Genomic DNA, 56,384 nt, shown 5'->3' on the forward strand with positions numbered 1-56,384 from the left:
GGACGACAAGGCCCACTTCACCTTCCGCGGTGAAGCCAAGCCCTCCGCCGTCCCGGACGCCCCGCCGGTCGATCTCGCCGCCTCGGGTGGCCCGTGGTCCGAGGACGAATCCGAGTACTGACCGCAGCACGGAGACCAGGACAGGCGCCGGGGCAATGTGCCTCGGCGCCTGTCCCGTTGCGGGACGCTCCCGCGTACGTGCGGCCGTGCCGGGGCCGACCGGAGTTTCCGATGAGGACGGACCCCGCCCGGCGCCTTCACGCGATTGGCTCAGGGAAGCGAAGCTCCACCCGTCTGGCGTGTAACAAGGTCTGAGTGGGCGAAGTGGTGATTGCCCTCCGGAATGTCCACCGACCGGGACCCGGCGCGGTGACGGACGGTCCTGTCTACACTCCGCCGTTGTCCCACCTCGGACGCGTTCCACCGGGTGGTTGGCCGGGCGTTCGCCTGGTCGCCATTCTTGGCATGAATACCTTTAATTTCTTCGCGACGGTAAGTGGTAGTGCTTCTTTCCGGTAAAGGTGTTCGGCGGCGGGTATTAGGCGCCGTGTCAACAAGTCTTATGGTGTTGGCGGTCTTCCGTCATCCGAGTCTCAAACCCGTCCGTTCGGGTGAAGTGAATCTGCTTTGCGTAGTTCTCGCTGGTCGATTTGACAATATTTATTTGATCTTTTATGGCCAGGTATCGCGCGGCTTTCACTAGTTTCGGGTAGGGCAATGCTCCTTTTGGCGGTAGTGCATAGGCATTTGGCGGGGGACCGTAGGTGAGCCGTGCCGACGTGGGGGTCGAGGGCAAACATCCGCCGCGAAACATAAGGAGGTAATTGTTTGTGCGCCCTGCAGCGTTAGCTCATCTCCAGCGGGCCGGCTTTTCCGAGTCGCTCGGTGAGCGGCTCGCCGAGCTGGCCCGGCGGCACCGGGTTCCCGGTGCGCAGCTCGCCGTGTGCCGCGGCGCCGATCTGACGGTGGTCCAGGCGGGGGTGGAGGACCCGGATACCGGACGGCCGCTCACCGGCCTCGCGAAGATTCCGGTGGGTTCGATCACCAAGGCGTTCACGGCGACCCTGGCGATGGTGCTGGTGGCGGACGGGGATCTTGAGCTGGACACCCCGGTGGGCGCGATCGCGCCGGGGCTCGGCGGCCGGGCTCGGGCACTGTTCGCCCCGGTCACGGTGCGCCAGTTGCTCAGCCACACCGGTGGGCTGCCGTCTGACCCCGACGAGTCGGCGACGTCCGCGCGGCAGGCGTTCGACCGGCTGCACGGTATCCCGCCGATCTTCCCGCCCGGTGCGGGTTTCTCCTACTCCAATATCGGATACCTGCTGGTCGGCGGCCTCATCGAGGAGATCACCGGGATGCCGTGGGGCGAAGCCATGCGTTCGATCCTGCTGCGGCCGCTGAAGATAGACCCGGCGTTCCTCGGGGATCCGATCGTTCCCGGGCACGCGGTGAACTCGGTGACCGGGCAGGTGCGCGCGGTCGGGCAGACGTTGCCCTCGTGGCTCGCGCCTGCTGGCGCGCTGGCCTTGAGCGCCCGGGATCTGGTCGAGTTCGGGCGGATGCACCTGCTCCCGGGGAACGGCGTGGCGGCGTCCAATCCGCTGGGCGAAGGGGCCGCGGAGCTGCGAAAGGCCGTTCCCGGGGCCGATGCGGCCGGGCTCGCCGACGGGTGGAGCCCGGGGTTCGCGGTGTTCCGGGAAGGGGATCGAACCCGGCTGGGGCACGACGGGATGGCCGACGGCACGGCCTGTTATCTGCGCCTGGATCCGGAGGCGGGCTGGGTGGTCGCCCTGACGACCAACGCCCGCACCGGAACGGCGCTCTGGGAAGACCTGGTGGGGGAACTGCGCCTGGCGGGCCTTCCGGTCCCGCACTATCGGATCCGGCACGACCCGGCTCGGTTACGACCGGTTCCGTCCGATTGCTTCGGAGTTTATCGAAATGGAAATGTCGAATACTCATTGGTAACCCGCGCGGCGGGTGCGCCGGTCCTCGTGGTGGACGGCGAAGCCTATCCCGAGTTCACCCTGGACGAATCCTGGACTTTTTCGGTCGTGGACCCGGATTCCGGCAAACCGCATCCGTGCGGCCGGTTCCTGCGCGACCCGCATACCAGTGCGGTCACCGGTATGCAGATCGGGGGCCGGGTCGCGCAACGGTACCGCGTTCGTTCCTGAACGTACGTTCGGCGAACGAACAAGATCCATAACGATGTGAATCGTCGAAACAGCAGGCGTGACATCTCGGCGCCCGGTAAGCGCCGGATACCGAGTTGTGCCCGAAAGGTGCGAAATCATGAAGCGGCACGAGACGGTCCAGCCCGCACACGAGTACCGGAGCGTCCCGCCCGATCCGGCGAACCGGACGTTGACCGGCAGGTTCGCCGAATGCGTTCGCCGGATGCCGTCGGCCGTCGCGGTGGCCGGGCACGGGGCCGAGCTGACCTACTCGGAACTCGATCTCCGGGCGAATCGGCTGGCGAACCGTCTCCGCCGCCTCGGGGTGCGCCCCGAGCACCGGGTCGGCCTCCTGCTGGACCGCTCCGCCGAGGTGGTGGCGGCGGTGCTCGCGGTGGTGAAGGCGGGGGCGGCCTACGTCCCGCTCGACGCGCGCTCGCCGGACGCCCGGCTGCGGACGGTTCTCGCCGAGGCCGAGGTGTCGGTGCTGCTCACCGATCCCGCCCACGAGGCGACCGCGCGGCGCGTGCACGACGTGGTGACCGTACTGGACGCCGGTTCGGCGCTCGACGAATCCGAGGCGGATCCCGATGTCCCGGTGGATCCGGGCGCGCTGGCCTATGTGATGTTCACGTCCGGTTCGACCGGAGTGCCGAAGGGCGTGGCGGTGTGCCACCGCGACGTGGTCGAGCTGGCCTTCGACGGGCGGTTCCGCGGTGGGGCGCACGGCCGGGTGTTGTTGCATTCGCCGCTGGCGTTCGACGCGTCGACCTATGAGCTGTGGGTGCCGCTGCTGGGCGGTGGCCGGGTCGTGGTGGCGCCGCCCGGTGATCTGGACGTGGACCGGCTGCGCGGGGTGATCGTCGAGCACGACGTTTCCGCGTTGTGGTTGACGGCGGGGTTGTTCCGGGTGGTGGCGCAGGAGGATCCGGGGTGTTTCGCGGGGGTGCGCGAGGTGTGGACCGGCGGGGACGTGGTGCCCGCCGCGTCGGCGCGCCGGGTGCTCGCGGAATGTCCCTATCTGTCCGTTGTGGACGGTTACGGGCCGACCGAGACGACCACGTTCGCCACCTCCTATCGGATGTCCGAGGTCGGTGCGGTGCCGGACGCGGTGCCGATCGGCAGCCCGCTGGACACCATGCGGGCCTACGTGCTCGACGACGGGCTGAGACCGGTGCCGCCGGGCGCCGCGGGTGAACTCCACCTCGCGGGCGCCGGGCTGGCGCGGGGGTATTTCAACCGACCGGGGCTGACCGCGGAGCGGTTCGTGGCGGATCCGTTCGGGGTGACCGGTGAGCGCATGTACCGCACCGGGGATCTGGTGCGGTGGCGGAACGACGGGGTGCTCGAGTTCCTCGGGCGGGTCGACGACCAGGTGAAGATCCGCGGCTTCCGCATCGAACCCGCCGAGGTCGAGGCCGTGCTCGCCGGGCACGCGGACGTCGCCTCGGCCGTGGTGCTCGCCCGGGAGGACCGGACGAGCGCCAAACACCTGGTCGGCTACGTGGTGCCCGTCCCCGGGGCGACCCTGGACCTCGACGAACTCCGCACCCTGGCGGCGGCCACCCTGCCGGACTACCTGGTGCCCTCGGCGCTGGTGCCGCTGGAACACCTGCCGTTGAGCCCGAACGGCAAGGTGGACCGGGCCGCCCTGCCCGCACCCGCGACGAACGGCGCCCGCACCGCGCCGCGCACCGAAACCGAACGCGAGGTCGCGCGGATCTGGGCCGAAGTGCTCGGCGCCGAAGGTGTCGGCGTGGACGAGGACTTCTTCGCGCTCGGCGGCGATTCCATCCTGGGCGTGCAGGTCCTGTCCCGGCTCCGGCGGCGGTTCGGGGCCGAGCTGTCCGCGCGTGCGGTGTTCGACGCGCGCACGGTGGCCGCGCTCGCCGCCCTGCTCCCCGCGACCCCGTCCGCCACCGGGGAGGCGCCGATCGCTCGCGTGCCGCGGGGCCGGGCGCTGCCGCTTTCCTCCGCGCAGCAGCGGTTGTGGTTCCTGGACGAACTGACCGGTGGCGGCACGGCCTACAACACCGGGGTCGGGCTCCGGCTCACCGGCCCGCTGCACGAGGCGGCGCTGGGCGTCGCGCTGGCCGGGTTGTGCGCCCGGCACGAAGCGCTGCGCACGACTTTCGCCACGCGGGACGGACAGCGCGTGCAACTCGTCGCCGAAGCGGGGGAAATCCCGCTGCGCCGGGTCGATCTGTCCACAACGGACGGAACCGGCCTGGACCGGGAACTGGCCGGGGAGCTGGACCGGCCGTTCGACCTGAGCCGGGGGCCGCTGACCCGCGCCCTGCTGGTCCGGCTGGCTTCCGAGGACCACGTGCTCGTGCTCTGCCAGCACCACATCGTGACCGACGGCTGGTCGGTCGGTTTGCTCACCGCGGAACTGCTCGACCGGTATGCGGCCGCGGTGGCCGGACGGGCTCCCGAACTGCCGGAGCTGCCGATCCAGTACCCGGATTTCGCGGTGTGGCAACGGGAAAGGCTGACCGGCGCGGCGCTGGAACCGGACCTGGCGTACTGGCGGGAAACCCTCGCCGGTGTCGAACCGCTCGAACTGCCGACCGACCGGCCCCGGCCCGCGCTGCGGACGACCTCCGGCGCGGTGCACCGGCGCGATCTGCCCGCGGACCTGGTGCGGCGGCTGACCGAAGTCGGGCAGCGGCACCAGGCGACCCTGTTCATGACCCTCACCGCCGCGGTCCAGGCGCTGCTGGCGCGGTACACCGGGCAAACCGATATCGCCGTGGGCACCGCCACCTCCGGCCGGGACCGGGCCGATCTGGAAAGCCTCGCCGGATTCTTCGTCAACACCCTGGTGCTGCGCGCCCAGGCCGAACCGGCCCGGCCCTTCCCCGAATTCATCGGCGAGGTGCGGGAGACCGTGCTGGAGGCGTTCGCGCACGGCGAGGCGCCGTTCGATCTGGTCGTGGACGAGGTCCGGCCGGAACGTGATCCCGGCCGCAGCCCGCTGGTGGAAGCGCTGGTGGTGCTGCAGCAGCCGCTGGTGCGGCCCCGCGAGAGCGCCGGGCTGCGGATCGCCGAACACGCACTGCCCCGGCCCTCGGCCCGGTTCGACCTGGTGATCGAGTTCTGGCCGCGGAACGGCGCGTTGAACCTGACGATCGAGTACAACACGGATCTTTTCGACGCGAGCACGGTCGAGCGGCTGGGCGAGCAGCTGCGCGTGCTGCTCGGCGGGATCGCCGCGGACCCGGACCGGCCGCTGCGCGAACTCCCGGTGCTCACCGATGACCATCGGCGCCGCCTGCTGACCGCGGGGAACGGGGGTGGCGCCGCGGCGCCGGGGACGGTCGTCGAGCGGTTCGCCGACGTGGTGCGAAGATTCCCCGACACCCGTGCGGTCGTGCAGGGCGACCGCGCGTTGACCTATGCCGAACTGGACGTGCGCGCGAATCGGCTCGCGCAATCGCTGGTGCGTCGTGGAGTGCGGCCGGAGGACCGGGTCGCCATCCTGCTGGACCGGTCCGCGGACCTCGTGGTGGCCGTGCTGGCGGTGGTGAAGGCGGGCGGCGCGTACCTGCCGCTGGATCTGCGCGCGCCCGAGGACCGGATGCGGGTGGTCCTGGCCGAGGCCGACGCCGCGTTGGTGCTGACCGATCGGACCTGGCAGGCCACCGCCGACCGGATTCACCGCGGTTCCCCGTTGGTCCTCGGCGACCTCGGCGACGGGCCCGGCGAACCGCCGCGGGTGGAGATCACCCCGGATCACCTGGCCTACACCGAATACACCTCCGGCTCGACCGGCGTGCCGAAGGGCGTGGCGGTGTGCCACCGGGATGTCGTGGCCCTGGCGTTCGACGGGCGATTCGGGAACGGCGCGCACGAGCGGGTGTTGTCGCATTCGCCGCTGGCGTTCGACGCGTCGACCTATGAGCTGTGGGTGCCGCTGCTGAACGGTGGCCGCGTGGTCGTCGCCCCGCAGGGTGAACTGGAGGTGGCGACCCTGCGCCGGGTCATCGCCGAGCACGAGGTATCCGCGTTGTGGTTGACGGCGGGGTTGTTCCGGGTGGTGGCGCAGGAGGATCCGGGGTGTTTCGCGGGGGTGCGCGAGGTGTGGACCGGTGGCGACGTGGTGCCCGCCGCGGCGGTGCGCCGGGTACTGGCCGAGTGCCCGGGATTGTCCGTTGTGGACGGTTACGGGCCGACCGAGACGACCACGTTCGCGACTTCGTACCGGATGTCGGCCGAGGTGCCGGAGGTGGTGCCGATCGGCGGTCCGCTGGACACCATGCGGACCTACGTGCTCGACAGCGGTCTGCGGTTGGCGCCGCCCGGCGCGGTGGGGGAGTTGTACCTGGCCGGTACCGGACTGGCACGCGGATATTTCGGGCGTCCGGGGTTGACCGCGGAGCGGTTCGTGGCGGATCCGTTCGGCGAACCCGGTGAGCGGATGTACCGGACCGGGGATCTGGTGCGGTGGCGGAACGACGGGGTGCTGGAGTTCCTCGGGCGGGCGGACGATCAGGTGAAGATCCGGGGCTTCCGCATCGAACCCGGGGAAATCGAGCGCCTGCTCACCGCCCGGGCGGACATCGCCGAAGCGGTGGTCCTCGCGCATACCGGCTCCGGTCGCAAACGCCTGGTCGCCTACCTGCTGCCGGTCGCCGGGCGGGAACCGGACCACGGCGAACTCCGCCGGGCGCTCGCCGAGGCGCTGCCGGACTACATGGTGCCCGCGGCGTTCGTCACGCTCACCGAACTTCCGCTGGGACGCACCGGAAAACTGGATCGCCGCGCGCTTCCGGCGCCCAGCTTCGACACCGGGGACGGCGAGCCGCGCACCGGAACCGAACGGATCCTGGCCGAGATCTGGGCCGAGGTGCTCGGCCTCGAACGGGTCGGGATCGGCGACAACTTCTTCGAACTCGGCGGCGACTCGATCCTCAGTATCCAGGTGGGCGCTCGCGCCCGGCAGGCCGGTCTGCGGGTGAGCACCCGCGACCTCTTCCGGCACCAGACGATCGAATCCCTGTCGGCCACGGTCACCGCGGAAACCGAGGAGATCGAGGACCGCGGCCCGGTGACCGGTGACGTGCCGCTGACCCCGATCCAGCACTGGTTCTTCGAAACCCAGACCGTCCGCCCGGAACGGTTCGACCAGTCGCTGAGGATCAAGCTCGCGCACGACACAAACGAGGTGGCACTGCGGGCCGCGCTCACCGCGGTGCTCGAACACCACGACGCCCTGCGGATGCGCTTCACCCGCGCGGACGGGACGTGGCGGCAGGACAACGCGCCGGTCGAACCGGCCGACGTGCTGCGAAAATTCGAGCTGTCCGGAGTGGACAGAACCGCCTCGATCGAGCGGATCGCCGACCAGGTTCGGATGGATGCGGATCTGGGCAGCGGCCCGCTGCTGGGTGCGGCGCTGCTCGAGTTCGACGACCGCGCGCCGCTGTTGCTGCTGTCCGCGCACCACCTCGTGGTGGACGGGGTTTCCTGGCGGATCCTGCTCGACGATCTGGACCGGGCCTACCGCGCCGCCGTGGCGGGTGAGCAGCCGGAGCTGGGCCGCCGCTCCACCTCGTACCGGGACTGGGCGCACCGGCTGGCCGAGTACACGCGCACCGGCGGTTTCGCCGGCGAGCTCGCCCACTGGCGGGAATCGGCCGCCGATCCGGCGCTGCCGGTTGACGGTCCGGGCCCGAACACGGCCGGTTCGACGCGTTCGGTGACCGTGCGCCTCGACCGGCGCGACACCGAGGCGTTGCTGCGGGACGTACCGGGCGCGTACCGGACCCGGATCGACGACGTGCTCTTGGCCGCGCTGGGCCGGGTCCTGCGGGACTGGACCGGCCGGGACCGGGTGGCGATCGATCTGGAAGGGCACGGCCGCGAGGACCTGTTCGATCGCGTGGACCTGTCCCGGACCGTCGGCTGGTTCACCGCGCTGTACCCGGTCGTGCTCCCGGCTCCGGCGGGTGACGACTGGGGCACGGCCCTGAAAGCGGTGAAGGAGCAACTGCGCGCGGTGCCGAACCGCGGCCTCGGCTACGGCGCGTTGCGCTACCTCGCGGGCGTCCCCGAACTCCGCGACCGGCCCGGCCCCGAGATCAGCTTCAACTACCTCGGCCGCTTCGAACTCCCCGAATCGGCGCTGTACACCGCGCTGGACGGGGAACTCCGGCTGGACGCCGATCCCGCCGCGCCCCGCGCGCACGCGCTGGACGTGGTCGGCCGCGCGGACGGCGACGGCCTGGAGTTCACCTGGTTCTACTCCGACCGGCTGCACCGGGAACAGACCATCGGCGCGCTGGCGGAGGGTTTCGCGGCCGCCCTGCGCGGGATCATCCGGCACTGCGCGGAGCCGGGCGCGGGTGGGCGCACGCCGTCGGACTTCCCGCTGGCCGGGCTGGATCAGTCCATTGTGGATTCCCTGGTGGGGGACGGCCGGGAGGTGGAGGACGTCTACCCGCTGACGCCGATGCAGGCGGGCATGGTCTTCCACGGCCTCACCCAGGAAGACCAGCGGGTCTACTTCGAACAGACCACCTTCGTGCTGGATGGCGTGCCGGACCCCGCCGTGCTCGGCCGCGCCTGGCAGCAGGTGGTCGACCGGACGCCGGTGCTGCGCAGCCGGATCGCCTGGGAAGGGGTCGGCGAACCGCTTCAGGTGGTGCACCGAGCGGCCCGGTTGCCGATCCGGCACCTGGATTGGACGAAGCAAACCGCGGACGAAAACGAGCACGCGCTGCGCCGCCTGCTCGACGACGACTTCGCCGAGGGGTTGGAGCTCACCGCGGCCCCGGTGCAGCGGGTGACGCTGGTCCGGCTGTCGGCGACCGAGGTGCGGGTGCTGTGGACGTTCCACCACGTGCTGCTGGACGGCTGGAGCGTCTTCGGCGTGCTGTCCGATGTCTTCGCCTGCCACGCGGCCCTGCTGCGGGGCAGCGGGCAGCCCTCGATCGGCGCCCGCCGACCGTTTCGGGACTACGTCGACTGGCTCCGGCGCCAGGACGAGGTGCGGGCCGAGGCGCATTGGCGGGGTGTGCTCGCCGGGTTCGACCCGCCCACGCCGCTTCCCTTCGATCGACCGCCCGCCCGGGCCCACACCACCCGGTCGGCCGACAAGGTGACCCTGGCACTCGACGAGGCCGAATCCGCGCGCCTGTCCCGGTTCGCCCGGCGGAACCGGCTGACGCACAACGCGATCGTCCAGGGCGCCTGGGCGTCGCTGCTCGCGCGGTACAGCGGTGAACGCGAAGTGTGCTTCGGCGCCACGGTGTCTGGGCGCCCGGTGGAACTGTCCGGAGTGGACGACATCATCGGGATCTTCATCAACACCCTCCCGGTGCGAGCCGAACTGGACGGCGAAACCGGGGCGGTGGACTGGTTGCGGAGCCTGCAACTCGCACAGGCCGAATCGCGGTGGTTCGACCACGTGCCGCTGAACCGGATCCAGGGCTGGAGCGGGCTGCCCGGCGGGGTGAACCTGTTCGACAGCATCGTGGTGTTCGAGAACTACCCGATCGACGCCGGCGCGGCGGCGGCGCACGGCCTCGCGCTGCGCGATCTCGAAGCCGCGGAGCGGACGAACTACCCGCTCAGCCTGGTGGCCTATCCGGGGAAGCGCCTCTCCCTGGCGCTGGGTTATGACCGCGAACTGTTCGACCGGGCGACCGTCGAGCGGATGATCGGGCAGCTGCGGACCCTGCTGCTCGGCATGCTCGCCGAACCCGACCGCCCGGTGTCGCGGATCCCGTTGCTGGGCGAGGACGAGCGGCGGCGGGTCCTGACCGAATGGAACGCCACCGACCGCCCGTCCCCGGCCGGGGCGCTGCCGGAACTGTTCGCCGCCCAGGTGCGGCGGGCCCCGGACGCCATGGCGGTCGTGGCGATGGACCGGTCGCTGAGCTACCGGGAACTGGACGCGGCCGCGAACCGGCTCGCGCGGCGGCTGCTGCGCCTCGGGGTGCGCGCCGAGGACCGGGTCGCCGTGCTGATGGAACGGTCCGCCGACCTGATCGTCGCCGAACTCGCGATCGTCAAGGCGGGCGGCGCGTACCTGCCGCTGGACACCCGGGCCCCCGAAGCGCGGCTGAGCCTGCTGCTCACCGAGGCGAGCGCGGACGTCGTGGTCGCGGACGAGACCTGGTGGCCCATTGCCGAGCGGATCCATCCCGGGCGGCTGCTCGCGGTCGAGCAGGACGAACCGGACACCCCGCCGGAAGTGCCGGTGGATTCCGGGCAACTCGCGTACGTCATCTACACCTCCGGTTCGACCGGGCAGCCGAAGGGCGTCTCCGCCCGCCACCGGGACGTGACCGCGCTCGCCTTCGACCGCGCGTTCACCGGCGGCGCGCACGAACGCGTGCTGCTGCATTCGCCGCAGGCGTTCGACGCGTCGACCTACGAGCTGTGGGCGCCGCTGCTGAACGGCGGGCGGGTGGTCGTGGCGCCGCCCGGGGAACCGGACGTCGAGGTGTTCCGGCGGGTGATCGCGGAGCACGGGGTGACCGGGGCGTTCTTCACCACCGGCCTGTTCCGGCTGATCGCGCAGGAGGCGCCGGAGTGCTTCGCCGGGATGCGCGAGGTGTGGACCGGCGGGGACGCGGTGCCCGCGGCCGCGCTGCGGCGCGTGCTGACCGCCTGCCCGGGGCTGGTGGTCGCGGACGTCTACGGACCGACCGAGACCACGACGTTCGCCACCTTCCGCCGGATGTCCGCTGTGGACGAGGTGCCGGAGGTGGTGCCGATCGGGCGGACGCTGGACAACATGCGCGCCTACGTCGTGGACGCCGGGGGCGAGCCGGTGCCGCCCGGGGTGCCCGGTGAACTGTGGCTGGCCGGCGCCGGGGTCGCGCGCGGTTACCTCGACCGGCCCGGCCTGACCGCCGAGCGGTTCGTCGCCGATCCGTTCGCCGCCGACGGAACCCGGCTGTACCGGACCGGGGACGTGGTCCGGTGGACCGAGGACGGCGAGTTGCGGTTCGTCGGCCGGGTCGACGAGCAGGTCAAGATCCGGGGCTTCCGGATCGAGCTGAGCGAGGTCGAGGCCGCGCTCGGCGCGCATCCCGCGCTGGCCCAGGCGGCCGTGCTCGCCCGCGAGGACCAGCCGGGGAGCAAACGCCTGGTGGCCTACGTGGTCGCCGAACCGGGCGCGGCCGCGCCGAACGGCGGCGAACTCCGGGAGTTCCTCGGCCACCGGCTGCCGGACTACATGGTGCCGTCCGCGTTCGTCGCCCTGGACCGGCTGCCGCTCAACGTCAACGGGAAACTCGACCGGAATGCCTTGCCGGAACCCGATTTCGCGGCCGCCCCGGCCGCGGGGTACCGGGCACCGCGCACCGAGGCGGAACGGGCGCTGGCCGAGATCTGGGCCCGGGTGCTCGGCGTGGACCGGGTCGGCATCGACGACGACTTCTTCGAACTGGGCGGCGATTCGATCCTGTCCCTCCAGGTGGTCTCCCGGGCGCGGCAGGCCGGATTCCGGTTGCTGCCGGGCGATCTGTTCACCTGCCAGACCGTCGCCGCGCTCGCCGCGGCCGCGACCGTGCCGGAGGAAGCGGCCGAACGCGGACCGGTGACCGGGGCCGTGCCGCTGACCCCGATCCAGCACTGGTTCTTCGCGACGCGCCAAGATCCGCGCAGCGACCAGTGCGTTCGCGTGGAACTCACCGGGCCGCCGGATCTGGCCGCGCTGCGCCGCGCGCTCGAAGCCGTGCTCGAGCACCACGATGCCCTGCGGATGCGGTTCCACCGCGACGACGGCGGCTGGCGGCAGCACAACGCGGCACCCGGGGAAGTCCCGGTGTCCCTGCGCGTGGCCAACGGACCGGCCCCGGACGCGGATCTCGGGCGCGGGCCGCTGCTGCGCGCGGTCGTGTCCCTGCCCGGCCCGGACGCGCGGCCGACTCTGCTTTTGTCCGCATGTCACCTCGTGGTGGACGGCGTGTCCTGGCGGATCCTGCTGGAGGATCTGGACCGGGCCTACCGGCAGGCGCGTTCCGGCGCGGAGCCGGAGCTGGGCCGCCGGTCGACCTCCTTCCAGGACTGGGCGCGCCGGCTCGACGAGTACGCGCGGGCCGGTGGCTTCGACGCCGAACTGGACCACTGGGCGGATCGGTTCCACGGTTCCGGGCCGCTGCCGGTGGACGGGGACGGCGCGAACACGGTCGGCTCGATGCGGGCGCACACCGTCCGGCTGACCGGCGCGGAAACCGCGGCGCTGCTGCACGAGGTGCCCTCGGTGTACCGGACGCGGGTCAACGACGTGCTGCTCGCCGCGCTCGGCCGGGTGCTGCGCGGGTGGACCGGTCACGACCGCGTGGTGATCGACCTGGAAGGCCACGGTCGCGAGGAACTTCCCGAAGAGGTCGACCTGTCCCGGACGGTCGGCTGGTTCACCTCGATGTTCCCGGTGGCCCTGGACCTCCCGGCCGGGGACGACTGGGGCGGCACGCTCAAAGCGGTGAAGGAACAGCTGCGCGCGGTTCCCCGCCGGGGCTTGGGGTACGGCGCCTTGCGCTACCTCGCGCGGGCCCCCGAGCTGACCGGGCAGCCCGCCCCCGAGATCAGCTTCAACTACCTCGGCCGGTTCGACTGGGCCTTCGACGGGGACGGCCTGTGCCACGCGGTGCGCGGCGGGCTGGACGCCGAGGAGGGCCCCGAGGTGCCCCGCCCGCATCTGCTGGACGTGGTGGGCCGGGTCGACGGGGACGCGCTGGAATTCACCTGGTACTCCTCGCCGAACCGGCACCGGCCGGAAACCGTGGCGGCCGTCGCCGGGGAGTTCCTCGCGGCCCTGCGCGGGATCATTCGGCACTGCGCGGAGCCGGGTGCCGGTGGGCGCACGCCGTCGGACTTCCCGCTGGCCGGGCTGGATCAGTCCACTGTGGACTTCCTGGCCGGGGACGGCCGGGCGGTCGAGGACGTGTACCCGCTGACGCCGATGCAGGCGGGCATGGTCTTCCACGGCCTGTCCCAGGGCGATCAGGGCGTCTACTTCCAGCAGATCGAGTTCGAACTCGCCGGGGTGGACCGGCCCGAACTGTTCGCGCGGGCCTGGCAGCACGTGGTCGACCGGACGCCGGTGCTGCGCAGCCGCGTGGTGTGGGAAGGCGTGCGCGAACCGCTGCAGGTGGTGCGACGCCACGTCACCGTGCCGGTCACCGTGCACGACTGGCGGGAGGAGTCAACCCCGGACAACTGGCGGCGACTGCTCGAGCGGGACCGCGCCGAGAAGTTCGATCTCGCCGAGGCGCCGCTGCTGCGGGTTTCGCTCGTCCGGTTGTCCGACACCGAGATCCGCGTGCTGTGGACGTTCCACCACGTACTGCTGGACGGCTGGAGCGTCTTCGGCGTGCTGGAGGACGTGTTCACCTGCCACGCGGCACTGCGGCGCGGCGCGGAACCGGAACTGCCGGACCGGCGACCCTTCCGGGACTACGTCGCCTGGTGGCAGCGGCAGGAGGAGGACCTCGCGGAGGACCACTGGCGCCGGGCGTTCGCCGGATTCGACGCGCCCACCCCGCTGCCGTACGACCGGCCGCCGGTCGCGGCGCACCACTCCCGGTCGTCGGAGTGGCTGACCCTGGACCTGGGGGAGGCGCAGACCCAGCGGCTGCGCGACTTCGCCCAGCGCAACGGGCTCACCCTGAACACGACGCTGCAGGGCGCCTGGGCGCTGCTGCTGTCCCGGTACAGCGGGGAGCGCGCGGTGTGCTTCGGCACCACGGTGTCCGGCCGCCCGGCCGATCTGCCCGGCGCGGACGAGATCACCGGGATCTTCATCAACACCCTCCCGGTCCGGGCCGAGGTGGACGACGCGGCGAACGTGGTGCCGTGGCTGCGCGCGCTGCAGGCCGCGCAGGTCGAAGCGCGGCGGTTCGAATACGTGCCGCTGACCCGGGTCCAGGGCTGGAGCGGCCTGCCGGGCGGGGTGAACCTGTTCGACAGCATCGTGGTGTTCGAGAACTACCCGATCACCAGCGACGAAGCCGCCGCGCACGGTCTCCGGCTGCGCAAGCTGAACGCGGTCGAGACGACGAGCTACCCGCTGAGCGTGGTCGCCTCCCCGGGGCGGCGGCTGTCGATCGACTTCGGGTACGACCCGGCCCTGTTCGACACCTCGTCGGTGCAACGAATCGCCGAGCAGCTGGTCCGGTTCCTCGATCGGGTGGTGGCGGATCCGGCCGTTCCGCTCGGCGCGATCGATCTGCTCGGCGCCGGGGAACGGCGGCTCGTGCTGGAGCGGTGGAACGACACCGCGCGCGCGGAGGTGACCGGAAGCCTGCCCGCACTGTTCGCCGAACAGGTGCGGCGGACCCCGGACGCGCCCGCGCTGGTGGCCGACGGCCGTTCGCTGAGCTACGCGGAACTGGATTCGTGGTCGAACCGGCTGGCGCACCGCTTGCTGCGCCGGGGTGTCCGGCCCGAGGACCGGGTCGCCGTGCTGATGGAGCGGTCGATCGAGGCGCTCGTCGCGGAACTGGCGATCGTGAAGGCGGGCGGCGCCTACCTCCCGCTGGACAACCGTGCCCCCGAGGCGCGGCTGGGGCTGCTGCTCGACGAGGCGGGCGCGGACCTGGTCCTCGCGGATGTCCGCTGGTGGCCGACCGCGGAGAAGCTCCGGTCCGGCCGGTTGGTCGCGGTGACCGAGGTGGCGGGGGAGCCGGACACCCCGCCGGAGGTCGCGGTGGATCCCGGGCAACTCGCGTACGTCATCCACACCTCGGGATCGACCGGGCAGCCGAAGGGCGTCGCGGTCCGGCACCGGGACGTGGTGGCGCTCGCGTCCGACCGCGGATTCGCCGGTGGCGCGCACGAACGCGTGCTGTCGCATTCCCCGCTGGCGTTCGACGCGTCGACCTACGAGCTGTGGGTGCCGCTGCTGAACGGCGGCCGGGCCGTGCTGGTGCCGCCCGGTACGCCGGACGTGGAGACCTTGCGCCGCGTGATCGCCGAGCACGAGGTGACCGGGGCGTTCTTCACCACCGGCCTGTTCCGCGTGGTGGCGCAGGAGGCGCCGGAGTGCTTCGCGGGGATGCGGGAGGTGTGGACCGGCGGGGACGCGGTGCCCGCGGCCGCGCTGCGCCGGGTGCTGGCGGCGTGCCCCGGCCTGGTGGTCGCGGACGTCTACGGACCGACGGAAACCACGACGTTCGCCACCTTCCGCCGGATGTCCACTGTGGACGAGGTGCCGGAGGTGGTGCCGATCGGGCGGCCGCTGGACAACATGCGCGCCTACGTCCTGGACCGGGGGCTGCGCCCGGTCCCACCGGGTGCGGCGGGTGAGCTGTACCTGGCCGGAGCCGGGCTGGCCCGGGGGTATCTCGGCCGCCCGGGGCTGACCGCGGACCGGTTCGTCGCCGATCCGTTCGCCGCCGACGGAACCCGGCTGTACCGGACCGGGGACGTGGTCCGCTGGACCGAGGACGGCGAACTGGAATTCGTCGGGCGCACCGACGACCAGGTGAAGATCCGCGGTTTCCGCATCGAACCGGCCGAGATCGAGGCCGCCCTGGCCGCGCATCCGGCACTGGCCCAGGCCGCCGTGCTCGCCCGCGGCGACCAGCCCGGGGCCCGGCAACTGGTCGGCTACCTGGTGCCGGAGGCGGGCGCGGCCGTGCCCGCGACGGCCGAACTGCGGCAGTTCCTCGGTCGCACGCTACCCGACTACATGGTGCCGTCGGCGTTCGTGCCGTTACCGGAGCTTCCGTTGAACGTCAACGGAAAACTGGATTGGCGGGCGCTGCCCGCGCCCGAGTTCGGCACCGAGGAAGCGAGCGCGCCGGAGACCGAGGCCGAACGGGCGATGGCCGAGATCTGGTCCGAGGTGCTCGGCGTGCCCGGGGTCGGTCCCGGGGACAACTTCTTCGAGCTGGGCGGCGATTCGATCCTGTCCATCCAGGTGGTGTCCCGGGCGCGGCAGGCCGGTCTGGGCAACCTGGTGCCGAGCGACCTCTTCCGCCATCCCACGATCGCCGAGCTGACCGCGAACGCGGCCGAAGCCCCGGTGACCCTGGCCGAACAGGGCCCGGTGACCGGCGAGGTCCCGTTGACGCCGATCCAGCGCTGGTTCTTCGCCACCCACGCGGTCAACCCGGAGCGGTTCGACCAGTCGCTCCGGATCGAGCTCGCGCACGACACGGACGAATTCGCGTTGCGGGCCGCCCTGTCCGCGCTGCTGGAGCACCACGACGCGTTGCGCATGCGGTACGAACCGGACGAGGGCCGGTGGCGCCAGCACAACGCGCCGGTGGCCGACGTGGATCCGCTGCTGCTCGTCGACTTGTCCACTGTGGACGCCGAGCGGCAGGACGCCGAGATCGCCGAGATCTGCGTGGAGGCACACCAGTCGTTCGTGCTCGATCGCGGGCCGCAGCTGTGCGCGGTGCTGTTCGCCCGGGGCGCCGAGCGGCGGCCGGTGCTCTTCCTGGCGGCACACCACCTCGTGGTGGACGGCGTGTCCTGGCGCATCCTGCTGGACGACCTGGAAACCGGGTACCGGCAGGCGATCCAGGGGCAGCGGGTGCGGCTGCGGCCCAAGACCACGTCGTTCCGGACGTGGGCGCGGCGGCTGGCCGAACGGGCCGCCGCGGGTGGTTTCGACGCCGAACGCGAGTACTGGCGCGGCATCGGCCGCGCGTGCCCGGGCACGCTGCCCGTGGAGCGGGCGGGAACCAACACGATCGCCTCCACCCGGGAGGTCGTGGTCCGGCTCGGCCCGGACGAGACCCGGGCGTTGCTGCGGGACGTCCCGGGGGTCTACCGGACCCGGATCGACGACGTGCTGCTGGCCGCGCTGGGCAAGTCCCTGCGGGACTGGACCGGCCGCGACCGGGTGCTGATCGGGCTGGAGGGGCACGGCCGCGAGGAGTTCGCCGCCGGTCTCGACCTGTCCCGCACGGTCGGCTGGTTCACCTCGATGTACCCCGTCGAACTCGACGTCTCCCCGCGGGGTGGCTGGGGCGCCGTCCTGAAGTCGGTGAAGGAGCAGTTGCGGGCGATCCCGGGCCGCGGGCTCGGTTACGGCGTGCTGCGCCACCTCGTCGGGGAACTGGGCGACGCGCCCGCACCCCGGCTCTCCTTCAACTACCTCGGCCGGTTCGACGCTCCCGAACCGGGCGGGCCGGGCATGTACCAACTTGTGGGCGGGCTGGAAGCCGATGTCGATCCGGAGGCGGTCCGCCCGCACCAGCTCGACGTGGTCGGCCGGATCGACGGCGAAGAACTGGAACTGACCTGGTACTACTCGGTGAACCTGCACCGCGAGGACACCGTCCGCACGCTCGCCCGGGAGTTGCTCGGGAACCTGCGCGGGATCATCCGGCACTGCGCGGAGCCGGGCGCGGGTGGGCGCACGCCGTCGGACTTCCCGCTGGCCGGGCTGGATCAGTCCATTGTGGACTCCCTGGTCGGGGACGGCCGGGAGGTGGAGGACGTCTACCCGCTGACGCCGATGCAGGCGGGCATGGTCTTCCACGGCGTGTCGCAGAGCGAGCAGGGCGTCTACTTCGAACAGGCGAGTTTCGTCCTGGACGGCGTCCAGGATCCGGACCTGCTGGCCCGCGCCTGGCAACTCGTGGTGGACCGCACGCCGGTGCTGCGCAGTTCGGTGCGCTACGCGGAACTGGCGCAGCCGGTGCAGGTGGTATGGCGGGCGGTCGCCGTCCCGATCGAACACCTGGACTGGACCGGGTTCTCCGAGGCGGAACGGGAGGCCGCACTGCGGCGCCTGCTGGCGAGCGACCGGGAACGGGGGATCGATCTGACCACCGCGCCGCTGCTGCGGCTCGTCCTCATCCGGCTTTCCGCGAACCGGGTGCGGGTGGTGTGGACGTTCCACCACGTGCTGCTGGACGGCTGGAGCGTCTTCGGGGTCCTCTCGGACGTCTTCGCCGCGCATGCCGCGCTGGCCCGGGACGTCCGCCCGCGGTTGCCCGACCGGCCGCCGTTCCGCGCGTACCTGGAATGGCTCGGCGAACGGGACCGGGGCGAGGCCGAGGAGTTCTGGCGCCGCACCCTGTCCGGGGTCACCGGCCCCACACCGCTCCCGTACGACCGGCCCCCGGCGACCGGGCACGCGAGCTGGTCCGGCGCATGGCTGCACCGGACGCTGGCCGAGGAGGACACCGCTCGCCTGGCCGAGTTCACCCGCCGCCACGGCCTCACCATGAACGTCCTGGTCCAGGGCGCGTGGGCGCTGCTGCTGGCGCGGCACAGCGGCCGGGACGACGTGGTGTTCGGCGCGACGGTCTCCGGCCGTCCCGCCGAACTGCCGGACGTGGACGAGATCATCGGGATCTTCATCAACACCCTGCCGGTGCGGGTCGCGGTGAATCCGGCGGCGAACGTGGTGCCGTGGCTGCGCGGGCTGCAGGCCGCGCAGGCCGAGGCGCGGCAGTTCGACCACGTGTCCCTGGCCGAACTGCGATCCTGGGCCGAACTGCCCGGCGGGGTGAACCTGGCCGAGAGCCTCGTGGTGTTCGAGAACTACCCGATCAACGACGAGGCCGCCGCCGAGCACGGGCTGCGGGTGCACGGGCTCCAGGCGCGGGAAACCACCAACTTCCCGCTCAGCGTGGTCGCCTCACCCGGCCCCGAGTTGTCGGTCGAACTCGGCTACGACCCCGTCCTGTTCGACGCGGGAACCGCGGAACGTTTGGTTGTCCGACTGTTGACTCTGCTCACCGAACTGGTCGCCGCGCCGGACCGGCCGCTGTCCCGGTTGCCGATGCTGACCGCGGCCGAGGAACACCAGGTGCTGGTCGCGTGGAACGCCACCGGGTGGGCGGAACCGGGCACGGTGACCGGCCGGTTCGCCGAGATCGTGCGGCGGTGGCCGGATTCCCCGGCCGTCGTCGGCGACGGCCGCGCGCTGACCTACGCGGAGCTGGACCTGCGCGCCAACCGGCTGGCCCACCGGCTGCTGCGGCTGGGCGTCCGCCCGGAGGATCGGGTCGGGATCCTGCTCGACCGGTCCGCCGACCTGGTGGTGGCCGTGCTCGCGGTGCTCAAGGCGGGCGGGGCGTACCTGCCGCTCGACCCGCGTGCCCCGGGGCTCCGGATGCGGCGGGTGCTGACCGAGGCGGATGCCCCGGTGGTGCTGGCCGACCGGGCCTGGGCGGCGACCGCGTCCTCGGTCCACAGCGGACAGACCTTGTTCGTGGACGACCCGTCCCTGGCCGGGGAGCCGCCGGAGGACCCGGCCGTGGCCGCCGATCCCGAGCGGCTCGCGTACGTGATGTACACGTCCGGATCCACCGGGACGCCCAAGGGCGTGGCCGTGCGGCACGCCGACGTGGTCGCCCTCGCCGCGGATCGCCGGTTCGCCGGCGCCGCCGGGCAGCGAGTGCTGGCGCATTCCCCGACCGCGTTCGACGCGTCGACCTACGAACTGTGGGCGCCGCTGCTGCGCGGTGGCCAGGTCGTGGTCGCGCCTCCGGGCGACGTGGACGCGGAGGTGCTCCGGCGGGCGATCGCGGTACACCGGGTGACCGGGCTCTGGCTGACCGCGGGCCTGTTCCGGCTGGTCGCCCAGGAGGCCCCGGACGCGCTCGCCGGGCTCCGCGAGGTGTGGACCGGCGGGGACGTGGTGCCCGCGGCGGCGGTGCGCTCGGTGCTGCGCGCCTGTCCTGGGCTGTCCGTTGTGGACGGTTACGGGCCGACGGAGACGACCACGTTCGCGACTTCGTACCGGATGTCGGCCGAGGTGCCGGAGGTGGTGCCGATCGGCGGGCCGCTGGACGGGATGCGGGCCTACGTGCTCGACGGTGACCTGCGCCCGGCGCCGCCCGGGATCGCCGGGGAGCTGTACCTCGCGGGCGCCGGGCTGGCGCGGGGTTACCTCGGCAACCCCGGGCTGACCGCGGAACGGTTCGTGGCGAACCCGTTCGGCGAACCCGGGTCGAGGATGTACCGGACCGGGGACTTGGTGCGGTGGCGGAACGACGGGGTGCTGGAGTTCCTCGGCCGCGCCGACGACCAGGTGAAGATCCGCGGGTTCCGGGTCGAACTCGGCGAGGTCGAGGCGGCGCTCGCCGCGCATCCCGGGGTGGCCCAGGCCGCCGTGCTCGCGCGGGAAGACCGGCCCGGTGCGAAGCTGCTGACCGCGTATCTGGTGCCCGTGGATCCGGCGGTGCCGCCGGAACCGCCCGCGCTGCGGGAGTTCCTCGGCCGGACCTTGCCGGACTACCAGATTCCGGTCGCGTTCGTATCGCTGACCGAACTCCCGTTGAGCGGCAACGGAAAACTGGATCGCCGGGCGCTACCGGCGCCAGCACAGGCGCCCGCGACCGCATACGTGCCGCCGGAGACCGACACCGAGCACACCGTCGCCGGGATCTGGGCCGAGGTGCTCGGCCGCGAGCGGATCGGGGTCGAGGACAACTTCTTCGACCTCGGCGGCGATTCCCTGCGGAGCCTGCATATCGCCACCCGGGCCACGGCGATCTTCGGAGTGCCGGTCAAACCTCGTGACGTGCTGACCACCCCCACCATCGCCGCGTTCGCGGAGGCGGTGGAGGAGAAGGTCCTCGCGGACCTCGAACGGGCCGCCTTCGGTGACGCATCCGACCAGGAAGTGTGAGGAACAGCGATGACTTCCTCGAAACAGCACCGCGTGTCCGCGCTGCCCGCAGAACTCCGGGAACAGCTGCGTCGGCGACTGGCCGGGCGTGCCGGACGGGCCGACACGATCCCGTCCGCCGACCGTTCCCGGCCGCTGCCGTTGTCGTTCGCGCAGCAGCGGTTGTGGTTCCTCGACCGGTTGCGGCCGGGGGACCCGGAGTACAACAGCGCGCTCGCGTTCCGCCTGCTCGGACCGCTCGACCTGGACGCGCTGGCCGCGGCGCTGCGTGCGCTGGTCGCCCGGCACGAGGCGTTGCGGACCACCTTCGACGAGGTCGACGGCGAGGCGGTGCAGGTCATCCAGCCGCCCGGCGAGGTGCCGGTGCTCGTCGTCGACGTGCGACCGGAGGAACTGGACCGCGTGCTGGACGAGGAGTACGCGCGGCCGTTCGACCTGAAGCGCGGTCCGGTGGTGCGGGTGCTGGTGGCGCGGCTGGGGCCCCAGGAGCACGTGCTGCTGGTGAGCGTGCACCACATCGCGACCGACGGCTGGTCGATGGGGGTGCTGACCGAGGAACTCGGTGCGCTCTACGACGCGGCGGTGCGCGGCGCCGTTGCCGCGTTGCCGGAGCCCGGCTTGCAGTACGCCGATTTCGCGGTGTGGCAGCGCGAGCGGCTGACCGCGGTGGACGAACAGCTCGGCTTCTGGCGGGAGGCGCTGGCCGGGCGGGAACCCTTCGATCTGCCGACGGACCGCCCCCGCCCGCCGGAGCGGTCGACGGCCGGGGCGGTCCACGAGTTCGCCGTCCCGGCCGGGACGGCCGCGGCGCTCGGCGAGCTGGCCCGGGATCGGGAGACCACGCTGTTCACCGTGCTGCTCGCCGCCTGCCAGGTGCTCTTCGCCCGGTACGCGCGGCGGCGGGACGTCACCGTGGGCACCGTGGTTTCCGGCCGCAACCGCCCCGAACTGGACCGGATGGTCGGCTTCTTCGTCAACACCGTCGTGCTTCGGTCCACTGTGGACCACCACCGGGGTTTCCGGGAGTTCCTCGGCGAGGTGAAGCGAACCGTCCTCGACGCCTTCGCCCACGACGAGGTGCCGTTCGAGCGGCTGGTCGACGCCGTGCACGCCGATCGGGACCCGAGCCGCCACCCGCTGTTCGACATCATGGTGCTGCTGCACAGCGGCCCCTCGGGGGCGGGCTCCTTCGGCGGCCTGCGCGCCGAGGAGGTCGAGATCGCGCGGCATTCGGCGAATTTCGACCTCACCGTCGAGTTCGCCGAACGGGACGGCGGGCTGACCGGGCTCGTCGAGTACCGCACCGATCTGTTCGACCCGGAAACCATCGAACGCCTGGCCGGGCGGCTCGGAGTGCTGCTGGCGGGAATCGCGGAGTGGCCCGACACCCCGGTGGGGCGGCTGCCCCTGCTGAGCGCGGGGGAGCGGCGGCGACTGCTCGCCGCGGGAACCGGCGCCGCGCTGGAGGTGCCGGACACCACCCTGCCCGCGGTGTTCGAGGCGACCGCGGCCCGGTACCCGGACCGCACCGCCGTGGTGTGCGGGGACACCGAACTCACCTACGCGGAACTGAACGCGCGAGCGAACCGGCTCGCCCGGTACCTGGTGGCGCGGGGCGCGGGGCCGGAGCGGGCGGTGGTGGTGCGGTTGCCGCGTTCGGCCGAGCTGGTGACGACGATCCTCGCGGTGCTGAAGTCGGGTGCGGTGTACGTGCCGGTGGATCCGGATCTTCCGGCCGAGCGGGTGGAATTCCTGGTGCGGGACGCCGATCCGGTGGTGGTGCTGGACGAAACAACGGATCCGGGAACGTTCTCCCCGGCCAACTCGGCGCACGGTCCACAAGGGACGGACACCGCGTACCTGATCTACACCTCGGGTTCGACCGGGCGGCCCAAGGGGGTCGCGGTCGAACACCGGAGCCTGGTCAACCTGCTGGCCGACCACCGCACCGGATTCGCGGGCGGCGGACGGCTGCGGGCCGCGGTGACCGCGGCGTTCTCCTTCGACACGTCGTGGGAAGGACTGGTGCTGCTGGCTGACGGCCACGAGTTGCACGTGCTCGAGGACGAGGTCCGGTTGAACCCGGCCGCGCTGGTGGATTACGTGGCCCGGGAGCGAATCGACTTCCTGGACCTCACGCCGACTTATCTCCGGCAGTTGCTGCCCGCGGGGCTGCTGAGCGGGGACCATCGCCCGCGGGCGTTGATGCTCGGCGGGGAAGCGATCGGCGAGGCGCTGTGGCGGGAACTGGCCGGGGTCGAGGGCACGGCGGTCTACAACTACTACGGGCCCACCGAATGCACGGTGGACGCGGTGTGCTGCCGGGTCGGCGAGACCGAGCGGCCGGTGATCGGGCGGCCGTTGGCGAACTTGCGGGCGTACGTCCTGGACGACGAACTGAACCTGGTGCCCCCGGGCGTACCCGGTGAGCTGTGCCTGGCGGGGCCGCAGACGGCCCGGGGTTACTGGAAACGCCCGGGACTCACCGCCGACCGGTTCCCGGCGAACCCGTTCGGGGAACCGGGATCCCGCCTGTACCGCACGGGTGACCTGGTCCGCTGGGTCGGCGGGACGCTCGAGTACCTCGGGCGGATCGACGAGCAGGTGAAGATCCGGGGCTTCCGGGTCGAACCCGGCGAGATCGAGGCGGCGCTGCTCGAACACCCCGGGGTGACCGAGGCGGCGGTACTCGTCCGCGAGGATCGGCTGGTCGCGTACTTCACCGGCACCTCGGAAGCGGCCGAACTGCGCGCGGCGCTCGGCCGGACGCTGCCCGGCTACCTGGTCCCGGCCGCGTTCGTCCGGATCGATCGCCTCCCGCTGACCCCGCACGGCAAACTCGACCGCCGCGCGCTCCCCGCGCCCGACTGGTCCGGTGTGGCGGCCTACGTCGCGCCGCGCGACGAGCCGGAGCGGATCGTCACCGAGGTCTGGGCCGAGGTGCTCGGCCTGGAGCGGGTCGGCGTCGAGGACAACTTCTTCGATCTGGGCGGCGATTCGATCCTGGGCATCCGGGTGCTGTCCCGCCTGCGGGCCGTGCTCGGCGTCGAGCTTTCCGTGCGCACGCTGTTCACCGCGCCGACACCCGCCCGGCTCGCCGCGGCGCTGCCCGCGGACACCCGCGCGGAGTACCGGCCCATTCCGGTGCTGCCCCGCGGCCGGGCACTGCCGTTGTCGTTCGCGCAGCAGCGGTTGTGGTTCCTGCACATGTTCGAGCCGGACAGCACCGAGTATGTGTCGCCGACGGCGTTGCGGTTGCGTGGTGAGCTGGACGTGACCGCGTTGCGGCGGGCGCTGACCGCGCTGGTGGCCCGGCACGAGTCGCTGCGGACCACCTTCGATTCGGTGGACGGCCGGGGGGTGCAGTTCGTGCACGCTCCCGCCGAGGTCCCGCTGCCCCGGATCGACCTCCGCGAACAGTCCGCGGAGGACCGCGAGGCGGCACTGGCCGAACTGCTGCGGTCGCACGCCGCCACGCCCTTCGACCTGCGCCGCGGGCCGCTGCTGCGGGTCGTGCTGGTCCGGCTGGCACCCGACGAGCACGTGCTCGTAATCGTGGTGCACCACATCGTCACCGACGGCTGGTCCACCGGCGTGCTGCTGCGCGAACTCGGCGCGCTCTACGCGGGCGCCGAGCTGCCCGGTTTGCCGATCCAGTACGCGGACTACGCGGGCTGGCAACGCGACCGCCCCGCTTCCGCCGCCCTGGACTACTGGCGGGCCCAGCTGGACGGGGTCCCGCCGCTGGAACTGCCGACCGACCGGCCCCGGCCCGCGGTGCGGACACGTAACGGCGCCTTGCACGAGTTCCGCATTCCCGCCGAGGTCACCGACCGGCTCCGCGACCTCGCGCGGCAGCGGGACACCACTCTGTTCCCGCCGCTGATCGCGGCCTGCCAGGTGCTGCTGGCCCGCTGGTCCGGGCAGGACGACATCGCGGTCGGCACCGTGGTCTCCGGCCGCGAGCGGACCGAACTGGAGGGGCTGATCGGGTTCTTCGTCAACACCCTGGTCCTGCGCTCCACAGTGGACGGTCGTCGCGGCTTCGGCGAGTTCCTCGACGAGGTGCGGGACCTGGTCCTGGACGCCTTCGCCGCCCAGGACGTGCCGTTCGACCAGGTGGTGGACGAACTGAGCCCGGACCGCGACACCAGCCGGACCCCGCTCGCGCAGGTCATGGTGGTGCTGCAGAACACCCCAGGTGAGCCCCCGTCCCTGCCCGGCCTGGCGGTCGAGGAACTCCCGCTTCCGGTGGTGACCGCGAACTTCGACCTGATGATCCAGTTCCAGGAGCACGCGGGCGGGCTGGACGGGGTGGTGAACTACAACACCGATCTGTTCGACGCGGCCACCATCGAGCGGATGACCGGCTGGCTGCGGGTGCTGCTCGCCGGGATCGCCGAGGACCCGGACCGGCCGGTCGCCCGCCTGCCCTGGCTGACCGGTGGTGAGCGGCGGCGCCTGGTGCGCGATTGGAACCGCACGGACCATCCGCTGGCCGGAATGTCCTTGCCGGAAGCCCTGCGGGCGCAGGTGGAGCGGACCCCGGCGGCGGCCGCGGTACTTCCCGAGAGGGGGGCGCCGCTGTCCTACGCGGAGTTGGACCGGTGGGCGAACCGGTTGGCGCACAAGCTGATCCGGCTGGGGGCCGGACCCGAGCGCACGGTCGCGGTCGTCCTGCCGCGTTCGCCGGAACTGCTCGTCGCCGTGCTCGCGGTGCTCAAGGCGGGGGCCGCCTACGTGCCGATCGATCCGGACTACCCGCGCGAGCGGATCGATCTCGTGCTCGGTGACGCGCGCCCGGTGGCGGTGCTCGACACCGCCGCGGCGGTGCGGGACACCGGCGAGGTGCCGGATTCCGCTCCCGCGGATCGCGCGCTCTGCCCGGACCATCCCGCGTATGTCGTGTACACCTCGGGCTCCACCGGGCGCCCGAAGGGGGTGGTGGTCAGCCACCGCGCGGCGCTGAACTACCTGGGCTGGGCCGCGCACACCTACCCCGGGCTGGCGACATCCGCGGTGCTGCACTCCTCGGCCGCGTTCGACCTGACGGTGACCACGCTGTTCGGGCCGCTGCTGACCGGCGGCGCGATCCGGCCGGTCGAGGAACTGGCCGATCGTGCCGGGGCGTCGGCCACCTTCGTCAAGGCCACCCCGAGCCACCTGCCCCTGCTGAACGCGGCCCCCGATGAACTGTCCGCCGGGGGCGACCTGGTGCTCGGCGGCGAGCAGCTGGTCGGCGCCGCGCTCGCCGGGTGGCGGAGCGCGCATCCGGCGGCGGCGGTGATCAACGAGTACGGTCCGACCGAGGCCACGGTCGGGTGCGCCGCCCACCGGATCGACCCCGGTGATCCGCTGCCCCCGGGACCGGTGCCGATCGGCGGCCCGGTGTGGAACACCCGGCTGTACGTGCTGGACGAGGCGCTGCGGCCGGTGCCGATCGGCGTACCCGGCGAGTTGTACGTCGCCGGCGCCGGTCTGGCCCGCGGGTACCTGAACCGGCCCGGGCTGACCGCGGAACGGTTCCTCGCGAACCCGTTCGACGATCCGGGTTCGCGGTTGTACCGCACCGGTGACCTGGTGCGGCGGCGCGCCGACGGCGTGCTCGTCTACCTCGGCCGCGCCGACGACCAGGTGAAGATCCGGGGCTTCCGGATCGAACCGGGCGAGGTCGAGGCGGCGCTCGCCGCGCATCCGGACGTGAGCGAGGTGGCGGTGATCGCGCGCGAGGACCAGCCCGGAACGCACCGGCTGGTGGCCTACCTGGTGCCCGCCCCGGGCGTCCCGGCCCCCGATGCCGAGGCGCTGCGCGCGTTCCTCGCCCGGACGCTGCCCGCCCACCTGATCCCCGCGGCGTTCGTCGCGCTGGACGCGTTGCCGGTGACCCGCAACGGAAAGCTGGACCACCGGCTGCTGCCCGCCCCGGAGGGCCGCGCGGAACTGGCGACCCGGTACGTGCCGCCCCGCACGGACACCGAAGCCGAACTGACCCGGATCTGGTCGGCGGCCCTGGGTGTCGAACGAGTCGGCGTCGAGGACAACTTCTTCGGCCTTGGCGGCGACTCGATCCTGTCCATCCAGGTGGTCGCCCGCGCTCGACAGGCCGGGCTTTCGCTGACCGCCAAGGACATCTTCCTGCACCAGACCGTCGCCGAACTGGCCACGGTCGTCCAGGCCAGGGTCGCGCCCGAACCCGAAACCCGGCCGCGGTTCACCGGGCCCGCACCGCTGGCCCCGATCCAGCACTGGTTCCTCGAGCACGAGGTGCCCGGGCACGGCGCGGATCCGCACCACTTCACCATGTCCGTGCACCTCGGCCTGGCGCCGGAGGCGGACGCGGCCGCGCTCGCCACGGCGGCGCGGGCCGTGGTCGCGCACCACGAGACCCTGCGCACCCGGTTCACCCGGGCCGATGGAACGTGGTGCCAGGAGGTCGTTCCGGGCGAACCGCCCGGCCTGTTCCGGCGATGCGATCTGTCCGAAGTGGACGATCCGGACGCCGCGATCCGGGACGCCGTGGTGGCGGCCCAGTCGTCGCTGCACCTGACCGACGGACCGCTGGTGCGGTTCCTGCTGTTCACCTTCGGCGAGGACCGGCCCGCCCAGCTCTTCGTCACCGCGCACCACCTGGTCATGGACGGGGTGTCCTGGCGGATCCTGCTCGGGGACCTGGAAATCGCCTACCGGCAGGCCGTCGCCGGGCTCTCCGCACGGCTGGAACCGGTCGGCACCGGATTCGGCGAATGGGCGCGCCTGCTCACCGAGCACGTCCGCTCGGGTGGTCTGGACGCCGACCTGGGGTACTGGACCACCGTGTTCGCCGGGGCGGCGGCGGACCTGCCGACCGATCTCGGCGGGCCGAACACCGTCGAATCCGCCCGCACGGTCTCGGCGCGGCTCGGCCGAACCGAAACCGAGGCGCTGCTCCAGCAGGTCCCGGCGACCTACCGCACACGGATCAACGACGTGCTGCTCAGCGCCCTCGGCCGCGTGCTCACCCGCTGGACCGGGCGGGACCGAGTGCTGATCACCATGGAAGGGCACGGCCGCGACGACCTGCTCACCCGGGTTGACCTCTCCCGCACGATCGGCTGGTTCACCGCGCAGTACCCGGTCGCGGTGACCATCGATCCGGCCACCGGCTGGGGCGAGATCCTGAAATCGGTCAAGGAACAGCTGCGCGCGGTGCCGCATCAGGGACTCGGCTACGACGCCCTGCGTTATCTCAGCCAGGAGGACTCCCCGGCCACCGCGCTGCGGGACGACCCGGCACCCCGGATCTCGTTCAACTACCACGGGCAGTGGGACCTGGCCTCCGGTCGCGGGCTGTTCCGCGACCGGCACGCCGAACTCGGCCAGGACGCCGCGCCCGGGAGCCTGCGCAGCCACCTGCTCGACGTGATCGGCGTGGTCGAAGGCGGCGAACTGGTGCTGTCCTGGCAGTACTCGAACCAGGTCCACCGCGAATCGACCGTGCGCGAACTCGCCGAGGAGTTCGTGCGGGCACTGCGGGAGATCGTCGCGCACTGCGCCCGCCCGGACGCGGGCGGCCGCACCCCGTCGGACTTCCCGCTCGCCGGACTGGACCAGGCGGGCGTCGACCGGCTGGTCGGCGACGGCCGCGCGGTGGAGGACGTGTACCCGCTGACCCCGCTGCAGGCCGGGATGCTGTTCCACCATCTCGTGGGCGTCGAGTCGACCGCCTACTTCGACCAGTTCCAGCTCCGGCTGACCGGGGTGCGCGAGCCGAAGGCACTGGGCGCCGCCTGGCAGCGCGTGGTCGACCGGACCCCGATCCTGCGCAGCCGCATGGTCTGGCAGGACGTGGACGAACCGTTGCAGGTGGTGCACCGCCGGGTCACCGTCCCGGTCGAGTACCACGACTGGCGTGCACTGTCCGAAGAGGACCGGAAAGCCGAGCTGGAGCGGGTGCTCGCGGCGGATCTGGCCGCCGGGATGGACCTGGCCGTGCCCCCGTTGCTGCGGCTGCGGATCGCCGAGCTGCCCGGCGACGAGGTTCAGCTGGTGTGGACCTCGCACCACGTTCTGCTGGACGGGTGGAGCACCGCGCAGGTGTTCGGCGAGGTCTGCGAGCAGTACGCGGCCATCGTGCACGGGCGTCGCCCGGAACTGGTGTCCCGGCGCCCGTTCCGCGACTACCTGCGCTGGCTGCGCGACCAGGACCAGGGCGCGGCCGAGAAGCACTGGCGCGGGGTGCTGGACGGGTTCGCCGCGCCGACGCCGTTGCCGTACGACCGGCGACCGGTGGAGGCGCACCGCACCGAATCGGACGAATCGGTGCTGCTCGAACTGCCGCCGGAGGATTCTCGGCTGCTGCACCGCACGGCCAAGCGGAACGGGCTGACCGTGCACACCGTGGTGCAGGGCGCCTGGGCGCTGCTGCTGTCCCGGTACAGCGGGGAGCGGGACGTGCTCTTCGGCACCACGGTCGCCGGGCGCCCCGCGGAACTGCCCGGGGTGGAATCGATGATCGGCATGTTCATCAACACCGTGCCGACCCGGATCCGGATACGGCCGGACCAGGGCCTGGTCGCCTGGCTGCGCCGAACCCAGGCCGAGCAGACCGACGCGCGCCGGTTCGACTTCGTTTCGCTGGCCCAGTTGCGTTCGTGGAGCGATCTGCCCGCCGGGACGAACCTGTTCGACAGCGCGGTGGTGTTCGAGAACTACCCGATCGACGACGCGGCGGGAGCCGGGCACGGGATCGGTGTGCGCGAGGTGCGGTCGCTGGAGACCACCAACTTCCCGTTGACGCTCACGGCGTACCTCCACGACCGGCTCGGCCTGGAACTCGCCTACGACCCGCGGCTGTTCGACCGGACGACCGTGCGGCGCATGGCCGACCACCTGTGGACGCTGCTCACCGAGATCGCGCGGAACCCGGATCGTTCGCCCGCGCGGGTGCCGATGCTGGACGCGCTCGAACGCGACCGGGTGCTGGGGGAGTGGGCCGGGGCCGAACTCGCCGTACCGGAAGCGCTGCCGCAGGAGGCCTTCGAGGCCGCCGCGGCCCGCGAGCCGGAGCGAACGGCCCTGGTGTGCGGGGACGCGGTGCTCAGCCGCGGCGAGGTCAACGCGCGGGCGAACCGGCTGGCGCGCTACCTGGTGGCGCAAGGGGCTGGTCCGGAGCGGACGGTGGTGGTGCGGTTGCCGCGTTCGGCCGAGCTGGTGGTGGCGGTCCTGGCGGTGTTGAAGTCGGGTGCGGTCTATGTGCCGGTGGATCCGGATCTTCCGGCCGAGCGGGTGGAGTTCCTGGTGCGCGACGCCGATCCGGTGGTGGTGCTGGACGACCCCTCGGTGTTCGCCGAGTCGGGATCGTTCTCCGCGGCGAACCTGGCACACCGTCCACAGGGGACGGATACCGCGTACCTGATCTACACCTCGGGTTCGACCGGGCGGCCCAAGGGGGTCGCGGTCGAGCACCGGAGCCTGCCGAACCTGCTCGCCAATCACCGCGCGGTCTTCGCCGGTGGGGACCGGCTGCGGGTGGCGGTGACGGCGGCGTTCTCCTTCGACACGTCGTGGGAGGGCGTGCTGCTGATGCTGGACGGCCACGAGTTGCACGTGCTCGAGGACGAGGTCCGGTTGAACCCGGCCGCTTTGGTGGATTACGCACGGCGGAACCGGATCGATTTCCTGGATCTCACGCCGACTTACGTCCGGCAGTTGCTGCCCGCGGGGCTGCTGAGCGGTGCCCACCGCCCGCGGGCGTTGATGCTGGGCGGGGAAGCGATCGACGCGGCGATGTGGGCCGAGCTGGCCGAGGTCGAGGGTACGACGGTCTACAACTACTACGGGCCCACCGAATGCACGGTCGACGCCACGTTCTGCCGCCTGGGCGAGACCGATCGCCCGGTGATCGGCAGGCCGTTGGGGAACGTGCGGGCCTACGTGCTCGACGACCAGCTGTCGCCGGTACCGGTCGGGGTGCCGGGTGAGCTGTACCTGGCGGGGCCGCAGACGGCCCGGGGTTACTGGAAACGCCCGGGGCTCACCGCTGACCGGTTCCCGGCGAACCCGTTCGGCGAACCGGGATCCCGGATGTACCGGACCGGGGACCGGGTGCGGTGGACCGCCGACGGGCTGCTGGAGTACCTCGGCCGGGCCGACGAGCAGGTGAAGATCCGGGGCTTCCGGATCGAACCCGGTGAGGTCGAAACCGCGCTGCTCGCGCATCCCGCGATCGCCGAGACCGTGGTGCTCGCCCGCGAGGACCAGTCCGGGCTCGCCCGCCTGGTCGCCTATTTCGTCCCCGCGCGGACACCCGCGCCCGCGGTGGGGGACCTGCGCGCCTGGCTCGCCCGGCGGCTCCCGGAACACCTGGTGCCCTCGGCGTTCGTCGCGCTCGAGCGGATGCCGTTGACCCGCAACGGCAAACTCGATCGGCAGGCGCTGCCCGCCCCGGCCGGGCGGCCGGAACTGGAGACGGTGTACGTCGCCGCGCGCACCCCGGCCGAGGCGGCGCTCGTCGAGATCTGGGCCGAGGTGCTCGGCGTCGACCGGGTCGGGGTCGAGGACAACTTCTTCGAACTCGGCGGCGATTCGATCCAGGCCATCCGCGTGGTCTCCCGCATCCGCGCGGTGCTCGGGGCGGACCTTTCCGCGCGCAGCCTGTTCACCGCGCCGACGCCCGCGCGGCTCGCGGCCGAACTACCCGGTTCGGCGGCCGAACGCGCCATTCCCGTGGTGCCGCGGGCGGACGGGCTGCCGCTGTCGTTCGCGCAGCAGCGGTTGTGGTTCCTGCACGAATTCGAGCCGGACAGCACCGAGTACATATCGCCGACGGCGTTGCGGTTGCGCGGCGAGCTGGACGTGACCGCGTTGCGGCGGGCGCTGACCGCGCTGGTGGCCCGGCACGAGTCCCTGCGCACCACGTTCGACGCGGTGGACGGCACACCGGTGCAGCGCATCGGGACCCCGTACGAGGTGCGGCTCCCGGTGTCGGATCTCGCGGAAACCGCCCTGCACGAGGCGCTGGCGGAAGAACTCCGGCGGCCGTTCGATCTGCGCCGCGGTCCGCTGCTGCGCGCCCGGCTCTTCCGCCTGTCACCCGGCGAGCACGTGCTCAGCCTGGTGCTGCACCACATCGTCACCGACGGCTGGTCCAGTGGCGTGCTGGTGCGCGAACTCGGCGAACTGTACGCGGGCGCCGAGCTGCCCGGTTTGCCGATCCAGTACGCGGACTACGCGGTCTGGCAACGAGAACTGGACACCCTCGACGAGCAACTCGAGTACTGGCGCGAGCGGCTCGCCGGGGTGCCGCCGCTGGAGCTGCCCACCGATCGGCCCCGGCCCCCGGTGCGCACCACGGAAGGCGCGTGGCAGGAGTTCGAGGTGCCCGCCGAGGTCACCGCACGGCTGAAGGAACTGGCCAGGCGGCACGACGGCACGCTGTTCCTGACCCTGGTCGCGGCCTGCCAGGTGCTGCTGGCCCGCTGGTCCGGGCAGGACGACATCGCGGTCGGCACCGTGACCTCCGGCCGCGAACGCGCCGAACTCGACGGCCTGATCGGGTTCTTCGTCAACACCCTGGTGCTGCGCTCCACAGTGGACGGTTCGCGGACGTTCCGCGAGTTCCTCGGCGAGGCGCGCACGACGGTGCTGGAGGCCTTCGCGCACCAGGACGTTCCGTTCGAACGGGTGGTGGACGCGGTGCAGCCGGTGCGCGACGCGAGCCGGACCCCGCTGTTCCAGACCGCGGTCGCGTTGCAGAACGCGCCCGAATCGGCGCCCGCCTTCCCCGGACTGGCCGCCGAGGAACTCGCGCCCCCGCTGGTGACCGCGAACTTCGACCTGCTCATCCAGTTCGAGGAACGGGACGGGCGGCTGCTCGGCGCGGTCAACTACAACACCGGCCTGTTCGACGCGGCCACCATCGAGCGGATGACCGGCTGGCTCGACGTCCTGCTGCGCGGGATCGCCGGCGACCCCGGCCGGCCGGTGGCCGCGCTGCCGGTGCTGCCGCGAGCGGAAGGCGAGCGGCTGCTCGTCGAGCACAACGCGACCGGCCGGGACACCCCGCTGGTGCCGTTCGGCGCGTGGTTCGAAGCCCAGGTCGCCCGGACTCCGGAAGCACCGGCGCTGCACACCGAAACCGGGCCGTGCACGTTCGCCGAACTGGACGCGCGCGCGAACCGGCTGGCCCGGCTGCTGATCCGGCACGGCGCGGGTCCGGAGCGGATCGTCGCGCTCGTCCTGCCCCGCTCGCCGGAGCTGATCGTCGCCGAACTCGCGGTGCTCAAGGCGGGCGCGGCCTTCCTGCCGGTCGATCCGGCCTACCCGGCGGAACGGGTTTCGTACATGCTCGAAGACGCCCGGCCGGTGCTGGCGATCGCCGGTACCGGTGCGGGGGTGGACTTCCCGGTGCTCGACCTCGAGTCGCTGGTGTCCACCGCGGATTCGTTGCCGGGCGAACCGGTGACCGACGAAGACCGGATCGCGCCGCTGCGCCCCGACCACCCCGCCTACGTCATCTACACCTCGGGGTCCACCGGGCGGCCGAAGGGCGTGGTGGTCACCCATACCGGGCTGGCGAACTTCTCCGCCGCCGAAGCGGACCGGTTCGCGGTGTCGCCCGGCGATCGCGCGCTCGCGTTCTCCTCGCCCAGTTTCGACGCGTCGATCCTGGAACTGGGCCTGTCCCTGCCGAACGGGGCCGCGCTCGTGGTGCCCCCGCCGGGACCGCTGCTGGGCGCCCAGCTCGCCGACACGCTCGCCCGGCACCGCGTGACGCACGCGTTCCTCCCACCGGCCGCGCTCGGCACGCTCCCCGCCGATCGGGCGCTGCCGGAGCTGCGCACCCTGGTGGTGGGTGGGGAAGCCTGCCCGCCGGAACTCGTCGCGCGGTGGGCCCCGGGCCGCCGGATGATCAACGCCTACGGCCCCACCGAGTCGACCGTGGTCGCCACCTGGAGCGCGCCGCTCGAGCCCGGCGGCGCTCCGCCGATCGGGCGGCCGATCTGGAACACCCGGGTCTACGTGCTGGACGGTTCGCTGCGCCCGGCGCCCACCGGCGTTCCCGGTGAGCTGTACGTCGGCGGGCGCGGGCTGGCCCGCGGGTACCTGCACCGGCCCGGCCTCACCGCGAGCCGGTTCGTCGCCGATCCGTTCGGCCCGCCGGGTTCCCGGCTGTACCGGACCGGGGACGTGGCCCGGTGGCGTGGAGACGGGGAGCTGGAGTACCTCGGACGCGCCGACGAGCAGGTGAAGATCCGGGGCTTCCGAATCGAACTCGGCGAGGTCGAATCGGCGCTCTCGCGGCATCCGCGCGTCGCCGAAGCGGTGGCCGCGGCCCAGGGCGAGCCGGGGCGGCAGCGCCTGGTCGGTTACCTCGTCCCGGCCGCCGGTTCCGCCGCGCCGACGGCCGCCGAGCTGCGGGAGTTCCTCGGCCGATCGCTGCCGGATCATCTGGTGCCCTCGGCGTTCGCGGTGCTCTCCGCGCTGCCGGTCGGCCCGAGCGGCAAGATCAACCGGCGGGCGCTGCCGCCGGTGACCGCCGAACCGGACCCCGGCACGCGGTTCGTCGCACCGGAAGGGCCGCTCGAACTCCGCCTCGCGGCCATCTGGGCCGAGGTGCTCGGCGTCGACCGGGTCGGCGCGCGGGACAACTTCTTCGACCTCGGCGGTGATTCCATCCTGACCATCCAGGTGGTGCACCGGGTGCGCCAGTCCGGGCTGGCGATGACCGCCAAGGATCTGTTCCGGCACCAGACCGTCGCCGAACTCGCGACCGTGGTCACCGAGGCCGTGGCCACCGGCACCGGCGCGGAACCGGTGACCGGGCCGGTGCCGCTGACCCCCGTCCAGCACTGGTTCTTCGAGCACCATCCGGCGGCCCCGCACCATTTCAACCAGTCGGTCCTGCTCGAACTGAGCGAGGAACCGGACGAACGGATCCTGCGCCGGGCGCTGGACGCGCTGGTGGCCCACCACGACGCCCTGCGGTTGCGGTTCGAGCGGGCCGACGGCGGCTGGCGCCAGCACAACGCGCCGGTGGCCCCCGCGAACCCGCTCACCCGGCACGATCTGTCTGCTTTGGACGAAGCCGGGCAGCGCGCCGCGATGGCCGACCGCGCCGACGAGGCGCACGCCGGATTCGTCCTGGAAAGCGGGCCGTTGCTGCGGGCCGCGCTGTTCGACCTCGGCGGGGGCCGGGCGCCGCGGCTGTTCCTGGTGGCGCACCACCTGGTGGTCGACGGCGTGTCCTGGCGGATCCTGCTGGAGGATCTCGACCGGGCCTACCGGCAACTCCGCGACGGCGAGCCGGTGGACCTCGGGCCCAAGACCACCTCGTTCCGCGACTGGGCGCACCGGCTGGTCGAGCACGTCGCCGGGGGCGGGCTCGACCACGAGATCGCGCACTGGGCGGAGGCCGCGCAGGCGGGCGCGCTGCCGTGCGACCGCGACGCGGGGGGCGCGGCCGAGCCCCGTTCGGTGCCGCTGACCGCGGCGGACACCGAGGCGTTGCTGCGCCTGGCACCCAGCGTCTACCGCACCCGGATCAACGACGTGCTGCTCGCCGCGCTCGCCTGGACGCTGCGCGAGTGGACCGGACGCTCCGAGGTGGCGATCGATCTGGAAGGGCACGGCCGCGAGGAGATCTTCGACGGCGTCGACCTGACCCGCACGGTCGGCTGGTTCACCACGATCTTCCCGGTCGTGCTCCAGGTGCCCGGCGGCGAACCGGACTGGGCGGGACTGGTCCGCGCGGTGCGCCGCCGGATGCGAGCCGTACCGGGCAACGGGTTCGGTTACGGCGCGCTGCGCTACCTCGCCGGTCCGGAGACCGGAGCGCGGCTCGCCGTCCCGCCGGAGGCCCCGCGCATCAGCTTCAACTACCTCGGCCAGTTCGACGGCACGACCGGCGGCGACGGCCTGTACCGGGCGTCCCTGCCGCCGATCGGACGGGAGCACGATCCCGCCGACCCGGGCGCGCATTCGCTCGAGGTGGTGGGTTCGGTCCAGGGCGGACGGATGGAGTTCACCTGGTACCACCGGCCGGACCGGCACTCGGTGTCCACTGTGGACCGTCTGGCGCGCGGGTTCGCCGCCGCGCTGGAAAGTATCGCGCGGGACTGCCGGGGGAGGGCGCGATGAGCTCGCTGGCGCGCAACCGGGACTACCGCCTGCTGTGGATGGGGCAGGCGTTGTCGGAATCCGGGTTCCACACCGCGATGATCGCGTTCCCGCTGCTGGTCCTCGCGCTCACCGGATCGCCGGCGGCGTCCGGGCTGGTGCTCGGCGTGGTCGCCGCGGCACAGCTGATCGCCGGACTGCCCGCCGGGGCATTGGTGGATCGCTGGAACCGGAAGAAGGTCATGCTCTGGTGCGAGGCGGTGCAGGCCGCCGCGGTGGCCGGGCTCGCCGTCGCCCTGTGGCAGCGGGTGGCCACGGTGCCGCTGCTGGTCGCGGTGGCCTTGGTGATGGGCGTGTGCCGGGCGCTGTTCGAACCGGCGGAGGAAGCGTGCCTGCCGCGCCTGGTGACCGCCGAGCAGGTGCCGGCCGCGGTGGCGATGAACGCCGCTCGCGGCTACGCGGGGCAGCTTTCCGGCACCGCGCTGGGCGGGTTCCTGTTCGCGATCGGCCGGATGGTGCCGTTCGTCTTCGACGCGTGCACCCACCTGCTCGCGTTCGCCGGACTGGTGTTCGTGCGGGTGCCGCCACGTCCCGTGGAGCCGCGGCCGGTCCGGCACCTCGGCCGCGAGATACTGGCCGGGCTGCGGTGGGTGTGGCACCAGCCGCCCCTGCGGGTCACGACGTTGTGCGTGGTGGTCCTGAACTTCTTCTTCAGCGCGTACTACCTGGTGATCATCATGCTGGCCGCCGAACGCGGCGTGCCGCCGGGCGAGATCGGCGTCATGGCGGCCATGCTCGGTGCGGGCGGCATCCTGGGGGCGCTGGCCGCCCCCGCCCTGCACCGCCGGATCAGCCCGTACGTGCTGATCGCCGGGGTGTTCTGGGCGCTGACCGCGCTGACCCCGATCGCGGTGCTCCTGCCCAACGGTTACCTGCTGGGGGCGCTGTTCGCGGCGATGGCGCTGCTTCCCCCGGCGGCGAACACCACGATCAACGCCTACCAGTTGCTGATCACCCCGGACGACCTGCGCGGCCGGTTGAGCGCGGTGATGGCCGTGGTCGCCGGGGTCGCCGGTGCGGCGGGACCGGCGTTCGGCGGCTGGCTCGTCGACGCGCTGCCCGGGAGCGACGCCGTCCTGGTGTGCGCCGGGGCCATCGCGGCGGTGACCGTGGTGGTCACGCTGAACCGCACCATGCGGAGTTTTCCCCGCCAGATCTCGGCCGAATCTCCGGCCGCGATGGATTCACCCCGATGAGGAAGGAGCTCGAGCGGATGGACGAGAACGGCAGGTTCCAGGTTCTGGTGAACGACGAGGAGCAGTACTCGCTGTGGCCCGCGGACAAGGAGGTTCCGGCCGGCTGGCGCGCGGTCGGCAAGGAGGGCGGCAAGCAGGAGTGCGTGGACTACGTCGACCAGGTGTGGACCGATATGCGCCCGCGCAGCCTCCGGGAACGCATGGCCGCCGAGGGATGAGGCATAACGCTGCCTGATGGCGTACCGGCGTAGCGCGGAGTGGACTAGACCACTGACACTGGGTTTGGTCCACTCCGCTCATTCGCCAGTCGTCAGAAGGAGACGACGATGACCCTGCTACGAAGGGCGGGCGTGGTCAGCGTCCTCTGCGCGCTGCCGCTCCTGCTCACCACCCTCCCGGTCGGTTCCGCGTCCGCCCACGGTTCGATGGGGAACCCGGTCAGCCGGATCTACAACTGCCTGCAAGAAGGTCCGGAGAATCCGCAGTCCGCCGCGTGCAAAGCGGCCGTCCAGGTCGGCGACAGCTGGCCCGTCTACGACTGGGACGAGGTGAACCAGCCCAATGCCGACGGGCGGCACCGCGAGATCATCCCGGACGGCAAGCTGTGCAGCGCCGGGCGCGACAAGTACAAGGGCTTCGATCTGCCCCGTGCCGACTGGAAGGCGACCAACTTCCCCAGCGGCGGCAGCTACACCCTCCGCTACAAGTACACCGCGCCGCATCCCGGCACGTTCGAGCTCTACCTGACCCGGGACGGCTACGACCCGACGAAGCCGCTGAAGTGGTCGGATCTGGAGGACAAGCCCTTCTATTCGAAGCTCAACCCGCCGACCTCGGGCGGCAACTACGTGCTGAACGCGCAACTCCCGGCGAAGCAGGGGCGGCACCTCGTCTACGCGATCTGGCAGCGGCACAAGCCGGACAGCGGCGAAGCGTTCTACTCCTGTTCGGACGTCGTGTTCGGCGGCTGAGTCATCCGGACATCCGCTCGGCGCTGCCGGTCGACCTCTCGCCGACCGGCGCGCCGGGCGCGGCCGCTTCCTGCCCCAGACTGGGCTGATGGGCGTTCTGGACGGCAAAGCGGTGGTGATCACCGGTGCGGGCCGCGGCCTGGGCCGGGCGTATGCGGTGCATGCGGCGGGTTCCGGGGCCGCGGTGGTGGTCAACGATGTGGCGGTGGAATCGGCCGGAGCGGTCGCCGCCGAGATCCGGGAAAGCGGCGGCCGGGCGGTCGCGAACGCCGGTTCGGTGACCGATCCCGGGCAGGCCGACGCGCTCGTCGAGCGGTGTTTCGCGGAATTCGGCGCCCTGGACGGGCTGGTGAACAACGCGGCGGTGAACTACCACGCGTTTCCGTGGGAGGACGATCCCGGCCGGTTGCGCGAGCTGATCGAAGTCAACGTGCTCGGGTCGATGTACTGCGGAATCGCGGCGGTCAAGGCGATGCACGCGCGCACCGGCGGGGTCGTCGTGAACGTCGCGTCCGGCGCGATGCTGGGGCAACGGGGGAGCGCCGCCTATTCGGCGTCCAAGGGAGCGGTCGCGTCGATGACGGCGTCCTGGGCGGCGGACCTCGCCGACCACGGGATCCGGGTCAACGCGGTGTGCCCGCTGGCGTGGACCCCGATGATGGAGGCCGATCCGCGGGCGCACCAGATCTGCTCGCCGGAGCACACGCCCGACCGGATCGCGCCGCTGGTGACGTACCTGCTCAGCGATCTCTCCGCGGGGATCACCGGCCAGCTCATCCGGTTCGTCGGCGACCGCATGCTCGTCGTGCGCCAGCCCGCGGTCAAGGAACCGGTGCTGCGAAGGGACAGTTGGGACGTCGCCGACATCGCCGCGGCCTTCGACGAGGATCTCGGCGACGCCCTCGAACCCACCCCCGGCGAACGCTGGCGGCTGTAGAACGTGCGACTCGCCTGCCCCAACGTGTAACTCGCTTGCCTGAACGTGTAATTCGCGTGCGGGAGTGGGTAACTCGCTTGCCCGAACGTGGAACTCGGTGGGGGTCGGCGAGTTCCACGTTCGGGCGGGGGCGGGCTATTCGGTTAGCAGGCGCCGTCGTCGCGCCAGACGGCCCACGAGCGGGGGTCGCCCGGTTCGGCGCCGGTCGACCAGTACGTGGCCGTCCACTTGTGACCGTTGTGCGACACCACGTCGTCCGGTGCGTAAGGAGCGGCGGCGTCCCAGGCCGGGATCCCGTCACAGGTCGGCGGGGTGCTGTCCTCGATGGTCAGGGAGAGCAGCACGTCGTGGTCGATGTCGGCGCCGTCGCCGCGGATGACCACCTGGCTCGCACCGGGCGGGGCCTCCGCGGTCGTGGCGATGGTCAGCGTCGCCGAACCACCCGATTCGATGGTCGCCGGTTCGAACGTCGCGGTCGTCCCCGCGGGGAGTTTCGCGGCGCTGAGCGCCACCGGCTGGGCGACGCCTCCGGTGATCTGGGTGCCGACGCTGACCTGGACGGACGCGCCCGGTCGCACGGTCACCGACGCCGGGTTCAACGAGATCGAGAAGTCGTTGCCCTGGCTGGCGCCCACCGTCAGCGTGTACTGCACGGTGTGGTCGGCACTCGCGCCGTCACCGGTGATGGTGATCGGGTAGTTCCCGGTCGGCGTGTCCGCCGCGGTGGTGACGGCGAGGGTGGCCGAGGCGTCGGAGGTGACCGAGGCCGGAGTGAACGTGGCCTTCGCACCCGCGGGCAGGCCGGTCGCGGTGAAGGTCACCTGCTGCGGGCTGCCTTGCGTGGTGCGGGTGGCCACGGTGGTCGTCGCGGTCTGGCCGGGTTCGACCCGCCCGCTCGCCGGGGTGACCGTCAGTTCGAAATCGGCGGTCGCCGTGCACGTGGTCGGTTCACCCGGCGCGGTCGTCACGCTGATCGCGTCCCACGCGGCCTTGGTGGTGTTGAACTCCGTGCAGCTGTTCGGGAACAGGGCCAGCGCGGCTTCCAGGGTCGCCTTGCGGGCGGCCTTGTGGTTCCAGCCGGAGGTCTTCTTCAGCAGGCCGTTGTAGAAGATCTTCGCGGCCTTCTGGACGCCGATGCCGGTGATCGAGGAGTTGTTGCAGGTCGGGCTGTTCGGCTTGCCGCCGCCCGGGCTGGTGCCCTCGGCGAGCAGGTAGAACCAGTGGTTCTGCGGACCCGCCGCCTTGTGCACCTCGGTGTTCGGGATGGAGGAGGAGTAGCAGTTGGGGTCGTTCTTCCGGGACGGGTCGTACATGATCCGGATCGGGCCGAACCCGGTGATCTTCTCGCCCACCTCGTAGTCCGGCGGATCGTCCGGGCTGTTGGCGTAGGCCTCGGTGACCGCGCCGAAGATGTCGCCGGTGGACTCGTTCAGGCCGCCGTTCTCGTTGCCCGAACCCGCGCCACCGGGCGTGGTCTGGAAGATCGCGTGCCCGTACTCGTGCGCGACGACGTCGATGCTGGTCAGCTGGGGCCCGTTGGTCACCCGGCCGAACTGCGCTTCGGAGCCGGTCCAGAACGCGTTGACCTGGTTGAGGCCGACCCAGCCGGGGAAACCGCGGCCCTGACCGTTGATGCCGTTGCGGCCCACCCAGTCGCGCAGCATGTCCCATTCCTTGGCCGCGCCGAAGAGCACGTCGACGCAGCCGGTTTCCAGATCGGACGCGGTTCCGTTGCCCCAGCTGTCGTCCGCGCCGGTGAAGACCCGCTTGGGCGACAACGGTCCGCAGCTGATCCCGGGCCGCTTGGAGTCGGTCATCGAGAACTGCCCACCGGTGGCCGTGGTGTCGAGCTGCACCGACTTGTAGTGGAAGCCGCTCCCGGTGCCCGCGCGGACCTCGTCACTGGTCTCCAGGACCGCGCCGGTGTGCGCGTCGACGAACACGTGCAACCTGCTCGGGGTGTCGCCGTTGGCTCCGGTGACCACCACCTCGTAGGCCAGCCGCTGGGCGTCCCGGGAAAGGACGACCAGTGCCGGGGTGGTACTGCTGTCCACTGTGGATAGTTGGGCGCGGGCGGTGGCGGCGGCCCGTTCGGCGGGGACGGCGGCCGCGGTGTCCACGCTGATCGGCGCGGGCGTGGCGGCGGTGGTGTCCCGGACCTTGCCATGGGCGTCGGTGACCACCACCGCGTCCCCGCCGATGACCGGGAGGCCGCGGTAGGTGCGTTCGTAGGCGGCGTAGAACAGTCCGCCGCCGCCAGGCGTCACGCTGACGCGCTGGTACTGGTCGTCCGGGCCACGGCGGAGTTCGTCGTAACCCGCGGAGGCGGCCAGATCGGCCGCTTTCGTCGCGAGGGTCAGGGGGTCGGGTGTCGGTCGCGGCTGCGGCGTCCCTTGTGCGGACGCGGGAAGCGCGACCAGGACGGCCAGGCCGGTCAAGGCGGCCGCGGCCAAGCTGAGCAGGGGTCTGGTTCGCACGGTCGTACTCCGGGGTGCAGGGTGGACTGGACAAACGAGTCATTTCGGGGTCGTGTCCAGTGGGGTTAACCAAAGTTATTTCCTTTGGCGCATTTGAGTTAAAACCGGGCGGGATGCGCCGTCAATGCGCCGTTCGGCCGCAATGGTCTGGACCAGTTCTGTTTCTTATGCGTACGCGATCAAACGGGTTATGGCCCCGGCGTTCCGGTGAGTGAAAGCGCGGCGCGACGGCCGTCGCCGCGCGATGCCACGCTTCCGGCATGGAACTGGACGGCAAGGTCTGCGTGATCACCGGGGGAGCGGGCAGCATCGGACTCGCCGCCGCGCGGTTGTTCGTCGCCGAAGGCGCGCGGGTGATGCTGGCCGATCTCGACGAAACCGCGCTGCGGTCGGCGGTCGCCGAACTCGGCGCGGATCGGGCCGGGTGGCAGGTCGCCGACGCGGCCGACGAGGAGCAGATCGCGGCGTGCTTCGACGCGGCACGGAACCGCTGGGGCGGGGTCGACGTGGTGCTCGCCAACGCCGGGATCACCGGCACGATCGCCCCGGTGACCGAATACCCGGCCGACGAGTTCGACCGCGTGTACCGGGTGCACGTGCGCGGTGCGTTCCTCACCTGCAAGCACGGGCTGCGGACGATGCACGACGGTGGCAGCGTGATCATCGTGTCCAGCGTCGCCGGGCTGCGCGGCGATCCGGGGGTTTCTGCCTACATCACCGCGAAACACGCGCAGATCGGGTTGATGCGGTCGGTGGCCAAGGAGGCGGCGGAACGCGGGATCCGGGTCAACACCCTGCACCCCGGGCCGGTGGACAACGGATTCCAGCACGGTTTGGAAGACCGCCTCGGCAAGGTGCTCGGCACCGACGCGACCGCCTTCTTCGACCGGCAGATCCCGCTCGGACGGCATGCGGCGCCGACCGAGATCGCCCGCTCGCTGCTCTACCTCGCCTCGGCGCAGAGCAGTTTCACCACCGGCAGCACGCTCGTCGTGGACGGCGGTATGAGCGGCTGAACGCGAGCCGTACCCGAAACCAACTGACGAGTAGTTCCGTGTGCGATGATCGCTTGATGGACGACATACCACGCCGGGCCGGGCGGCGTACGGCCATGCTCGCGAGCGTGCCGCTGGGCATGGCCGGACGGGCGGTCGGTGGCTGGGCGCGGCGCATGGCCGGCGGCACGGCCGAGGAGATCAACGCCGAACTGGCCGCCCGCGCCGCCGAGCAGATCTTCGAGGTGCTCGGCCAGCTCAAGGGCGGGGCGATGAAACTCGGGCAGGCGCTGAGCGTCTTCGAGGCCGCGGTGCCCGACGAGCTGGCCGCGCCCTACCGCGAGGCGCTGACCAAACTGCAGGCCGAGGCGCCGCCGATGCCGGCCGACGCGGTGCACGCGGTGCTCACCGAACAGCTCGGCGCGTCCTGGCGGAAGCGGTTCGCCGAATTCGACGACACCCCGGCCGCCGCGGCCAGCATCGGGCAGGTGCACCGCGCGATCTGGCACGACGGCCGCGAGGTGGCGGTCAAGGTGCAGTACCCGGGGGCGAAGGAGGCGTTGCTGGCCGATTTGCGCCAGTTGCGCCGTTTCAGCCGGATCGTCCAGCCGCTGATGCCCGCGGTGGCGGTCAAACCGCTGGTGGCCGAGCTGACCGACCGGATGATCGAGGAACTCGACTACCGCGCCGAGGCCGACCACCAGCGCGCCTTCGCGGCGGGTTTCCGGGACGATCCGCACGTCTTCGTGCCCCGCGTCCTGGCCAGCGCGCCGAAGGTGCTGGTGATGGAGTGGGTGATCGGCACGCCGCTGGCCAAGGTCATCGCGTCCGGGGACCAGCGGACCCGCGACCGGTTCGCCTGGCTGTTCGCCGATTTCCACTATTCCTCCGCGGACCGGGTCGAGCGGCTGCACGTGGATCCGCATCCGGGCAACTACCTGCTGCTCGGCGACGGCCGCCTCGGCGTGCTCGATTTCGGCGCGGTCGGCCGGATGCCCGGCGGGGTGCCGTGGACGCTCGGCCGCATCCTCCGGCTGGCGGTGGACGGGCGGCCCGGCGAACTGCTCGACCTGTTGCGCGAGGAGAACTTCGTCCAGCCGGGGATCGACGTGCGGGCCGAGGACGTGCTCCGCTACCTCGCGCCGCTGGTCACCCCGATCCAGGAGGAGACGTTCCACTTCACGCGGGACTGGTTACGGGCGCAGGCCGAGCGGATGGGCGACATCCGGCGGCCCGAGTTCACCATCAGCCGATCGATCAACCTGCCGCCGCAGCACCTGATGCTGCTGCGCGCCACCGGGAGTTCGGCGGCGATCCTGTGCCAGCTCGAAGCGGAGGTCGCCATGCGGGGAATCTTCCAGGAGCGGCTCAACGGATTCCGGGAATAGCGGCGCCGTGGTTGGCTGGGTAGGCGACCACACCTGGAGGCATCCGTGCAGGATCTGCTCACCACGGCGGAACTGACCCCCGCCGGCTTCGCCGATCTGATGGAATTGACCGCCCGCTTCGCCGAGGATCCCGTGCGCGATCCGGATCTGCTGCGAAACCGCTTGGTGGGCCTGCATTTCACCAATCCGTCGACCCGGACGCGGGTGTCCACCGAAGCCGCGGTGGTGCGGCTGGGCGGAACCACCACCACGCTGTCGCCGAACGATCTGCAACTCGGCCGCGGGGAAACCATCGAGGACACCGCCCGGGTGCTTTCCGGCTACCTGGCCGCTCTGGTCATCCGCACCTCCTCGGATACGGAACTCGCGCGCTTCGCGGCCGCGGCCACGATTCCGGTGATCAACGCGTGCACCGACGGCCACCACCCGCTGCAGAGCCTGACCGATCTGTTCACGCTGCGGCAGTTGTTCCCGGATCCGCGCGGCCGCCGGATCGCCTACGTCGGCGCGGGCACCAATGTGGCCGTCAGCCTGGCGCAGGCCGCCGCACTGTCCGAAGTGGACATCGCACTGGCGACACCGGAGGCGTACCCGCCGGACGCGGACGGCATCCGGGCCGCCGAGCGGATCGCCGCGTCCCAGGGCACCGCGGTCGTGCGGACCGGTGATCCGGCCGAGGCGGTCCGCGGAGCCAGTGCGGTGTACACCGACGTGTGGCTGTCCATGGGCGACCCGCCGGAGGAGGCCGCGGCCCGGAGAGCCGCGCTGACGCCGTACCGGGTGGACGACGCGCTGCTGGGGCTGGCGTTGCCGGAAGCGGTCTTCCTGCACTGCCTTCCGGCACACCGCGGCGAGGAGGTGACCGCCGAGGTGATCGACGGTCCGCGGTCGGTGGTGTTCCGGCAGGCCGCCAACCGGCAGCCGGTCGCCCAGGCGGTGCTGCACCACCTGCTGTCGGCGTGACCGCGGACGGCGATCGGTTCGGGTTCGGGTTCAGCGTTGTGGTTCGCGCAGGACACCGGAGATGACCGTGGTCACCATCTTGCGCACCGCGCCGGGTTCCGGCGGGGTGCCCTTCCGGTCGGCGAACAGCAGGTGCCCGGCCCCGATCAGGGTGGGCGCGAGCGCGTCGATGTCGGCGTCCGCCGCGATGCGGCCCAGTTCGCGCTCCGCGGTGAGGTAGGAGCCGATCATGGTCGCGGCTTCCGCCAGGAGCGGCACGCCGACCGGCCAGGTCTCGCGCAGCCGGGCGCGCAACTCGTCGCGGAAGGTGACCAGGGCGACGATCGCGACCGCGACCGAGCCGAACAGGGTGGTGAGCCCGTCCGCGAGATTGCCGGTGACGGTGCCGGTTCCGGCGGACGCGTGCAGGGCGACGGCCTGCAGGTCGATCCGGTTGACGCGGTCGTACACGAGTTCGGCGAGGAAGGCGTCGAAGTCCGCGAAGTGCCGGTGCAGCACACCCTTGGCGCAGCCCGCCTCGGTGGTGACCGCGCGGCTGGTCAGCGCGCTCGGCCCGTCCCGCAGGAGGACCCGCTCGGCGGCGTCGAAGAGCTGTTCGCGCACATCGCGGATGGCCACCCCGGTTGCCACCACGCCTCACCCCTTCCGTACCCGTTGTCGAGTGGGCAGATGCCCACTATGGTGGGCAAGTGCCCACGCTACCTCAGGAACATCCTTCCGAACGCGAGCTTCATCAACAACGCCAGGTCGCGGAATCCTTCGGCACGGACGCCGAACGCTACGACCGCGCCCGGCCCCGCTATCCCGACGCGCTGGTGGACCGGATCGTCGCCACCAGCCCCGGGCGCGACTTCCTCGACGTCGGCTGCGGCACCGGTATCGAAGCCCGGCAGTTCCAGGCGGCCGGTTGCACGGTGCTGGGCGTCGAACCCGACGCGCGGATGGCCGATTTCGCGCGGCGCAGCGGGATCCAGGTCGACGTGGCGACCTTCGAAACCTGGGAACCCGGCGGCCGGACGTTCGACGCGGTCGTCTCCGGGCAGGCCTGGCACTGGGTGGACCCGGTCGCGGGCGCGGCCAAGGCGGCGCGGGTGCTGCGACCCGGCGGTTCGCTGACCTCGTTCTGGCACGTGTACGAGCCCCCGGCCGAGGTGCGGGACGCCTTCTTCGCGGTCTACCAGCGCGTGGTGCCCGATTCGCCGTTCAAGATCCAGTGGAACAAACAGGGCATGGACGAGTACCGGGCAATGCTCACCAGGGCCGCCGACGGTATGCACCAGGCGGGCGGGTTCGGCGAGCCGGAACGGTGGCGATTCGAGTGGGAGCGGTCCTACACCCGGGAGGAGTGGCTGGACCTGCTGCCCACGACCGGCGGCCTCACCCGGCTCCCGGCGGACAAGCTGGCCGAGGTGCTGGCGGCCGTCGGAGCCGCGATCGACGAGATCGGGGGTGGCTTCACGATGCGGTTCACCACGGTGGCCGTCACCGCGGCGCGAACCGGCGCCAGCTGATCCGGCGGCGCGTTCCCGGACAACACGGCGGGGCGGACGACATTCGCACGTCGTCCGCCCCGTACCGGGTGCCGATTACGCCGACGGCTTCTTGATCACCTCGATCAGGCTCGTCCAGCTGTCCTTGCCGTGACCGGCGGCGATCGCGCGGTCGTACTGCGCGCGCACCGCTTCGGGCAGGCCCTGGTCGATGCCCGCGTCGCGGCTGGCGCCGACGATGTGGTCCGCGGTCGCGCCCATCATGATCGCGGTCGCCAGTTCGCCGGGGTGGCGGCCCGCGTCGATCGCCTCCGCGGCTTCGGACAGGTACGACCCCAACTCGTCGAAGTTCGACGCCGCCCAGGGCAGGAACTCCTTCGCCGACACCCCGGCCGAACCCACCAGCGCGGTGGCGTGCAGGTAGGCCGACAGGGAGGTCAGGAAGATGTCCAGCTGCGCCTGGTAGAACAGCTGCGCGAGGCCGTGGTCCTCGCCCACGTAGTCCGGCCGCCCGATCAGGGCCAGCGTGTCGCGGTGCTGGTCGAACGCCGCGCGCGGCCCGCTGTAGAACACGTAGGCGCCTTCCTGGCCCACCAGCGGGGCCGGGACCATGACGCCTCCGGTGAGGAAGGTCGCGCCGCGTTCGGCGGCCCACGCGGCGGCCTCGCGGGTCTTCGCCGGGGTGTCCGAGCTGAGGTTGACCAGCACGCGGCCGGACAGTTCGTCCTCGGCCTGGCCGAGGATGTCGTACATCGCCTGGTAGTCGGTCAGGCTGAGCAGCACCAGCCCGCTCGCGGCGACCGCTTCGGCCGGACTGGTCGCCCGGACCGCGCCCTGCGCGACGACCCCGTCCGCCCGGCTCGCCGTGCGGTTCCACACGGTCACCGGGTGGTCGTTGCCGAGCAGGACCGTGACCATCGCCTGCCCCATCGGGCCCAGACCGATCAGGGTCACCGGTGACTTCTTCGCACCCATGGTTCTTCGTTCCTCGCTACTCGATGATCCTCGCGGCGCGGATTTCGCGCCGTCGTGGTCCACTCTGGTGACCGGCGCGCACGGTTCGCTGCGGGTTCGCGCACGACGGGCTGTCGGTGTCCCTGGTTAGGGTGTGTCCGTGCGTTTCGGTGTGCTCGGTCCGCTCGTGGTGTGGACGGCGGACGGGAGCCCGGTGCGGGTCCCCGAGGCGAAGGTGCGCGCCCTGCTCGCCGATCTGCTGGTGCACGAGGGTCGGCCGGTCTCGGCGGATCGGCTGGCCGCCGACCTGTGGGGCGAGCGGCTGCCCGGCAATCCGGCGAACACCCTGCAGACCAAGGTGTCCCAGTTGCGCCGCGCGTTCGAGGCCGCCGAACCGGGCGGGCGGGAACTGGTGACCCGCGAGGCGGCGGGGTACGCGCTGCGGATCGAGGCGGACGCGGTGGACGCGGACCGGTTCCGCGCGCTGACCACCCGGGCGCGGCAGACCGCGGACCCGGCGGCCCGATCGGCGCTGCTGGCCGACGCGCTCGCGTTGTGGCGGGGCCCGGCGTTCGCGGATTTCGCCGACGACCCGTTCGCGGCCGCCGCCATCCAGCGGCTGGCGGAGGAACATCTCGCCGCGCAGGAGGAATGGGCCCAGGCGCGGCTCGAGCTCGGCGAGCACGCGGCGCTCGCCGGGGAACTGGGCGAACTGGTCGCCCGGCATCCGTTGCGGGAGCGGCTGCGGGCGGTGTACGTGCGGGCGCTCTACCGGTCCGGACGGCAGAGCGAGGCCCTGGCCAGCCTCGGCGAACTCCGCGCGCGACTGTCCGCCGAGCTGGGCCTGGATCCCGGGCCGGAGCTGACCGCGTTGCAGCAGGCGATCCTCGTCCAGGACCCGGCGCTGGACGCCACCGCCGAACCGCGTTCCGCGCGGAACCGGCACAACCTGCCCGCGCCGCTGACCGAACTCGTCGGCCGCGCCGAAGGCGTCCGCGAGGTCCGCGCCCGGCTGGCGGCGAATCGGCTGGTCACCCTGTCCGGACCGGGCGGGGTGGGGAAGACCAGGCTGGCCGTGGAATCCGCACGGCAACTCCTCGAGGCGTACCCGGACGGGGTGTGGCTGGTCGAACTCGCCGGGGTCGGCAAATCCGGCGCGGCCGACCTCGCCCGGGCACTCGCGCAGACCGTGCTGGCGGTCCTGGACATCCGCGAGGACACGGCCCCCGGACCGTTGCCACCGGGTACGCCGGTCGACCCCGGTGACCGGCTGACCAGTTCCTTGCGCGGCAAGCGGATGCTGCTCGTCCTGGACAACTGCGAGCACGTGGTCACCGCCGTCGCCGAACTCGCCGACCGGTTGCTGAGCGGCGTCGAGGGGCTGCGGATCCTGGCCACCAGCCAGGAGGCGCTCGGCCTGCCCGGCGAGGCGTTGTTCCCGGTGCCACCGCTCGATCTGCCCGCGCGCGCCGCGGAAGCCGATCCGGACGCCGTGCGCGAGGCGGGGGCGGTGCGCCTGTTCGCGGCCCGCGCCGCCGCGGCGGCGCCGGGGTTCCGGGTGGACCGGGACAACGCGGCGGCGGTCGCCGCGATCTGCCGCCGCCTCGATGGCATCCCGCTGGCGCTCGAACTCGCCGCCACCCGGGTGCGCGCGCTCGGCGTGCCGGAGTTGCTGTCCAGATTGGACGATCGGTTCGCGTTGCTGGGATCCGGGCGCCGGGGCGTTCCGGCGCGGCAGCAGACCTTGCGCGCCATGATCGACTGGAGCTGGGAACTGCTGACCGGGGCGGAACGCGCGGTGCTGCGCCGGCTCGCGGTCCACCTCGACGGGTGCACGCTCGACGCGGCGGAGTCGGTGTGCGCGGGGGAGGGGGTGGACCGGTCGGCGGTGCTCGACCTGCTGGCCCGCCTGGTGGATCGTTCGCTGGTGGTGATGACCGCGGACCGGGCGACCGGCGAACCGCGGTACCGGCTGCTCGAATCCGTCGCCGCGTACTGCCTGGAGCGGATGGCCGAGGCCGGCGAGGAAAACGCGGTGCGGGAACGGCACGCGGAGTACTACGTCGCCCTCGCCGAACGGGCGGATCCCCTGCTGCGCGGGCACGAGCAGCGGCGCTGGCTGCTGCGGCTGGACGCCGAGGCCCCGAACCTGCGGGCGGCGCTGGAGTTCGCGCTGCGGCGCCCCGCGGCGGGAACCGCGCTGCGGCTGGTCAACGGCCTGCTGTGGTACTGGTTCCTGCGCGGCCGGTTGAGCGAGGCCGACTGCGCGCTGGCGGACGCGCTGGCGGTACCGGGCGACGCGCCGCCCGACGCCCGGGCGAAGGCCGCGAGCTGGCGGTCCGCGTTCGCCCTGCTGGGCAAGGACACCGCGGATCGGAATCGCGACGGATGGCGGGAGATCGGCGATCCGGGGGAGCGCGCCCGGGCGCGCTGGTTCCTCAACTACGCCCTGGCCACGCTCGGCGATCTGGCCGCGCTGCGCGCCGCGGTGGATGCGGAACTCGCCGAGTTCGCCGCGCTGGGCGACCGCTGGGGCGTGGCCGCCGCGCTCGCCGATCGGGCGAACCAGGCGGTGATCCGCGGCGAGTTCGCGGCCGGTGCCCGGGACGCGCGGCGCAGCGACGAGATGTTCGCCGAACTGGGTGACCGGTGGGGCCGGGTGCAGGTGTCGTTCATCCTCGGCACGCTCGCCGAGGTCACCGGCGACTACTCCGCGGCCGAACGCCGGCACACCGAAGGGCTGGGCATGGCCGAGGAACTGGGGTTGTGGCCGGAGGTTTCCTACCAGCTGTCCTGGCTCGGCCGGGTGGCCCTGCTCACCCGGGACTTCGACCGCGCCCGGGAACTGCACGAGCGTGCGGCGAAGCTGGCGGCCGAACAGGGTTTCGCCCCCGGCGAGATGTACGCGGAGACCGGCCTCGCGCTGGGCGCGCGCCGCGAGGGACGGTTCGATCTCGCGGAGAAGCACCTGCGGACCGTGCTCCGGTGGAATCGCCAGGTCGAGTTCGAACCGGGCAACACGCTGATCCTCGCCGAACTCGGTTTCCTCGCCGAACAGCGCGGTGACGCCGAGTCCGCGCGGAAACTCCAGCTCGACGGATTCGAGATCGCCCGCCGGATCGGCGATCCCCGGGCGATCGCGCTGGCGCTGGAAGGGCTGGCCGGGGCCACCGCGTTGGCCGGTGCGCACGGAAACGCGGCGCGGCTGCTGGGCGCCGCGGCCGCGTCCCGTGCCTCGGTCGGCGCTCCGCTCCCGGAAGCCGAACGCGGTGACGTCGCCAGGATCGAGGCGGTCCTGCGGAAAGCCTTGGGGGTGGCGGATTTCGCCGCCGAATTCGAGCAGGGGGAGCGGCTCACCCCGGAGGAAGCCCGGGCCCTGGTCGGCCCGTGAGGCCCGGGCTCAGGCTCGCCGCTTCTTCACGATCTCCAAGGCGCCGATGAACGCGATCGCCACGACGATCACCACGATCGGCAGCACGTAACCCATCGAACCCGAGTGGGTGCCGAAGAGCCAGCGGAAGAGCCCGCCGTGCTGACCGTCCACCATCCAGCGCACCAGCGGGATCGCGCCCACGGTGATGCCGATCAGCGCGAACACCCCCTGCGCGCCGTCGATCGTCCGGTTCTTGCCGTCCTGCGCCACTAGCTACTCCGTCCCTAGGTAGCCGTACGATCGTATCCTCCGCCGGGGATCAGTTCTCGCGGCAGGTGGTGTCCGTGCCCGGCAGGGTGCCGTCGCGGAAGTAGGTGTTCACCGCGTTCTCCACGCACCGGTTCGGATAGTGCGCGAACACGGCGTGCACCCGGACGTCCTGGAGGGTCACCAGGCGCGAACCGGTCATGGCGCGGTGCAGTGCGACGCCTTCGGAGTAGGCCGTGCGGGTGTCCCCGGTGGCCTGGACGATGAGCGCGGGAACGTCGTTGCGCACCACCGTCTTCTCCTCCCGGGGCGGTGCCCAGAAGGCGCAGCCCGTGATGTTGTTCGCGAACGGGCCGAACACCGGCTGGGCCGCCCGGCTGCGCTGGATGTTGCGCCAGTACCACTCCGGATCCCGCGGCACCGCGGCGTCACCGCAGATGACCGCCGCCTGCCCCGACAGCTGCGGTTGCCCGCGGTAGATCATGCGCAACCCCGCCTCGAGGTCGGGGCCGGGTTGGACCGGTTTGCCCGCCGCGGCGTCGGCGAGCTGCCGCACGGTGGCGGCGAGCCGGGCCTTGTTGCGCGGATCGTCCAGGGAGGCGAACAGCAGCATCGGGGCGAAGTGCTCGTCGAGGCGGTAGTCCGCGATCTGGAGCGGCGACTTCGCGGCCTGCCGGATCACCCCTTCGACCAGCGCCCGGACCTGCGCCCCGCTCGTTCCGAGGTGGTACTCGGCGTCGCGCCGCGCGGTCCACTCCGCCCAGTCGTCCAGGGCTTCCTCGTTGGGGCGGCCCATGTTCCGGATCGAACCGGTCATGTACCCGGCCGGGTCGACCGCGCTGTCCAGGACGAACCGGTCGGTGCGCCGGGGGAACAGCTGGGTGAACACCGACCCCAGATAGGTGCCGTAGGACCAGCCGAAATAGGAGATCCGCCGTTCACCGAGCGCGCCGCGGATGACGTCCATGTCCCGCGCGGTGTTGCGGGTGGAGATGTGGGGGAGGACCTCGCCGTGCCGGGCCGCGCACCGCCGGGCCAGGTCGGCCTGCACCCCGGCGGTCCGGTCGAACGCCGGGCGGTCCAGACCCGGTGACATCAGCATGGTGCCGATCGGCCAGCCGCAGTCGATCGGCGCGCTGCGGCCGATTCCCCGGGGATCCATGCCGATCAGGTCGTACCGGGACGCCACCTCGGGGGTCATCGTCGACCGGACGTCCACCATCATGTCGAGCCCGGGGCCACCCGGCCCGCCCGGGTTGGACAGCATGATCCCGCGCCGGTGGGCGGTGTCGGTGGCCCGCAGCCGGGAGATGGCCACGGTGATGGTGCGCCCCCGCGGCCGGGTGTAGTCCAGCGGCACATTGACCTCGGTGCATTGGGCACCGGCCTGGTCGAGTTTCGCGTCCCCGCAAGCTTTCCAGTCCAGCCGCTGGTGGTAGAAGCGGTCCAGGCCGCCGCGGTCCGCCGGTTCCGCGGTGGCCAGGCCGGTTCCGGCCAGCAGCCCGGCGCCGGTCGCCAGGGCGGCGAGTGCGGTCGTCGTTCTTCGCATTTCCTGCTCCCTTTTTGTCTACTGTGGACAGAGGGCCGTGTCCACGGCCCGCATCACGTCGGTGTCGCCCTGTTCGGTGGTGGGCAGCTGGTTGACCGCGACGTTCACCGCGCGCCCGTCGGCGGTGACCCCGCCCCGGGTGCGGAAACCGTCGATGCTGCCGCCGTGCCCCCAGAACCGGCCCCCGCAGGACAGCGGGATGTCGATCAGGCCGAGGCCGTAGCGCGCGCCCGCGATGGGCACGTCGGCGGGCACGGTCCGTTTCATTTCCGCCAGTTGGGCCGCGGGCAGCAGCCGACCGGCGAGCAACGCGGTGAAGAACCGGTTCAGCTCGGCCCCGCTGGCGACCATCGCGCCCGCCGCGCCCGCCCAGGACGGGTCCATCAGCGTGAAATCGACGCGGCGGCCGTCGATTTCGGCGTAGCCGCGAGGATGCGGGCCGCGAATGCCGAGTTCCCGGGGATGGGGGTAGTAGGTCGCCCGCAGCCCCAGCGGCCGGATGACGCGCCGGGTGATCTCCGCGCCGACGGGGTTGCCGGTCAGCTTCTCGATCAGCATTCCGGCGAGCTGGTAGTTGGTGTTGGAGTACTCCCACTTCGCGCCGGGTTCGAAATGCGGCGGGTGGGCCAGCGCGAGCCGCACCAGTTCCGCCGGTTCGAAGTGCCGCCAGCGCCACGCCTCCGGATCCGGATGCAGCACCGCCACGTAGTCGTGCAGGCCGCTGGTGTGCTGCAGCAACTGCCGGACCGAGATCCGGCTGCCGTCGTTGCCGTTGCCCCGGACCACCCCGGGCAGGTAACGCTCGATGGGCGCGTCCAGGTCGACCCGGCGCTCGGCGACCAGCTGCAGGACGACCGTCGCGACGAACGGCTTGGTATTGCTGCCGATCCGCACCCGGGACTCCGGCGGGAACGGCCGCCCGGTGCGCAGATCACCCACCCCGCTGGTGATTTCCCAGCTGCGCCCCCGCCAGGTGAGCACGGCTTGCGCGCCGGGCAGCCCGTCCGCTTCGACGATCCGGTCCAGCGCCCGCTGAACGTCCCGCCGGTCCGCGTGGTCGGCCGCGGCGGCCGGGACCGGTCCGGCGAGTGCCACGACGAGCACCGCCCCGATCGCCGCCCGCGGCATTGTCCTCATTCGCAACGGATTCCCTCCCTGTGTGCCGGCGGTCCACCGAGTGGCCGCCGGTGTTTTCGACGTTAGAAGTCCGGACGTGCCCGCACCACGGCCCGAACACCACGACCAAGCATCGCGCTGGCTACCCCGGCCGCGGTGGAGCTGGCTACACCCACCTCGCGGTGCCCGGCAGCACGTTCCGGAAACCGGTATTGCCTCGGCGCGTTCGCGGCTATAAGGTCATTTCCGTGACTGCCGGGTCGGCCATGGGCCAAGAGCGAGAGAGTCACCCGGCCACGGCGTGAGCGCCGGGCGGGTGCGAGGCCCGCCTTTCTTGTATCCGCGTGTTCCACGTGATGATTCCTGTGTTCGGCGGTGTCGACCGCCGCCGCTTTCGCGAGCCATTTCCGCGCCGGTACGGCCGTTGAGTCGTCGTTCCGGCCGTTCTTCCGGCGCGCCATTCCCATTTTTCCGCACCACCGTCGAATTCGTCGTGTGGTGATTTCATCCTGCACGTTAACCGTTCGCGGGCTTTACGATCTTGGAGGAGTAAACAAAGAATGCCCATCGATTTCAACCAGCAGATCATTGACGAGTTCCGCGCCAACGCCGGGCGGGTCGGCGGCCCGTTCGAGGGAGGCCGGCTGCTCCTGTTGACCACCACCGGCGCGCGGTCCGGCGCCGAGCACACGACCCCGCTCGGCTTCCTGCCCGACGGAGGAGAACAGGTCCTGGTCATCGCTTCGGCCGGTGGGGGGCCGAAGAATCCGGACTGGTTCCACAACCTGGTGGCCCATCCCCGCGTCAAGGTCGAGGACGGTGTCTTCACGTACGAGGCGGAAGCCGTCGTCCTGGCGGGCGCCGAACGTGACCGCGCCTTTGCCCGCGCGGCCGAGGCCGATCCCGGGTGGGCCGACTACCAGGCCAAGACCACGCGCGTCATTCCGGTGGTCGCCCTGAAGCAGGTCGCGGGCGGGCCGCCGAACGCTTCCTCGTTCGGCGCGGCCCTCAAACTGGTGCACGACGCGTTCCGGCGGGAACTCGCCCTGATCCGCAAGGAGATCGTGGAATCCGGACCCGGCCTGGGCGCCCAGCTCCGGGTGAACTGCCTGACCTTGTGCCAGGGCCTGCACAACCACCACACCGGTGAGGACACCGGCCTCTTCCCGTTCCTCGCCGACCGGTTCCCCGAACTCGGCCCCGTTCTGGACCGGCTGCGCCGGGAACACGAGAAGATCGCGGACCTGCTCGCCGAACTGCAGCGGGTCATCTCCGCCGAACGCGGCGACCCCCTGGAAGTGCTGCCCGAGTTCGAGCGGCTCACCGAGGAATTGGAAGGCCACCTGACCTACGAGGAGGAACAGCTGATCCCCCTCCTCGACGCGCCCGGCTGAGCGATGGGGTCGCGCGGTGGTCCGAACCTTGATCGACAGTGGCGTAGGCTGTGCCCTCATATCGAACACACGTCGGACCGTCACGGCGATCCTGCTGGCCCTGGTGGCCGTCGCGACGGCCACCACCGCACCGAGCGCGGCCGCCGCCCCGGCTTCCGCGTACTGCCCGCAGCTCCGGCTGGCCGATCACTGGTACGGCGGCAACGCCGCGAAGATCCAGCGGGTCATCGACGAGCGCGGGCGCTGCGGCAAGCCGCGGGGGCCGCGTCCGGTCGCGGTGTTCGACTGGGACAACACGGTCATCAAGAACGACATCTCCGATCAGACCGTCTTCTGGATGCTCCGCCACGACAAGGTCCTGCAGCCCAAGGACGCGGATTGGCGCAACACCAGCCGCTACCTGACCGAGGCGGGCGCCGACGCGCTGCGGAAGGCGTGCGGTACCACGACGCCACCCGGCCGGCCGCTGTCCACGAGCACGAACACCGCCTGCGCCGACGAGATCCTGTCCGTCCGCAAGGACGGCAAGACCACCGGCGGCGCCGAGGTCTTCGACGGCACGCACAACCACCGCCAGATGCAGGCCGGTTATGCGTGGGTCGCCCAGATCAACGCGGGTTACCGGCCATCGGAGGTCCGCGCGATCGCCCGCCGGGCACGTGCCGAGGCCTTGAGCGCCCCGATCGGCGCGACCCAGCGCGTCGGCTCCCACACCGAGGTCGCGTGGATCCGCTACTACCCGGAGATCAAGGACCTCATCGCCACCCTGAACCGGGCCGGGTTCGAAACCTGGGTCGTGTCCGCGTCCCCGAAGGAGACCGCGGACGTGTGGAGCGCGGGCGTCGGCATTCCGCCGAGCCGGACCATCGGCATCGGCTCGCTGACCACGAACGGCCGGATCAACGGTCACCTGGAAGGCTGCGGCGGCATCCCCGACGGCGCGGACGCGATCATGCCCTACATCGACGGCAAGCGGTGCTTCATCAACAAGACCATCCTCGGCATCGACGGCAAAGCGCAACTCGATCCGGCACCGGAACCCCGGCGCCAGGCCCTGGCCGGCGGCGACGCGACCACCGACGTCACGATGCTCTCCGACGCAACGGGCGTGCGGATCGCGTTGAACCGCAACAAGGACGAACTGATGTGCCGCGCCTACGACAACGCCGACGGCAAATGGGCGATCAACCCGATGTTCATCGAACCGCTGCCCGCGCTGGCCCGCGCCTACCCGTGCTCGACCACCGGATACGAGAACCCGGACGGCTCCACCGCCCCGGTCCGCCGGGCCGACGGTTCGACAATCCCCGACCAGCGGGACACCATCCACGGCTGACTGGCAGCTTTGCACGCGCCGACGTCTATGTGCGGGGTTCGTGGAGTGGTTCGGGTTGGCTGGTGTATGTGCTGCCGGTGGGT

20 protein-coding genes are annotated in these 56,384 nt (G+C 71.9%); 14 read left to right on the top strand and 6 right to left on the bottom strand.

Annotated features, from left to right (window positions below; translation table 11 throughout):
• Positions 1 to 830 precede the first annotated feature (830 nt).
• From FXO23_RS41020 to FXO23_RS41050, 7 genes are all read left to right on the top strand, one after another.
• Positions 831 to 2,177, top strand: coding sequence for a serine hydrolase domain-containing protein (locus FXO23_RS41020; protein ID WP_246258327.1), 1,347 nt, complete (start codon positions 831 to 833; stop codon positions 2,175 to 2,177).
• A 118-nt stretch (positions 2,178 to 2,295) separates the two neighbouring features.
• The gene (locus FXO23_RS41025; RefSeq protein WP_158892622.1) at positions 2,296 to 20,739 is read left to right on the top strand and encodes a non-ribosomal peptide synthetase; all 18,444 of its coding nucleotides are present in this window, start codon (positions 2,296 to 2,298) and stop codon (positions 20,737 to 20,739) included.
• 9 nt (positions 20,740 to 20,748) lie between these two features.
• Positions 20,749 to 35,856 carry a non-ribosomal peptide synthetase gene (locus FXO23_RS41030; RefSeq protein WP_158892624.1) on the top strand — a complete coding sequence of 5,036 codons (15,108 nt, stop codon included), beginning with the start codon at positions 20,749 to 20,751 and terminating at the stop codon, positions 35,854 to 35,856.
• Complete coding sequence (locus tag FXO23_RS41035; protein ID WP_158892626.1) at positions 35,853 to 37,091, top strand: MFS transporter; 1,239 nt, start codon at positions 35,853 to 35,855, stop codon at positions 37,089 to 37,091. The genes FXO23_RS41030 and FXO23_RS41035 overlap by 4 nt, the downstream gene beginning before the upstream one ends.
• A gap of 17 nt (positions 37,092 to 37,108) precedes the next feature.
• Positions 37,109 to 37,309, top strand: coding sequence for an MbtH family protein (locus FXO23_RS41040; protein WP_158892653.1), 201 nt, complete (start codon positions 37,109 to 37,111; stop codon positions 37,307 to 37,309).
• Positions 37,310 to 37,417: 108 nt separating this feature from the next.
• Positions 37,418 to 38,062, top strand: coding sequence for a lytic polysaccharide monooxygenase auxiliary activity family 9 protein (locus FXO23_RS41045; protein ID WP_158892628.1), 645 nt, complete (start codon positions 37,418 to 37,420; stop codon positions 38,060 to 38,062).
• Between the two features lie 88 nt (positions 38,063 to 38,150).
• On the top strand, positions 38,151 to 38,999 hold the full coding sequence (locus FXO23_RS41050; RefSeq protein WP_158892630.1) for an SDR family NAD(P)-dependent oxidoreductase: 849 nt from the start codon (positions 38,151 to 38,153) through the stop codon (positions 38,997 to 38,999).
• 143 nt (positions 39,000 to 39,142) lie between these two features.
• On the opposite strand, the gene FXO23_RS41055 is transcribed toward FXO23_RS41050, so the two are convergent.
• The gene (locus FXO23_RS41055; RefSeq protein WP_246258328.1) at positions 39,143 to 41,476 is read right to left on the bottom strand and encodes a M4 family metallopeptidase; all 2,334 of its coding nucleotides are present in this window, start codon (positions 41,474 to 41,476) and stop codon (positions 39,143 to 39,145) included.
• A gap of 260 nt (positions 41,477 to 41,736) precedes the next feature.
• Here FXO23_RS41055 and FXO23_RS41060 point away from each other — a divergent pair, with 260 nt between their 5' ends.
• Genes FXO23_RS41060 through argF form a run of 3 tightly spaced genes read left to right on the top strand, consistent with a single transcriptional unit; the run spans position 41,737 to position 44,822 of the window.
• Complete coding sequence (locus FXO23_RS41060; RefSeq protein ID WP_158892632.1) at positions 41,737 to 42,492, top strand: SDR family NAD(P)-dependent oxidoreductase; 756 nt, start codon at positions 41,737 to 41,739, stop codon at positions 42,490 to 42,492.
• Positions 42,493 to 42,548: 56 nt separating this feature from the next.
• Complete coding sequence (locus FXO23_RS41065; RefSeq protein ID WP_158892634.1) at positions 42,549 to 43,859, top strand: ABC1 kinase family protein; 1,311 nt, start codon at positions 42,549 to 42,551, stop codon at positions 43,857 to 43,859.
• 45 nt (positions 43,860 to 43,904) lie between these two features.
• A complete protein-coding gene (gene argF / locus FXO23_RS41070; RefSeq protein ID WP_158892635.1) occupies positions 43,905 to 44,822 on the top strand; it encodes an ornithine carbamoyltransferase in 918 nt (305 codons plus the stop codon).
• A 30-nt stretch (positions 44,823 to 44,852) separates the two neighbouring features.
• On the opposite strand, the gene FXO23_RS41075 is transcribed toward argF, so the two are convergent.
• Positions 44,853 to 45,452: a TetR/AcrR family transcriptional regulator gene (locus tag FXO23_RS41075; protein WP_158892657.1), complete on the bottom strand. Its 600-nt coding sequence runs from the start codon at positions 45,450 to 45,452 to the stop codon at positions 44,853 to 44,855.
• A 59-nt stretch (positions 45,453 to 45,511) separates the two neighbouring features.
• Here FXO23_RS41075 and FXO23_RS41080 point away from each other — a divergent pair, with 59 nt between their 5' ends.
• Entirely contained in the window at positions 45,512 to 46,333 is an 822-nt protein-coding gene (locus FXO23_RS41080; RefSeq protein ID WP_158892637.1) for a class I SAM-dependent methyltransferase, read from the top strand.
• 75 nt (positions 46,334 to 46,408) lie between these two features.
• Here the strand turns inward: FXO23_RS41080 and FXO23_RS41085 are convergent, their stop codons facing one another.
• A complete protein-coding gene (locus FXO23_RS41085; RefSeq protein ID WP_158892639.1) occupies positions 46,409 to 47,287 on the bottom strand; it encodes an NAD(P)-dependent oxidoreductase in 879 nt (292 codons plus the stop codon).
• A 139-nt stretch (positions 47,288 to 47,426) separates the two neighbouring features.
• On the opposite strand from FXO23_RS41085, the gene FXO23_RS41090 reads away from it, so the two are divergent.
• On the top strand, positions 47,427 to 50,657 hold the full coding sequence (locus FXO23_RS41090; RefSeq protein ID WP_158892641.1) for an AfsR/SARP family transcriptional regulator: 3,231 nt from the start codon (positions 47,427 to 47,429) through the stop codon (positions 50,655 to 50,657).
• Positions 50,658 to 50,666: 9 nt separating this feature from the next.
• Here the strand turns inward: FXO23_RS41090 and FXO23_RS41095 are convergent, their stop codons facing one another.
• Genes FXO23_RS41095 through FXO23_RS41105 form a run of 3 tightly spaced genes read right to left on the bottom strand, consistent with a single transcriptional unit; the run spans position 50,667 to position 53,592 of the window.
• The gene (locus FXO23_RS41095; protein ID WP_158892643.1) at positions 50,667 to 50,909 is read right to left on the bottom strand and encodes a hypothetical protein; all 243 of its coding nucleotides are present in this window, start codon (positions 50,907 to 50,909) and stop codon (positions 50,667 to 50,669) included.
• 49 nt (positions 50,910 to 50,958) lie between these two features.
• Positions 50,959 to 52,455, bottom strand: coding sequence for an alpha/beta hydrolase (locus FXO23_RS41100; protein WP_158892645.1), 1,497 nt, complete (start codon positions 52,453 to 52,455; stop codon positions 50,959 to 50,961).
• Between the two features lie 18 nt (positions 52,456 to 52,473).
• A complete protein-coding gene (locus tag FXO23_RS41105) occupies positions 52,474 to 53,592 on the bottom strand; it encodes a serine hydrolase domain-containing protein (RefSeq protein WP_158892647.1) in 1,119 nt (372 codons plus the stop codon).
• A 539-nt stretch (positions 53,593 to 54,131) separates the two neighbouring features.
• On the opposite strand from FXO23_RS41105, the gene FXO23_RS41110 reads away from it, so the two are divergent.
• Together FXO23_RS41110 and FXO23_RS41115 are read left to right on the top strand one after the other, a co-directional pair.
• Positions 54,132 to 54,965 carry a nitroreductase/quinone reductase family protein gene (locus FXO23_RS41110; protein ID WP_158892649.1) on the top strand — a complete coding sequence of 278 codons (834 nt, stop codon included), beginning with the start codon at positions 54,132 to 54,134 and terminating at the stop codon, positions 54,963 to 54,965.
• Between the two features lie 103 nt (positions 54,966 to 55,068).
• Entirely contained in the window at positions 55,069 to 56,301 is a 1,233-nt protein-coding gene (locus tag FXO23_RS41115) for an HAD family hydrolase (RefSeq protein ID WP_246258329.1), read from the top strand.
• Positions 56,302 to 56,384: the final 83 nt, after the last annotated feature.

The sequence above is a fragment of the Amycolatopsis anabasis genome (genome assembly GCF_009765355.1).
In the GTDB taxonomy this organism is placed as follows: Bacteria; Actinomycetota; Actinomycetes; order Mycobacteriales; family Pseudonocardiaceae; genus Amycolatopsis; species Amycolatopsis anabasis.

Coding starts and splice junctions, on each gene's coding strand:
- FXO23_RS41025 (WP_158892622.1), top strand. CDS start 2,296: ATGAAGCGGCACGAGACGGTCCAGCCCGCACACGAGTACCGGAGCGTC.
- FXO23_RS41030 (WP_158892624.1), top strand. CDS start 20,749: ATGACTTCCTCGAAACAGCACCGCGTGTCCGCGCTGCCCGCAGAACTC.
- FXO23_RS41035 (WP_158892626.1), top strand. CDS start 35,853: ATGAGCTCGCTGGCGCGCAACCGGGACTACCGCCTGCTGTGGATGGGG.
- FXO23_RS41040 (WP_158892653.1), top strand. CDS start 37,109: ATGGACGAGAACGGCAGGTTCCAGGTTCTGGTGAACGACGAGGAGCAG.
- FXO23_RS41045 (WP_158892628.1), top strand. CDS start 37,418: ATGACCCTGCTACGAAGGGCGGGCGTGGTCAGCGTCCTCTGCGCGCTG.
- FXO23_RS41050 (WP_158892630.1), top strand. CDS start 38,151: ATGGGCGTTCTGGACGGCAAAGCGGTGGTGATCACCGGTGCGGGCCGC.
- FXO23_RS41060 (WP_158892632.1), top strand. CDS start 41,737: ATGGAACTGGACGGCAAGGTCTGCGTGATCACCGGGGGAGCGGGCAGC.
- FXO23_RS41065 (WP_158892634.1), top strand. CDS start 42,549: ATGGACGACATACCACGCCGGGCCGGGCGGCGTACGGCCATGCTCGCG.
- FXO23_RS41085 (WP_158892639.1), bottom strand. CDS start 47,287: ATGGGTGCGAAGAAGTCACCGGTGACCCTGATCGGTCTGGGCCCGATG.
- FXO23_RS41100 (WP_158892645.1), bottom strand. CDS start 52,455: ATGCGAAGAACGACGACCGCACTCGCCGCCCTGGCGACCGGCGCCGGG.
- FXO23_RS41105 (WP_158892647.1), bottom strand. CDS start 53,592: ATGAGGACAATGCCGCGGGCGGCGATCGGGGCGGTGCTCGTCGTGGCA.
- FXO23_RS41110 (WP_158892649.1), top strand. CDS start 54,132: ATGCCCATCGATTTCAACCAGCAGATCATTGACGAGTTCCGCGCCAAC.